Below are 55142 nucleotides of genomic sequence, written 5' to 3'. Positions count from 1 at the left end.
GCACATCCTGACGGCCGGCCCGGTCTGCCGGCGCCCTTGACGACCCGGTGCCCTTGACGACCCGATGCCCTTGACGACCCGATGCCCTTGACGACCCGATGCCCTTGAGAACCCGGTGCCCTTGAGAACCCGGCGGCCTCGACAACCCGCCGGCTTGACAACTTCGCCCGGACGGTAAGACTCCGGGCATGGACGGCGACGGCGGGACGGGCACACGGCGTACCCGTGTGGTCCTGGGCGAGGCGGCCCTGCGCCGCCCCGCCCAGGATCGCGCCCGCTCCGACCTCGCGGAACAGACCCCGGTGGGTGAGGCGCTGGTCAAAGGCCTGGTCCGCGCCCAGCTCGCGCTCGCCCTGCGGATGGCGCTGGTCGTGGTGACCGGGCTCGGCGCCCTGCCGCTGCTGTTCGCGGTCGCGCCGGCGGTCGGCGAGGTCAAGGTGCTCGGCATCGAGCTGCCGTGGCTGCTGCTCGGGGTGCTGTCGTTCCCGTTCCTGGCCGGCGTGGGCTGGGCCTATGTGCGCTGGGCGGAACGCAACGAGCAGGACTTCATCGCGGTGATCCGCAGGCCCGAGCAGTGAACCCGTACGTCGTCCCCGGCCTGCTCCTGGTCGTGCTGGTGACCGTCGGCATCGGCGTGTACGGCCTCAAATTCGCCCGCACCACCTCGGATTTCCTCGTCGCCTCCCGGTCGGTGAGCCCGTCCTGGAACGCGGCCGCGATCAGCGGCGAATACCTCTCCGCCGCCTCCTTCCTGGGAGTGGCCGGCCTGGTCCTGCGGTACGGCGTCGACGTGCTCTGGTATCCGGTCGGGTTCGCGGCCGGCTACCTGGCTCTGCTGCTGTTCGTGGCCGCCCCGCTGCGCCGCTCGGGGGCGTTCACGCTGCCCGACTTCTGCCAGGTGCGGCTGCGGTCACTCCAGCTGAGGCGGCTCGCCACCGTGTTCGTGGTCTTCATCGGCTGCCTCTATCTGGTGCCGCAACTGCAGGGCGCGGGCCTGACCTTCACCACGGTCACCGGCGGCTCGTACGCCTGGGGCGCGCTGCTGGTCGGCCTGGTGGTGACCGCCAACGTGGCCCTCGGCGGGATGCGGGCGATCACCTTCGTGCAGGCGTTTCAATACTGGCTGAAGCTGACCGCGCTCGCCGTACCCGTGATCTTCCTGGTGTTGCAGTGGCAGTCGGACGCCCGCCCGGCCGTGACCCCGGCGGCCGGCTTGACCTTCCCGGTCGCCACCACGGTCGTGATCGACCAGGACGCGCTGGTCGACGGCATGACCGTACACAAGGGACAGGAGCTGAACTTCGCCGCCGGCGACCCGGTGCCGCAGGTCAGCACCGTCGACGCGACCTTCGGCCCGGACTGGTTGCGGCCGGGCGGCGACGACAGCCTGTTCTCCACCTATTCGCTGATTCTGGCCACGTTCCTGGGCACGATGGGCCTGCCGCACGTGCTGGTCCGCTTCTATACCAATCCGGACGGCGCGGCGGCCCGGCGCACCACGCTGGTCGTGCTCGCCCTGGTCGGCTTGTTCTATCTGCTCCCGACCCTGTACGGCGTCCTCGGCCGCATCTACACCCCGCAACTGCTGATGACCGGTCGCACCGACGCGGTCGTACTGCTCATGCCGGAAGCCGCCCTCGGCGGCGGTCATCTCGGCCGTCTCCTCGGTGCGCTGGTGACCTCGGGCGCTCTCGCCGCCTTCCTCTCGACCTCGTCCGGCCTGCTGACCAGCGTGGCCGGGGTGGTCTTCACCGACGTGCTGCACGCCGACCGGGGCGGGTCGGTGCGCGACTTCCGGCTCGCCACCGTGCTGGCCGCCGCGTTGCCGATCGGGCTGTCGCTCTATGTGTCCGACATGGACGTCTCGCGGGTGGTCGGGCTGGCGTTCGCGGTCGCGGCGTCGAGTTTCTGCCCGCTGCTGGTGCTCGGCATCTGGTGGCGCGGCTTGACCGACGTCGGCGCCATTGCCGGGGTGCTGGCCGGAGGCGGCGCGTCGATGACCGCCGTCATGATCACGGTGCTCGGGTCGCCGCTGCACGGATGGGTCGCCGAGGTGATCGGCCAGCCCGCGGCGTGGACGGTTCCGTTGGCGTTCCTGGTGATGATCGGCGGTTCGCTGCTGACCGCGCGCCGCGTGCCCCGTGACATCGGTGCGACCATGCTTCGCCTGCACGCGCCCGAGGCGGTTCGGATTTAAGGTTCTTTAAGGCGAGCGGCATGATCCGCCCTTGGTTACCGCCCCGTAGTGATCGGTGCTGAGCGATCGATCACCTACTGGAGGAGCGGGTCATGTACCGAAACCGTCGGAACCGGATGTCGAGCCGGGCGCGCAAGGTGGTCATCGGCGTGACCGCGGCGGCGATCGTCGGCGGGGCCTGGGCGATCAGCACCGGCGTCAGCGGGGCCAGCGAGAACAACGCCGCGGCGTGCGCGGGGTTCGATCAGGCGATTCAGAACAATCTGAACTTCATCGCCGATCAGCAGGCGCATCCGACCGGGGTCTCGGCGGCCAACATCGAGAACCGACGGCAGGTCATCGACAACATCAACGTGACCCGGAAGGCGGCGGGGTGCACCGAGGCCGCTCCGGCCGCTGGGGCCGCCCCGGCCGCGCCTCCCGCCCAGTCGGCGAACAACGGCGGCAAGGCAGAAAACGGAAATGCCGGAAATGCCGGCTCGGGTAACGCGGCCGGGTCCGGCGCGGGCGACGTCGTCTGCAAGGGATCCACGGTGACGCTCTCCGGCACCGCGGGCGCGCCCGCGGCCTCCAGCAACGCCTTCCCGATCGGCACCTCGCTCAAGGTGACCAACACCGACAACAACAAGAGCATCACCGTCAAGGTCACCGAGCCCTCGGGCAGCTGCGTCCTGCTCAACGACGCCGCGTTCAACCAGATCCACGAGGACGGCAAGCTCCTCATCCGGCACGCGATCATCGAACGGGTGGGATGATCACGCTCGGTACGTTCGGGCCCGGATCACCCCTGCTTACGGGGTGGCCGGGCCCCGTTCCCGTTGACTAGCTTGACCAGCATGACCTCGGCCATACCCGCTCAGCGCCCGCCCGAGCCCCCGGCCGCGGCGATGTCGCTCCGCGGCCTGGTCAAGCACTTCGACACCAAGCTCGCGGTGGCCCAGGTCAGCCTGGAGGTCCCGGCCGGGTCGTTCTTCGGCCTCCTCGGCCCCAACGGGGCCGGCAAGACCACGACGTTGTCCATGGCCGTCGGCCTCCTGCGGCCCGACGCCGGTCAGGCTTTCCTTCTCGGGTACGACGTGTGGAGCGACCCGGCGGCGGCCAAGGCGAGACTCGGCGTGCTGCCCGACGGCGTACGCCTGTTCGATCGCCTCTCCGGCCCCGAACTCCTCGCCTACCAGGGACTCCTCCGCGGCATGGACGCGTCGACGGTCGACCAGCGGGCCCACGAGCTGCTCGAGGTTCTCGAACTGGGCGCCGGCAACCGCACGCTGGTCGTCGACTATTCGGCCGGCATGAAGAAGAAGATCGGCCTGGCCTGCGCGCTGCTGCACGCGCCGCGGCTGCTCGTGCTCGACGAACCGTTCGAGGCGGTCGACCCGGTATCGGCCGCGCTGATCCGCGACATCCTCCAGCGGTACGTGGCGGGCGGCGGCACCGTGGTCTTCTCCAGCCACGTCATGGAGGTCGTGGAACGGCTCTGCGACCACGTGGCGATCATGTCCGACGGCGTGCTGCGGATGCACGGCCCGCTCGACCGGGTGCGCGGCGGCCGCTCCCTCGAGGACGTCTTCGTGCAGGTGGTCGGCGGCCGGGTCGCGACCGGCTCGGAGCTGGCGTGGTTGTGACGTTTGTCCGGCTCAAGCTCAAGCTGACCGCCAACGGGCTGCGGGGCAGGCCGGCCCGCATCGCGCTGTTCGTGCTCGGCGTGCTCTCCGGCGGCCTCTTCGCGATCCTCGGCTACGCCGGCCTGGCCGTTCCGGGCGTGCTCGGCGATCAGCAGGCGGCCCACATCGCGCTACCGCTGGCCGGCGGCGTCCTGGTGCTGGGCTGGCTGTTCCTGCCGCTGCTGTTCTTCGGCGTCGACGAGTCCCTCGATCCGGCCCGGTTCGCCCTGCTGCCGCTGCGCCGCCGCACGCTGATCGCGGGCCTGTTCACCGCCGCGCTCGTCGGCATTCCGGCACTGTCCACTCTGGTCGCGACGCTCGGCATGGTCGACACCGCGGCCCGTCTCGGCGGCCCGGTCGCCGCCCTCACCGAACTGGCCGGGATCGTGCTCGGCCTGCTGCTCGGCGTGGCCCTGAGCCGGGCCGTGACCAGCGCGTTCGCCGAGGCGCTGCGGTCGCGCCGGGCCCGTGACCTGGCCACCATCCTGCTCGCGGTCGTGGCCGCCCTGCTCGGCCCGCTGCAGTTGCTGGTTCTCTCGGCCGCCCAGCGCGCCGACTGGGACACGGTCGCCTACCTCGCCGACGCGCTGGGCTGGACGCCGATCGGAGCGCCCTATTCGCTCGGCCTCGACGTGGCGGCCGGGCGCTACTGGGCCGTTCCGGTACGGCTGATCATCACGCTCGCCGCGGGAGCCGCCCTGCTCTGGTGGTGGGGCCGGACGCTGGAGCGGGCCATGCTCGGCACCTCGTCGGCCGGCCGAGGCCCGGCCCGGGCGGGCGGGGCCCGGGCGGGCGGGGCCCGGGCGGGCGGCCGGGTGCGCACTCCGGTCGGCCGCCTCCTGCCGCGCGGCCTGCCCGCCACCCGGTCCGGCGCGTTGATCGCCCGCGAGATGCGGTACTGGTTCCGCGAGACCCGCCGCCGGGCCACCCTGGTCACGCTGATGGTGGCCGGCCTGTTCCTGCCGGTCTCGCTGTCGATCGGCGACGGTTCGCCCGGCGCGCTCGTCATCCTGGTCGGCGGACTGGCCGCGATGGCCCTGGCCAACCAGTTCGGCATGGACGGCAACGCGTACGCGGCCAACATCGTCGCCGGCGTCCCCGGGCGCGTCGAGATCCAGTCGCGGGTGATCGCCCACGCGATCTACGTGGTGCCGCTGTTCGCCGTCGACGCGATCGTGATCGGCGCGATCTCGGGCCGGCCGTGGACGATCGCCGGCGAGTTCGGCCTGCTGCTCGCGTCGTACGGCGTCGGCCTGGCCCTGGTCCTGCCGGTCTCGATCCGGGCCGCCTATCCGCTGCCCGAGAACGCGAGCCCGTTCGCGATGTCGTCCGGCGGCGGGATGGCCAAGGGACTGCTCACCGTGGGCGTGCTGCTCGGCGCCGTGATCGGCAGCCTGCCGCTGCAGATCGTGGCTTACTTCCTGGGCCCGGTCTGGTGGTGGATCGGCCTGCCGGCCGGTGCCGCTTACGGCCTGGGGGCCTATCTGATCAGTGTCGGCGGGTCGGGTGACCTGCTCGACCGCCGCATGCCCGAGCTACTCGCGACGATCTCTCAGAATCTAGCGACCTAGCGCCTGTCCTGCCGCATGGAGGCCCTCCTGGCGCACGAAGATGCGCCGGCGCTGCAGGGCGTTGCCGGCCGGGCCGAGCACATGGCCTTCCAGCCACAGCCACCCGTCGTAGGTGCTGCGCGGATCGACCCGGGTTACCCGGAAGGTCATCGACCGGTCGCCCTGGAACTGCACGCTGGCGTCGCCGTCGACCTGAACCACGTCGCCTGGTTGCGGGCTCTCGGGATACATCCGCGGGCCTCCTCCGCTGTTCCCCCGGCCACCGAACCTACCCACCGATCTATGTGCACGGATAGTGCAATACAGCATCTGCAATCAGCGTCCCCCGTTAAGGGGACACAATGGCGGACGTGACGATCCACACCAGCGACCCTTTCGCCACACCCGAGGGCGACAAGTCGGACGTACGCCGTCTGCGCGGCCGTCTCGCCGCGCCGGTGACCCTCTGGACCTCGCCGCGGCGCAAGGGCCTCACCGTCTCCTCGATCCTGGTCGCCGACGGTGAACCGGGCCGCGTCCTCGGGCTGATCGACGAGGAGGCCGACTTCTGGGAGGCGACGGCGGAAGCCGGGCGATTCGCCGTGACCCCGCTGACCCCGGCCGATCAGCAGCTGGCCGACCGGTTCGCCGGACTGACGCCCGCGCCGGGCGGCCTCTTCGCGACCGGTGACTGGACGTCGACTCCCTACGGACCCGTCCCGGCGCACATCGGCACGTGGGCCGGCTGCCGCCTGGAGAGCCACCGGCGGTGCGGCTGGGCGCTGCTGGTGGAGGCGGTCATCGAGACCGTCACGATGGGCCCGGAGCCGGCTCCCCTGGTCCACTACCGCGGCCGATATCGGAACGTGACCGTTTAACGACCGACCGCTGACCCGCTCGGCGCAGCGAGAAAGCCGCTGGGCGCAGCCACCGACCGGAGTCTTAGCTAGAGACCCATCTATCCATACGTTGCCGGGAAAGTCCGCGCCCACACATGAGGGTGGTGAGTCCCGGTGACGACCGAAGTACCCGAAGTTCCCGAAGTGCCAGAAGTGCCCGCGTCCTCGGACGACAGATATCGAGCTACCCAGGATTCCCCCGACTTCGCCAAGCTGCGGACGACGCTCCGCAACTTCGTCTTCCCGATGACGGTGGCGTTCTTCCTCTGGTACCTGCTCTACGTGCTGCTCTCCGCGTACGCGCGCGGGTTCATGGGCGCCAAGGTGGTCGGCAACATCAACGTGGCCCTGATCTTCGGGCTGCTGCAGTTCGTGTCCACGTTCCTGATCGCCTGGTACTACTCGCGCTACGCCGCCCAGAAGATCGATCCGCTCGCGGACGCCATCAAAGCCGGACTGGACCGCAAGTCCGGCCTCGACGGAGAGGCGGTGAAGTGATGCACACCCACTTCCTGGCCGCCGAGGGGACCACGTCCACCTCGCGCACCCTGACCATCGTCCTGTTCCTGATCTTCGTGGCGATCACCCTGGCGATCACCATCTGGGCGAGCCGGCAGACCCGTACCGCAACCGACTTCTACGCCGGTGGCCGGCAGTTCTCGGGCTGGCAGAACGGCATGGCGATCGGCGGCGACTACATGTCGGCGGCCTCGTTCCTCGGCATCGCCGGCCTGATCGCCCTGTACGGCTACGACGGCTTCCTCTACTCGATCGGCTTCCTGGTCGCCTGGCTCGTCGCGCTGCTGCTGGTGGCCGAGTTCCTGCGCAACTCGGGCCGCTACACGATGGCCGACGTGCTGGCCTTCCGGATGCGTCAGCGCCCGGTCCGTACCGCCGCCAGCGTCTCCACCATCGTCGTGTCGATCTTCTATCTGATCGCCCAGATGGTCGGCGCCGGCGCCCTGGTCTCCCTGCTGCTCGGGATCAAGGGTGACGACACGTTCCTGGGCCTGACCGCCGGCGCGGCCAAGGTCTGGACGATCATCCTGGTCGGCGCCCTCATGATCGTCTACGTGGTGGTCGGCGGCATGAAGGGCACCACGTACGTCCAGATCACCAAGGCGTTCATGCTGATGATCGGCGCCTTCCTGATGACCGTGCTGGTGCTGGCGCACTACAAGTTCAACCTGTCGTCGCTGCTCGGTGACGCGGCCGCCCAGTCCGGCAAGGGTTCCGCCTTCCTCGAACCCGGCCTGCGCTACGGCGTCGAGAAGGCCAGCTCGCTGGACACCTTCTACAGCAAGATGGACCTGCTCTCGCTCGGCATCGCCCTGGTCCTCGGCACGGCTGGCCTTCCGCACATCCTGACCCGGTTCTACACCGTGCCGACCGCCCGGGTGGCCCGCAAGAGCGTGCTCTGGGCGATCGGCATCATCGGCGTCTTCTACCTGATGACCCTGGCCCTCGGCTTCGGCGCGGCGGCTCTGGTCGGCGGCAAGGCGATCACCGCGCAGGACAAGGCCGGCAACACCGCCGCGCCCCAACTGGCCCAGGAACTCGGGCACCGCTACCTGGGCGGCGACACCGGCGGTTCGATCTTCCTGGCCGTGATCGCCGCGGTCGCCTTCGCCACCATCCTGGCCGTGGTCGCCGGCCTCACGCTGGCGTCGTCGTCGAGCGTGGCGCACGACTTCTACGCCAACGTGATCCGCCGGGGCAACGCCGCCGAGCGGGACGAGGTCAAGGTCGCCCGGATCTCCGCCCTGGTGATCGGCGCGGTCGCGATCGCCCTGTCGATCTTCGCCCAGAGCCTGAACGTGGCCTTCCTGGTCGCGCTCGCGTTCGCGGTCGCCGCGTCGGCCAACCTGCCGGCGATCATCTACAGCCTGTTCTGGCGCCGGTTCAACACCTCGGGCGCGCTCTGGTCGATCTACGGCGGCCTGATCGTCTCGGTGGTGCTGGTCTTCTTCTCGCCGGTCGTCTCCGGCGCCGAGACGGCCATGTTCCCGGCCCACGACTGGCACTGGTTCCCGCTGTCCAACCCGGGCATCATCTCGATCCCGGTCGGCTTCCTGTGCGGCTGGATCGGCGCCAGGATCTCGAAGGAGGACGACACCGCGAAGTACGCCGAACTGGAGGTCCGCAGCCTGACCGGATTTGGCGCTCACTGACCGTTGTTTACTCAGCGTGAAGGGGGGAGTACTGCTGCCAACCCCCCTTCTACTCCCCCCTTTGTGCCGAGCCGGTGTCGATGACCGGGCAGGGTGGGCTCGCGTACGTAACCTGGTCTTATGTCAGCACCCACGTCCCCTTACGGCAGTTCGTCCGGTCGAGCCTCGATCCCGTCGTCCGGCCGGGCGGGCGTGCCGGCGGGTGGTTCACCCGGCCCCTACCGGCCCGGCAAGGAATACAAGCCGCGGCTGAGGCCCAAGTGGGGCCGGATCGCTCTCCTGGCCGGCATCGCGGTTGTCGTGATCGGCCTGATCGCCGGCATCTCGCTCTACAGCTACGCGTCGAACCTCGACGACGGGCTGAAGCGGACCGACGCGTTCTCGTCACTCACCGGCGAGCGGCCGAAAGCGCTGGTCGACGGCGCGCAGAACATCCTGCTGCTGGGCAGCGACTCGCGCGACCCGGACACCAACGACGGTGCGGCGAACGCGTGGCGCAGCGACACGATCATCCTGATGCACGTGCCGAAGGACCACAAAACGGCTCAGCTCGTCTCGATCCCCCGCGACACCTGGGTGACCGTGCCCAAGAGCGACAGCGCACCCTGCGACCAGGGCAGTCGGGCCAAGATCAACGCGTCGTTCGCCTTCGGCGGTCTCCCCCGGGCGGTGCACACGGTCGAGTGCCTGACCGGCGTGCACGTCGACAACGTCGTGGCGATCGACTTCGGCGGCTTCAAGGATGTGGTCAACGCGATCGGCGGCGTCGACCTCTACGTCGACCAGACCATCACCTCGATCCACAAGCCGCACCGGGTGTTCAAAAAGGGCATGATGCACATGAACGGCGACCAGGCGCTCGACTGGGTGCGGCAGCGCTACCAGTTCGCCCGCGGCGACTTCGCCCGCGAGGAGCACCAGCAGCAGTTCCTGAAGGCCCTGATGGCGAAGGCGTCGAGCAGCGGCGTGCTGACCAACCCGAGCAAGCTCAACGGCTTCCTCAAGTCGGTCACCAAGGCGGTCACGGTCGACAAGGACTTCTCGCTGACCGACGCGGCGGTGAAGTTCCACAGTCTCCGCGCCGGCGATCTGACGTTCATCACCATGCCCAACAAGGGCAGCGCCAACGTCGACGGCCAGTCGGTCGTGCTCTCGGACCGGGACAAGGCGCTGGCCCTGTTCAACGCCGTGAAGAACGACCAGATGAGTCCCTACATCAAGAAGAGCTGACACCGACCCCGTAGGCTGAAACCGTGTTCGGACCGCAAGTACCCAGCGTCGCCCCCGCCGACGTCCCCGCCGATGCCTACCTGCTCGACGTGCGCGAGCCCGACGAGTGGGCGGCCGGCCACGCGCCGGACGCCCACCACGTACCGATGATGGAGATCCCGGCCCGCATGGCCGAGGTCCCGACCGACGTCGACGTGGTCGTGGTCTGCCGCTCCGGCGGCCGCTCCGGTCAGGTCGTCTCCTACCTGCTCGGCAACGGGTGGGACAACGTGCGCAACCTCGACGGCGGCATGCAGTCGTGGGCCGGCGCCGGCCGCGAAATGACCAGCGAGAACGGACAACCGGCCCGCGTCCTATGAACAGGCCGCTCGTCTTCGCCCACCGCGGTGGGGCCGACGCGCTCCCCGAGCACACGCTCGGGGCCTACCTCCGCGCCCTCGACGAGGGCGCGGACGGCGTCGAGTGCGACGTCCGGCTCACCCGCGACGGGCACCTGGTCTGCTTCCACGACCGCCGGCTCGACCGCACCAGCAACGGGCGCGGCCTGGTCAGCACCAAGACCCTGGCCGAGCTCGACCGGCTCGACTTCGGCTCCTGGCACCCGGGCTACCCGGGCGAGGAGGAGCCGCTGCCCGACCTCACCCGGCTGCTCACCCTCGACCGGCTGCTGGAGGCTCTGCGTGACCGCGGGCGGCCGGTGCGGTTGCTCATCGAGACGAAGCATCCGTCACGCTACGGCGCCGAGGTCGAGCGCCGGCTGGTCGGGCTGCTGCGCCGGCACGGTCTGGCCGATCCCCGGCCCGACTCGCCGGTACAGGTGACCGTGATGTCGTTCGCCGCGCTCGCGCTGCGCCGCGTCCGGGTCCAGGCACCGGGCATCCCGACGGTCTACCTGCTCGAACTGCTGCCGCCGGGGGTCGGGCGCGGCCGGCTGCCGTTCGGCGCGCGCATCGCCGGGCCCCGCGTCGGCCTGGTGCGATCGCGCCCCGGCCTGCTGCCGGCCGTCCGGGCGGCCGGCCACCAGGCGTACGTCTGGACGGTCAACGACGAAGTCGACCTCAAGATGGTGCTCGATCAACAGGTCGACGGTGTGATCACGGACCGGCCGAAGTTCGTGCTCGACCACCTGAACGCCCTGTGACACCCGACACGCCGGAGTGACCGGCGTGCAGTTCTGTGGCGGCCCATCTGCCCAAATCCTCGAAAGCGAGGGACACTCGCAAACATGCCGGACCGTCCCGACTACGCCGCGCTGACCCGCGGTCAGATCGCGATCCTCGACCGGATCAACTCCGGCGAGGCGGGCCTCGCCGTGCTCCAGCAGGTCGTACGCCTGGCCCAGGAGATCCTCGGCGGCCTCGGCGCCGGCTTCGCCGAATACGCTCCCGGCCACGGCCGGGTGGTCGCCGCGACCGGGGTGTGCGAGCACGCGATCGGCCGCCGGGTCTCCCGCGACGACCGCCGCCAGGGTGACCGCACGCGGCTCATCCCACTCGACTCGGTCAACGACGAGTTCGCCCGCCAGATCGAGGGCGCCGACCTGCGGCAGATGCTGGGCGCCCGCTGCGAAGCCGGCGACACGGTCTTCGGCTCCCTGCACGTCTACTTCGGCGCCGGCGCCGGCGACCCGAGCCCTGAGCACCACGCCGTGCTCGAGCTGCTCGCGTCGTACGTCGGGCGCCTCTACTCCCTCGAGTCCGGCCTGCCGGTCTTCGGCGACGCCCGCGAGGCGGCGGCCCGGGTGCACCGCCAGGAAAACCGCGACCTCTGGGTCGCGGTGACCAGCCACGAGCTGCGCACCCCGGTCACCGTCATCAAGGGGTACGCCGACACGCTGACCCACCACTGGGACTCCCTCGGCGACGCGGGCCGCAAGGAGGCCGCGCGCATCATCGGGACCCGGGCCGGCGAACTGGCCCGCCTGGTCGACCGGCTGCTCTCGGCGGCCAGCGAGGACGGCGAGCTGGGCGTCGCCCCGGCCGGCCCGTTCGACCTGGCCGAGGCGTTGCGGGCGGCGGTCGAGGAGCTGCCGGCCGACCTGCGCCGCCGGCTCGTGCTCGACAACCTGCCGGCCGAGCTCCCCAAGGCCTACGGCGAGCGCGACTCGATCGCGACCATCCTGACCGAGCTGACCACCAACGCCGAGAAATACTCGCCCTCCGACACCCCGGTCGAGCTGTGCGCCGGGGCCGACGAGGAGACGCTGCGGTTCCGGGTCTCCGACCGGGGCATCGGCATCCGGCCCGAGCACGTCGAGCGGGCCTTCGAGCGCTACTGGCAGGCCGAGGCGAACGGCGAGGGGCGGGCTCACCCCGGGGCGGGGCTCGGGCTTTATCTCGTACGCCGGCTGGTCGAGCGACAGCAGGGATGGGTGTCCCTGCGCCCCCGGGAGGGTGGCGGCACGACCGCCGAGGTCCGGTTGCCGCGCGCCTGACGACCGTCCTTGATCGAATGCGACACGTCCGGGCGGAGTGTCCCTTTCGACGATGCCTCGCCTAGGCTGTGTCGCCGTGAGCAAGCGCCGGAACCCACGCCAGAACGCCGCCGCCCCCAAGCGCGAAAAGGTGCGCGACATCTTCGTCGCCCGCCCCTTCGAGGGCCTGACCGACGAGACGGAGTGGATCGCGCTGCGCGAGCTGGTGCCGGCCGCGTCCGCGCCGCTCGCCCTCAGGCCCGAGGTGATCGAGGAGTACGGCGATCGCCCGGTCACCCTGTCGACCGTGCTGCCGATGGCCTGGCCGGCGATGACCCGCCAGGACGGCCGCGTGTTCATCGGGCTGCAGCGCCACGTGCAGTCCGGTGACGTCTCCCGCGACCTGGCCGTGGCGATCCTGAGCGCGCTGCGCACCGAGCCCGGCGACACGGTGTCGGTGCCGGCGCTGCCCGGCGAAGGCCCCCGCCTGCAGGACATCCTGGTCGACGGCCCGCTCGACATCACGATGCAGGACGGCTTCGAATACTGGCTGGACGCCGACCAGGCCGACGACCCGAACGTGAAGGCGTCGCTGGAACGGGCCAACGCCTCGATCTATCCGACCGTGCGGTTGTCGGCGGCCCGGGCGGCGTACTGGTGCCGGGTGGCGCCCGACAAGGGCCACGTGCGCTGGGTTCTGCCCGAGGCCGAAGATCAGGGCCTCGACGCGCTGGCCCGGCTCTCCGCGAGCGGCGACCTGCTGCTCGGCGAGGGCACCAAGTTCGCCGGCATGTTCCGGGCCCACGGCCTGCTGGTGCCGGTCTGGGACATCCCGGGCGAGGCCGAGGCGCCCGACTGGGAGGCCCCGCTGGCCGACTTCGCCAAACGCTACGGCGAGACGCTGGCCGAGACCGGCCCGCTCGACGCCGACGCCCGCCGCGCCAAGCAGGGCCTGATCGGCCGCCAGCTAACTTTGCGCTAGTGGCTGGGAGGGCACGCGGTCGACCGGGCAGCTCATGCACCTCGGGCCGCCGCGGCCGCTGCCGAGCTCCGAGCCGCTGATGCGGACCACCTCGATGCCGGCCCGTTCCAGCTGGGCGTTGGTCTCGACGTTGCGCTCGTAGGCGACGCACAGGCGCGGGGCGATGGCGAGCGTGTTGTTGCCGTCGTCCCACTGCTCGCGTTCGGCGGTCACCGGGTCGAGGCCGGTGTCGATGATCCGCAGGCGGTCGATGCCCATGGCCTCGGCCGCCGCGTCGAGGAACGGCCGCGGCCCGCTCGCCCGGGGATGGCCGTCCGGGCCCGGCACGACCGTGAACGCCTGCAGCGCGTGGGCGATGTTCGGGTACATCACCACGGCGTCGACGTCGACCATCGTGCAGACGGTGTCGAGGTGCATGGTCGCCCGCTCCTGGGCGATCGGCACGGCCAGGATGGTGTGGGCCGAGCCGGCCTCGAAGACCCGGCGGGCCAGCCGCTCGGCGCCGGCCGGGGTCGTACGCTCGCCGACCCCGATCGCCACCACGTCGGGCGCGAGCAGCAGCACGTCGCCGCCCTCGAGGTGTTCGAGGCCCGGGTCGAACAGCACGCCGGTGCCGGCGAACCTCGGGTGGTAGCGGTAGATCGCGTTGGTGAGCGTGGTCTCGCGCCGCCGGGCCGGCATGGCCAGGCTGGTGACCGCCACCCGGTCGTGCACCCAGACCGAGGAGTCGCGCGTGAAGAGCAGGTTGGGCAGCGGGTCGATCACGAAGTCGTGGTGGTGCATCATCTCGTAGACCAGGCCGCCGGGGTTGGGCTTGAGCTCCTCGTGGGCGAGCCCGCCGGTGAGGATCTCGGCCAGGCGCAGCGCGTCCTGGTCGTTCAGGAAGTCGGCGACCTTGCTCCGGAGTGTCTCGCCGAGCCGCCGGTCCTCCAGCACCCCGAAGATCAGCTCTTCCCGGGCGTGGGGCACGGTGAGCGTCTCGGCCAGCAACTCAGCGAGGTAAATCACTTCCACGCCGCGAGAGCGGAGCGCCTCGGCGAAAGCGTCGTGTTCCTCCTGGGCCCGGCCGACCCACGGGATGCCGTCGAAGAGCAGCGAGTCGTTGTTCCGCGGGGTGAGTCGGGCCAGCTCAGGGCCCGGCCGATGGAGCATCACGGTCCGCAGGCGGCTGACTTCACTGTCGACGTAGTGCGCCACGACCCGACCGTAGTCCACCGGTCGATCTTCCGATACTCGGTGCGGTCGCTCGATGACGTTCTGACTAGATCATGAGACATCGGTGCGCCGGAGCGAAGGTGAGGCTAACTTGGTTCTTGAACTGGCCGATCGGGGAGAGCAGAAAGTTCGAGATGCGCCATACGCAAGAAGTCGTGGTGCGTGAATGTGGCATTCATCCCCACTCACTCCCCTTTCTTTCTCCTACTGTGTCTTGCTTCTGTATGGGGGCGAGCACGTACGGTAGTGGAAAGAGAGCCCAAGGACCTTTTGCCGGAGGTCGAAAGTGACTGTCTTCTCAGCACGCCCTGCCGCTCTGCCCGCTCCAGGTAAGGCCCTACAACCGCCCGAGCGCCACACCGAGCTCCTGCCAGTCCCCTCGGAGCCTCGGATCACCGCCGTCGACTGGATGCGCCGCCGCCGCGCCGACCGGGACGCCCGTCGTCTCGAGGCCGCCGGAAACCGCGCGCTGACCCGGCTCGACCGCCTCGGACCCAACTGGCACATCGTGGACTGGCCGCGCGCCGAGTCCTCGACCTATGCCGAACCTGACCCGGCCGACGATCGCGCCGGCTTCCTGGCCATCGGCCCGGGCGGGGTCTACGCCGTGACCGTGGCCGACCACGGCCGCGCCCGCGTCCTGATCGCCGGTGACGTCGTGCAGATCAACGGGAAGCGCCCGGCCTACGTCGCCGAGGCACGCCGCGAGGCTCGCCGGGCGGGCAAGGCCCTCTCCGCCGCGGTCGGCCTCAGCGTGCCGGTGACCCCGGTCCTCACCTTCGTCGGGTCGGGCGTGATCAGCGTCCATGGCCTGCCCAAGGAGGTCCTGGTCGCCACCGACAAGGAGCTCGACCGGCTGCTGATCGCCGGTGGCGCGCGCATCTCGCCGGCCACCGCGAGCAAACTCTCAGCCGTGGCCAACAACCCTGCCACCTGGGCCAATGCGCCTTATCGCCCGGCCGGCGACTATCGCTGGTACGGCGACGGACAAACGGCCGCTGACAAGCGCCCAGCTCGCCGGTAACGTTCCTTTGAGTGCAACCTTCGGGTGAGCCGCGGTCCGTTTCTCTCCAGACCGCGGCACCCCGGAGAGCTCGAAGGAGCGAGGAGGAGCGAGTGGCGCACGTCGAGCTCTCACTCTCGGGAGCGTTCGTGCCGCAGGCGCGGACACCGGTCGAGGCCGAGTTCCTGAGCAGTGTCGAGCGGTGGACGTCCACGGTGATGGCCGCAGCCGAACCCTGTCTGATCATCAACACCGAGGGCGCGATCGCCGCCCTGTCGCCCGCCTGCAGCGAGCTGCTGGGTCTGGGCAAACCGGTCGAGGCGATCGGTCAGCACCTCACCGCGGCGATCTCCCTGATCGACTTCACGGCCAACGCGGGCGCCCTCGAGGATCCCGAGGCCGACAAGATCCCGCCGCTGCTGGCCGTCCGCAGCGGGCGGCTGGCCCGCGGTCTCATGCGGGTCGTGCCCGAGCCGGGCGCGGCGCCGTTGACCGTCGACGCCATCTCCACGCCCTTGCTTGACGGCGAGCGGGTTCTCGGCGCATTGACGTTCTTCTCCGCGGTCCGCTACTAGACGCGTCCGGGGTTTGTGGCGCTCACCGCACCGTGCGGGGATTATGCGAAACGCGTCGGAAACGTAGTCTGCCCTCATGCTTGATCTCGACCTGCTGCCGGAGGAGTACGCGGTGTGCCGGCTGCCGGCCGGATCGCCGCTGCCCGCTTCGCTGACCCGGGGGCCGGACGACAAGAGCGTGATCTCCCTGAGCTGGGACCCCGACGAGTTGTCGATCATCTGCCCGAGCGACCGGGTGCCCGCGGACGCGGTCGCCGACACGGCCTGGCGCTGCCTGCGCGTGGTCGGTCCGCTCGATCTCGCGCTCACCGGGGTGCTGGCCTCGCTGATCGGCCCGCTCGCCGACGCCCGAGTCAACATCGTGACGTTCTCGACCTACACGACCGACTACCTTCTGGTGCCGGCCGTGCGCCTGCGCGAGGCGGTCGACACGCTGGTCGCGGCCGGGCACCGCATCGCCACCTGACGGCCGCTCAGCCGGCGGGCCTACCATGTCGGGCGTGTTCCCCCGCACACGACTCACGCCGCTCCTGAGCGTGGCTCTGCTCGCCGGCGGCGTACCGCTGCTGCTCGCCGCCTGCGGCGAACCACCGCAGCCGTTGCCGACCTCCCCGCCCTTCTCCGCGCTGCCGAGCGGGCAGCCGTCCGGAGCCGTGCCGTCGGCGGCCCTCCCGACCGTGACCGGCGCCCCGCTGCCGACCGGCCTCCTGCCGACTCCGGCCTACCCCGGCGTGGGCGGCTATCCGGGCTACGGCGGTTACCCGCCGCCGCCGGTCGCCACCACGACCCCGGCGACCACCAACTCGCCGACGCCGACCCCGTCGCACGCGGCCAAGTGCGCGGGCACCACCCAGCCGACCGCCGCCCAGATGCTCACGCTGATCAAAGGCAAGGCGGGCATCCCCAAGGAGACGCTCAAGGTCTTCGACGGGCCCTACTGCTCGGGCGACTGGTCGCTGGTCGCGGCCGGGGTGGCCAGCAAGCCCCGCGACCAGCAGGATCCGCTGTTCGTGGTCGCGGTCGGCCCGGGCACCGGCCTCCAGCTGGTCGCCGCCGGCTCGGACGTCTGCAACGACCCGCTGCGGAAGGACGCCCCCGCGGGCATCCGGGTGCTCGCCTGCGGCTTCTGACCGGGCCCGCCCGGCCGGAAGCCGGCCGGGCAGGGCCTAGACTTTTGGGATGCCCGGCACGCCACCCACCCGATTCGTCTACCTCGGTCCCGAAGGCACGTTCACCGAGGCGGCGCTGCGCACGATCCCGGCCGCCGAGCACGGCCTGCGCGTTCCGGCCCGCAGCGTGCCCGAGGCGCTCGAGGCGGTGCGCGCGGGCGACGCCGACGCGGCGCTGGTGCCGCTGGAAAACTCGGTCGGCGGCGCGGTGCCGGTCACGCTCGACGAGCTGGCCACCGGCAGCACGCTGATGATCACCCGCGAGGTGCTGCTGCCGGTCGAGTTCGTGCTGGCCGCTCGGCGGCTCACCCCGCTGGCCGAGATCCGCTCGGTGGCGGCGCACCCGCAGGCCTCGGCCCAGTGCCGCAACTGGCTGCTCGCCAACCTGCCCGACGCGACCGTGGTCGACATGCTCTCCAACGCGGCCGCCGCGATCAGCGCGGCCTCGGGCGAGCACGACGCGGCCCTCTGCGCGCCGATCGGGGTGCCGCGTAACGGCCTGACCGTGCTGGCCGAGAAGGTCGCCGATCACGCCGACGCGGTGACCCGCTTCGCGCTGCTGACCCGGCCGGGCCCTCCGGGCCTTCCGACCGGCGACGACGTCACCTCACTCGCCGTCTCGATCCGGCACGACCAGGCGGGCACGCTGGTCGGGGTGCTCACCGAGCTTTCCGTACGCGGTATCAACCTGTCCCGCATCGAGTCCCGCCCGACCGGCGAGCAGCTCGGGACGTACGTCTTCTTCCTCGATTGCTCCGGACATGTCGCCGAACCGCGGCTCGGCGAGGCCCTTCAGGGCCTTCGCCGGATCTGTGCCGAGGTCCGCTTCCTCGGCAGTTATCCGCGGCACCGGCTGACCCGGGAGGCACCGGTGGCGTCGCCGAAGGGGCTGTCCGACACCGACTTCGCCGACTCGGCCGCCTGGTTGGCGCGGATCCGAGCCGGCGAGACCGTCTGATCCTGGGCCTAGTTGCCGAGCAGGTTGCCGAGGATGCCGCCGCCCTGCTGCTGGCCACCGCCCCCGGCACCGGCCAGGCCGTGCGTCGTCTCCTCGGACGGCTGCACGACGACGAAGCCCTGCCCGGCGAAGCTCATCGTGAAGCGCTCGCCGGTGGTGCGGCCGATCAGCGTGCCCAGGCCGAGCTGCTCGGCCCGGTGGAAGCCGGTCTGCAGGTTGGCCGACCAGCAGATCGCGGCCTGCGGGTCGACGTAGGTCGGCTGGTCGACGGTCAGCACGACCGGGGTGCCCTTGGTGGTGACCGCGATCCGGCCATAGCCGGTGAAGACGCAGTTGAACAGGCCGGCGTTGGACATCATGCCGGCGCCGCCGCTGGTCATGCGCACGTCGTACTGCAGGGTCGAGTCGAAGGCGAGCACGTTGGCACCGTTGATCGACAGCGCGTCGCCCTGCTCGAGATCGATCAGGTGGATGTCGGCGGCGCGCTCGGCGAGGAAGACGTCGCCCTGGCCCCGGATCCGCATCAGCGGAACGCCCTCGCCGGTCAGCTTCTGCTTGATGAACTTGCCGATCCCGCCCGAGCCGAGCGCCTCGAACTGGACCTGACCCTGGTAGGCCACCATCGAACCCTGGCGGGCCATGAAATCACCGTTGAGCTCGGCCTTGAGCAGCTTGGAGTTTTGGAGACGCAGGCCGGGCTGGGTCGACTCCTTCTCGAGGTTGTCCTTCGAGAAAAGCTCGCTGCGCATGCACAACCTCCTGAGACGTGTTTCGAACCAGGGTAGGTGGCGCACCCAAAAGTGGTGGTCAGGCCCAGCCCAGCTCGTGCAGCCGGTTGTCGTCGATGCCGAAGTGGTGGGCGATCTCGTGCACCACGGTGATGGCGACCTCGTCGATGACATCGGTCTCGGTCTGACAGACCTTGAGGGTCGGCACGCGGAAGATCGTGATGCGGTCGGGAAGCGCGCCCGAATAGTCCCAGCCGCGGTCGGTCAGGGCGGTTCCCTCGTAGACCCCCAGCAGGTCGTCGCCACCGCCCGGCGGAGAATCTTCCACCAGGAACACCACGTTGTTCATGAGAGAGAGCAGCTCGACCGGCACCTCGTCAAGCGCCTCACCGACCAGTTCCTCGAATCGCTCACGGCTCATCTCCACTGGCACGAACACATTGTGCGCCAAGCGTGCCGGTGCGTGCGCACCGGCACGTTCGGCGGGTCGTTCAGGAAACCAGGGTGGCGGTCAGCGTGACGTTGGTGCCCGGGGAGACCAGCTTGGAGACCGGGCAGTTCACCTTGGCGTCCTCGGCGATCTTCTGGAACGTGCCCTCGTCGACCCCCGGCACGTTGCCCGTGGTCTCGAGCGCGATGCTGGTGATCGCGAAGCCGGAGTCGGTCTTCTCGAGCTTCACCCGGGCGGTCGTGTCGACCGAGGTGGGCACGAAACCGGCCTGGGAGAGCGCGTTCGCGAAGGCCATCGAGAAACAGCCGGCGTGCGCGGCGCCGATGAGCTCCTCGGGGTTGGTCCCCTCGCCCTCCTCGAAGCGCGACTTGAAGGAGTAGTTGCCCTGAAGACCACCCCTGCCGGTCTTCATCCAGCCGGAACCCTCGGGGAGGTTCCCTTCCCAGCGCGCAGTAGCAGTGTTGATAGGCATAACCGAAACGCTAGTCCATCGCGGTGTGGCTGGTCGGCCGACCAGGGCACGGGTCATCATGGGTTCCATGCCCGTGCCGCAGCAGCCGATCGACCTCGGGATCACCTCCCCCTCGCCACCCCCGGTCATCGAGTTCGGCTCCGAGCCCGAGTCCGCGCCGGTCCGGCGCCGCCGCAGTCTGAGCGGATTCGGACGTGAACTGCTCGGCGACCGGCGGCTGGTCCCGATCGGGGCGGCGCTCGCCGCGGTGGCCGCGTTCGCGTCACTGATCTCGGAGTGGCAGGTCACCACCGTCGACGCGGCGGCGCTGGGCAACGGCGAGCTCGGCGACAAGGTGCTGCCGACCGACCTGGCCGACCTCGGCGCGTTCGGCGGCGCCTATCTGACCGGGCTGTTCCTGCTCGTGGCGGCCATCGTGCTCACGCTTTTCGGGCCGCCGGCCGGGCGGCGCTACGCACGGCTGGCCGGGCTCGGCGTCGGCGGGGCGGTCCTCGGCGTGGTGCTCTCGCTCACCTCGCTGCTGGGCGATCAGAGTCGCCTCTTCTCGCGGCTCTACACGCTCGAGCTCAACAGCGATCAGCTCAAGGTGGCGTACGGGCGGGGGCTGTGGTGTGCGCTGATCGCGGTGATGCTGGCGGTGGCCGCGCTCTATCTGGCCGGCCGGGACTCGTCCTCCGCCCACTGGGAGTGGCGGCGAGCCGTCGACGACCAGGACGACGACGAGGAAACCTTCGACCTGACCGTCACGTCGACCACACCGTTCACCTCGCGGGCCGACGACCACGACCGGCCCGACCGATAACGGACGACCGGGATATCCGGGTGATGACCGGACCGGGTCGCCGGTAGGCTCGGCAATCGTGATTGACCTGCGTCTGCTACGCGAAGACCCCGAGCTGATCCGCGCCAGCCAGCGACTGCGCGGCGAGTCCACCGAGGTGGTCGACTCCCTGGTGCGCGCCGACGAGCAGCGCCGGGCGGCCACCCAGCGGTTCGAATCGATGCGGGCGGAGCAGAAATCCCTCAGCAAGCAGGTGCCCAAGGCGTCCGGTGACGAGCGGGTGGCGCTGCTCGCGCGGACGAAAGAACTGGCAGCCGAGGTCAAGGTGGCCGAGGCCGAGGCCGCGGCGGCCGACGAGGCCCTTCGCGTCGCCAACCTGGCGGTTCCCAACGTCGTGCAGGACGGCGTGCCCCCGGGCGGCGAGGACGACTTCATCGTGCTGCGCGAGGTCGGCGACCGGCCGGCCATCGACAACCCCAGGGACCACCTCGAGATCGGTGAGGCGCTCAAGGCGATCGACACCGAGCGCGGGGCCAAGGTGTCGGGCTCGCGGTTCTACTTCCTGACCGGCGTCGGCGCGCTTCTCCAGCTCGCGATGCTCCAGCTGGCGATAGCTCAGGCGGTCGAGCACGGCTTCACGCCGTCGATCACCCCGTCGCTGGTCAAGCCCGAGTCGATGGAAGGCACCGGCTACCTGGGCGCGCACGCCAGCGAGATCTACCACCTGCCCGCCGACGATCTCTACCTGGTGGGCACCTCGGAGGTCGCGCTCGCGGCGTACCACGCGAACGAGATCATCGATCTCGAGGCCGGACCGAGCCGCTTCGCCGGGTGGTCGTCGTGCTATCGGCGCGAGGCCGGGTCGTACGGCAAGGACGTCCGCGGCATCCTGCGGGTGCACCAGTTCGACAAGGTCGAGATGTTCTCGTTCTGCCGGCCCGACCAGGCCGCCGACGAGCACCTCAAGCTCCTCGCCATGGAAGAGGAGATGCTGGCCAAGGTCGAGATTCCCTATCGGGTGATCGACGTGGCCGCCGGCGACCTGGGCACGAGCGCGTCGCGAAAGTTCGACTGCGAGGCCTGGGTGCCGTCCCAGGGCCGCTACCGCGAAGTCACCTCGACGTCCAACTGCACCACCTTCCAGGCCCGGCGGCTCAACATCCGCTACCGCGACGAGGACGGCAAGCCGCAGACCGCGGCGACACTCAACGGCACGCTGGCGACCACCCGGTGGCTGATTCCGATCCTGGAAAACCACCAGCAGCCGGACGGCTCGGTGCGGGTGCCGAAGGCTCTCCAGCCGTACCTCGGCGGTCGCGATCTTCTTGAACCCCAGCGCTAACTGCTAATACACCGTCCGGCTACCAGAAGTCATAGCCGCTGGTAGCCGGATAGGTGTAACTTTTTCCTTCCGCCCTCCGCGGGGGTCGTTCCACCTCGGAGGCACCGATGACCAAGCCTGGACTCCCCAAGCTCGTCGCGACAGATCTCGATGGCACGCTCGTGCGCAGCGACGACACGGTGTCCGCGTACACCCATGAGGTTCTCGACCGGGTCCGGGCCGCCGGCATCCGCATCGTCGGCGCGACCGGGCGCGGCCCCCGCCTGACGTCGCTGATCCGCCAGGACATCCGCTCGGCCGACTTCCTCGTGATGGCCCAGGGCGGCTGGGTGCTCGACCAGGCCGAATCGACCTACCTCCGCCAGTCGTGGCTACCCGGCTCGACGCTGCTGCCGGTGCTCGACGCCCTCGAGGCCGAGGTCGGCCGGCTGTCACTGATGATCGAGGCGCTGGAGCACGACGAGGCGCCGCTCTGGGGCGACTTCGACCCGACCTGGCGCTACCCGGTCACCGTGCTGCCCCGCAGCCGCGCCGAATGCCTCTCCGGCGACGTGATCAAGGCGTTCGTGCGGTCGTTCGGCCACGACGTCGACGACCTGCTCGAGGTGGCCCGCCGGCTGATCCCGGAGCACGTGGCATCGGTCACTCAGGCCGGCCTCGACTACGTCGAGATCTGCCCGCCCGACGTGACCAAGGCGACCGGCCTGGCGGTGGTCGCCGAGGCGGTCGGCGTCGACCCGGCCGACGTGCTGGTCTTCGGCGACATGCCCAACGACCTGCCGATGTTCGGCTGGGCCGGCTGGAGCCGGGTGGCGGTGGCCAACGCACACCCGTCACTGCTCGCGGTGGCCGACGAGGTCACGCTGACCAACGATGAGGACGGGGTGGCCGTCTACCTCGACAAGTTACTGTCAAGGTGATGCGTTTTAAACTTGTAGCAAGCGACATCGACGGCACCCTGATCCGCAGCGACGGCACCCTCAGCCCGCGCACGATCGAAGCCGTCGCGGCGCTGCCGGTGCCGTTCGTCCTCGTCACCGGCCGCCCGGTGCGCTGGCTCCACCAGCTCTATGACCAGATGCCGGCGCCGGTGCCGGCCGTGTGCGCCAACGGGGCGGTCGTCTACGACCCGGTCGCCGACGAGATCCTGCTGGCCAACCCGCTCTCCACCGACCTGCTGCTCGACGTGAGCAAGCGGCTGCGCGAGGCGGTGCCCGACATCGCGCTGGCGGTCGAGGTCGAAGACGGCCGCTCCTTCTGGTACGAAGAGGCCTGGCCGGTGCGCTGGGAAAACGCGCCCCACCAGGTGCGCGTGCTCACCACACCCGAGGAGCTGACCTCGGCCCCGGCGGTGAAGCTGCTGGCCCGCTCGGCAAACCACGAGGCCGACGCGTTCTACGAGCTGGTCAGCCACACACTGGGCGAGATCGCCGAGACGACCCACTCGTCGTCGAGTGCCCTGGTCGAAATCTCGGCCCCGGCGGTCACCAAGGCGGCCGGGCTGGCCTGGCTCTGCGAACGGGACGGCATCAACGCCGCCGAGGTGCTCGCCTTCGGCGACATGCCCAACGACATCCCGCTGCTGGCGTGGGCCGGCCACGGCGTCGCCATGGGCAAAGCCCATCCCGCCGTCCGCGCGGTAGCCGACGAGGTCACCCGCACCAACGACGAGGACGGCGTGGCGCTCTATCTGACCGAAGAGTTCAGTCTGTAGCCACTTCTCAGAAGTACGGCGTGCCCTGGTCCCGCACCGAGGGCCTCGGGTCCGCGGCTGCCCACCCTCCGCGCGCCGCCGCCGGGCGGGCCCGCCGGGTCACCCCCCAGCCCGCCCCGCCGTCTCACAGCCCGCCCCGCCGTCTCACACCCACCACCCCATGGGGCAGCCACCACCCACTGTCCCGCCGCCCGCTCGCAGCCGTCGCCACCCACTGTCCCGCCCGCCCGCCCGCCCGGCCGCCCGCCCGCAGCCGTCGCCACCCAATGGACCGCCGCCCGCTCCGACGGGCCGCCAGCAGCCGTCGCACCCAATGGACCACCGCCCAAGCCACGGGCCGAGCGCAACCGTCGCCGCCCGGCCGACCGCCGGCCGGCCCCGCGGGCCGCCAGCAACCGTCGCCGCCCTGCGAACCGCGTATGGCGTTGTCGCGTGATGGGCCGCATGCGGCCGTCGCGGCCCGATGGCTCGCTCCCTGATTGCCCGCGGCCGGTCCTGCCCTGGCGGCGCGCAGCGTTGCCGCCGGATCGGCCGCCTGCGATCCTCCCAGCCCGGTCAACTGCCGGCGGCTGCCGCCATGCGATCGGCCTGGCTATGACGGAGCCCCAAGGTGGGTCCAGTGGAGCGCCCCCGACCGTCGCCATCCGGGTGGGCCGCTGGCCGGCCTCACTGCCCGTCAACCGTCTCCGGTTGTCGCCGCGTGGGGCCGCTTACAGGTATTGGCCGGTGCGGCCGTCGCCGCCGCCCTGCGGGCCCGGGCCGCCCGGCATGCCCGGCAGGATGCCGCTCGCGCCCATGGGCAGGGCCGGTCGGCCGCCACCGCCGCGCATCTGCTCCAGCTGCAGCCGGGCCGCCATCTGCTGCGCGACCAGCGCCGCCTGGATGCCGTGGAAGAGACCCTCGAGCCAGCCCACCAGCTGGGCCTGGGCGATGCGCAGCTCGGCCTCGCTGGGCGGGGTGTCGCCCTCGAACGGCAACGACAGCCGCTCGAGCTCGTCGCGCAGCTCGGGGGCCAGACCGTCCTCCAGCTCGACGATCGAGCGCTGGTGGATGTCGCGCAGCCGGTTGCGGCTGGCCTCGTCGAGCGGCGCCGCCCGCACCTCCTCGAGCAGCTGCTTGATCATGCTGCCGATCCGCATGACCTTGGCCGGCTGCTCGATCAGGTTGCCGGGCTCCTCCGGGTTGAGGGTGCCATCGGCGTCGATCGTCCCCATCGGGCGCCCGTCGGGGCCGACCACGATGACGGAGCCGTCTTCCTGCTTCTGCTCGGTGCGGGTCTCGTCGGTCATTCGTCTATCTTCCCGCACCGATCCCAGAGCGTCTTTTCAGGGACGCGGCCCTTCCAGGCAGGCGGCCCTTCCAGGCAGGCGGTTCCCTTCAGGCGCGCAGCTCCGCAACGGCGCACTTCACGCTGCCGCCGCCGCGCTTGAGCTCGGTCAGCTCGACGTGCACGGGTAGGTAGCCCGCCTCCCGCACCTTGTCGCCCATCGCCACCGCCTCAGTGTTGAGAATCACGTGGCGGCCGTCGCTGACCAGGTTGAGCCCGAACGCCTCGGCGTCGGCCCGGTCGGCCAGCACGGCGTCGGGGAACAGCTGCCCGAGGACTCGCTGCGAGGCGGGCGAGAAGGCACCCGGGTAGTACGCGATGTGGCGGTCATCGAGCGCGGCCAGGGCGGTGTCGAGGTGGTAGAAGGCCGGGTCGACCAGGTGGAGCGAGAGCACCGGGCGGCCGAGCACCTCCTGCGCCTCGGCGTGGGCGGCCGGATCGGTGCGGAAGCCGTAACCGGCCAGCACCAGCCCGCCGTACGCCTCGGGGAGATAGGCGAAGTCGCCCTCGCCCTCGTTGACCTGCTCGCCGATCGTCAGGGGCCAGCCCGAGGCGCGGTAGAAGCCCTGGTGAGCGATGGCCTCGTCGGAGCGCTGCGGATGCTTGAAGCGAGCCCCGTAGACCCGGCCGTCGACCGAGAACGCGCCGTTGGCCGCATAGACCATGTCGGGCAGGCCCGGGATCGGGTCGAGGACGTGCACGGTGTGGCCGAGGTCGCCGAGCGTGGTGCGCAGCAGCTCCCACTGCTTGATGGCGAGCGCCGCGTCGACCGCGATCGTGGTGTCCATCCACGGATTGATGGCGTATTCCACCGTGAAGTGCTCAGGTGGGCACATCAGATATGTCCGATTACGAGGCATACGCTCCGGGTAGCTCATGAGCTACAGCGTAGGTAGCCTTGGACGGTCGAAACAGCCGAAAATCTTGCTCGTTGGAGGCGAATCGTTGCAGATGGACGCCGTAGACCAGCGAATCATTGCGTTGCTGGTGTCGGACGCGCGGGCGTCCTATGCCGAGATCGGTGCGAAGGTCTCGTTGTCCGCCCCGGCGGTCAAGAGGCGGGTCGACCGGTTGCGGTCGAGCGGAGTGATCAAGGGATTTACCACCGTCATTGAGCCGGCCGCCCTGGGCTGGACGACCGAGGCGTTCGTCGAGCTGTTCTGCACCGGGCGCACCACGCCGGCACAGATCACCGTGGCGACGCGGCGGCACCCCGAGGTGGTCGGGGCCTACACGGTGTCGGGCGAAGCGGACGCGCTGGTGCACCTGCGGGCGGCCGACATCGGCCACCTCGAACAGGCGCTGGAAAAGCTGCGGGCCGAACCGTTCGTGACCTCGACCCGGAGCATGGTCGTGTTGTCGCGCCTGGTGGAGACGCCCACGCCGATGCCGTTATAGATACATCCCCGTGCGGTGGTCGTCGCCGGACTCCTTCTCCTTCTCCTTCGCCGTGGGCTTGTCGCCCTCGCCGAAGAAGCGCTTGCCGCCGAACTCGCCGTGCAGCCGGTCGTCGAGTTCGTCGGCCAGGCCGGTCATCACCTGCACGGCCAGCATGAGGTGGGTGGCCTGGAAGTTGCGCCCGAACACCGGGATCGACGCCCACACCGTGTCTTGTGCGCAGTAGAGACGGCCGATCGGCATGCGGTTGGTGAGCTCGGACAGCTTCACATAGAGCTGCTCGGTCGGCTCGACCTCGGTCAGGATCGGCGAGAACACGTCGACCAGCGGCGGGTTGTCGCGTACCCGTACGAAAACCATGGCCGAACCGGCCCGGATGCCGATGTCTCCGTCGTTGTCGACCTGAAGTTGGTCGATCGTGGTCTTGGACATCGTGGCGACGACCGTGCGCACCCGCTCCTCGAGCGGCACCACCTCGTCGGCCGCGGCGGCCAGGGCCTCGGTCAGCTCGCCGTTTCCGTCGAGGTCATCGAGGTTGAGCCCGGCGTCGAGGGTCGGCTCGTGTCGCGCGGTGGCCAGCGGCGCCACCTCGATCGGCTCGTCCTCGTCGTCGTGCACGAAATAGACCAGGAAGGCGGGGTGCGGCGTGCCGTAGACGTCGCGCAGCGTGCGGGTGATGACCGTGGCGAGCTGCTTGCCCTTGTCGGCCGTCGAGCGCAGCCCGAACGAGTCGCCCGAACCGGGAAGCACGCCGGGCGGCGACCAGCCGAGCGCGACCAGCGAGGCCACGGTCGCGCGATCCATCCGGTAGCCCTCGGGCAACTCGGCGTTGCCGACGGCCAGGGCCTCGACCACGCCGTCGGGCAGGACCCGGACGCTCACCGAATAGACCGCCATGCCGGTGCCGGAGGCCGTCGGATCGAGGGTGAGATCGATGTGCGAACCCGGTCCGAGCTCGACCAACGCGGACGCCAGCGCTCCCGCGAACTCCTGCCAAGCCTCGGTCACCTTGGCCCGCAGATCGGCCGTGGTGGGCTCGTCAAGCAGCACACCCTCGCCCGAATCCGCCGCAGCACTCTCTGCCGACATGATCGTCACCTCCGTACCCGTCACCCTATCGAGCGACGCGCAGCCGCCTCGTCCACCTTCTCAGGGGATGGACCGGCATCTCAACCGATGGGCGGCGTGTCATCTTTTTGCCAGCTCAGCGCCAAGGCGCTGAGCCTGGCGGCCACGTCGGACGGATCGGCTCCGCGGCCCACGGCCACGCCCATGAGGTACGCCGAGACGGGTGCACCCGGCCGGATCACCTGATGTGCGACGTCGCGGGCCACGTCGAGAACCGCCTTGGCCTCGATCTCGTCGGGCCGGAGACCGAGCTCGGCGCAGGCGGCGGCGATCCAGGCGTCCAGCTCGTTCATCGGGCCAAGTCCCTCGCGGCCGTCGTGCTCGGGGTCGGCTTGCTCGCGGCCGTCTCGCCCTCGGCCGGCTCGACTTCGGTCATCGTGGCGTTGAGCGCCTCGGTCGTCATCGGGCCCACTCCTCGGCCGTGCGCAGGTCGTCGTCGGTGTCGCAGTCGAACCACGGGGGCGGCCCCGGGCGGCGCCACGAGACCTCGGCGACCCGCAGATGTTCCATCAGCTCGCGCACCGACGCGCCGTGCAGGCCGCCGCGCTCCTCGGCCAGCCGCTTGACGGCACCGCGCAGGGCGGTCGTGCGCCACACCCCACAGAGCATCTGCCGACGGCCCTCGGCGTCGCGATAGACCGCGCCCTGCATCGGGGCCGACTCGACGGTCAGGCGCAGCACGTCGATCGCCTCGCCGGTGAGCAGCGGAAGGTCGGCGGCCAGCAGAGCGGTGTAGGTGATGTCGTCGGGCACCAGGGCCAGCCCGGCCGAGGTCGCAGCGACCGGGCCGCCGCCGGGCGGTTCCTCGCGCGTGGAATGGACCTGCACCGGAAGGTCGGGCGGCACCCGGCCGACCACGATGCGCGGGTCGGCGTCGTGCACGGCGGCGAGCACGCGGGTGAGCATCGACTGCCCGCCCACCGGGAGGGTCGGCTTGTCCGCTCCACCCATTCGCCGGGCCGCACCACCGGCCAGCACCACCGCCGCAAATCCCCCCACGTACGTACCGTATCCCGGACACGTGTCGAGCGTGACCGCGCGCTCACTTACCTGTCGCGGATCACTCACTGTTTCGGCGCCTGGTTTCGCGGCCTACGCTCGTGACATGGCGCGGACGATGACCCGGCGACCGGTCGTGAAGATTGACCTTGATGGTTCCGGCGAGCCGCGACGGCGACCCGATGACCTGGCGGCCGAAGAGCCGCTGGAGATCCGGGTGCGCAAGCAGCCGCTGGCGGTCACGATGCGCACGCCGGGGCACGACATCGATCTGGCCATGGGCTTCCTGCTGACCGAGGGCGTCATCGGCGCGGCCGGTGACGTGGTGACGGCGCAGTTGTGCGCGGGCACCGATACGCCCAACACCTACAACGTGGTCGAGATCGTGCTCGGCGCCGACGTGCCGCCACCGGTGACCGACCCGAGCCGCAACTTCTACACGACCAGCTCGTGCGGCGTCTGCGGCAAGGCGAGCATCGACGCGGTGCGCGTCCGCTCCCGCTATGCGGTCGCGGACGATCCGCTGTCGGTGTCGGCCCGCACGCTCTCGCTGCTGCCCGACCGGTTACGGGAGGCCCAGCGAACCTTCGCCCGCACCGGCGGCCTGCACGCCGCCGGCCTGTTCACGGCCGACGGCGAGCTGCTCGTGCTGCGCGAGGACGTGGGACGGCACAACGCGGTCGACAAGGTGATCGGGTGGGCGCTGCGCGAGGGCCGGCTGCCGCTGACCGGCCACATCCTGCTGGTGTCGGGGCGGGCGAGCTTCGAGCTGACCCAGAAGGCGTGGATGGCCGGGCTGCCGATGCTGGCCGCGGTGTCGGCGCCGAGCACGCTGGCCGCGGAACTGGCCGACGAGGCCGGGCTGACCCTGGTCGGCTTCCTCCGCGGCCCGAGCATGAACGTCTACACCGCGACCCACCGCATCACGGTCTGACCGGGCTCACTTCGACACGGTCTGACCGGGCTCACTTCGACCTCCGGCGCAGGACCCGGCGAAGCCGGCGCTTCCGGCGAGGTGGCCCACTCGCCTCTGGATTGGACGGAGCGGCCGGCCGCCCACCCGCCAAACCCTCATCCGACTCCTCGCGACGCAGATCGCTCGGCTCCTCACGACGCAGACCATCCGACCCCTCACGGCTCGAATCGCCTGACCCCTCGCGGCACAAGTCGTCCGACTTCCCGCGCCGCAGCCCGCCCGATGCCTCTCCGCGCAGACCGTCCGAACTCGTCCGGCGCAGGCCATCCGAAATCTGGCGGCGCAGCTCGTGCCACCCCTCGCGGCTCGGCTCGTCCGGCCCCGCGCGACGCGGCCCCTCCGACTCCTCGCCGGGCAGGCCGCCCGACTCCTCGCGGCGTAGCCCCTCCGCGTCTTCGCGGTGCAGACCATCCGGCCTGTCGCGGCGCAGCTCGCCCGATGCCTCTCCGCGCAGCTCGTCCCGCTTCTCACCGAGCAGCTCGTCCGACTCCTGACCGAGCAGCTCATTCGACCCTTCGCAGGGCAACTCGTCCGATCCCTCCCGACGCGGCCCGTCCGACCCCTCCCGACGCGGCCCGTCCGACCCCTCCCGACGCGGCCCGTCCGACCCCTCCCGACGCGGCCCGTCCGACCCCTCCCGACGCAGCCCTTCCGAACCCTTGGGGCGCGGGTCGTGGGGGCGCTGGGTGGCGGGGTTCTCGTGGCGGAGGGCGACCCCCATCCTGGGCGGTGTGTCGAGGGCGGACAGGGCGTGGGGGCCGATGCCCATGCCGAGGACCTCGTCGAGCAGGGCGGCCATGCGGTGCTGGGGCTCGACGCGCAGCGCGCGGTCGACGGCCACCCGGGCCAGGGCGCCCTGGCCGGCTCGCCACGCCAGGTAGCTCAGGACGCAGCCGACCGCGGGGACGTAGAGCGGTTGGACGCGGCGGAGGACGTCTGTCCACAGGGCCAGGCGCCACTCCTCGTCGCCGATGCGGCCGAGGGTGTATTCGTGCACGTCGGGTTCGAGCAAGAGGACGCCCAGCCAGGCGACCTCGTCGTCGGTCAGGGCGCGGCCGGCGCGGTAGCGCTTTTCGGCCTCGCGGACGGCCAGGCGGCCGGCTCGGCGGATCGCCCGGGCGCTGTGCGCGTCGTCGGTGAGCAGGCCGTCGAGGGCTGACCGGGCGCGTTCGGTCGCCGCGAGCATGGCCGCGCGGGGCTGGCCTTCGACCGGTGCGACCAGGGCCACCAGGGCCTGGCGGCTGGGCAGCGCGACCTGGCCACGATAGGTCGCCTCGGCGGCGATCACGCTGGTCGCGGTGTCGAACGGGGTGCCCTCGGCCGGGCAGCAACCGGGCTCGGCGCAGAAGTAGGACCACCAGCGGCCGTCGTGCACGCGGAGCGCTTCCAGCACGCGTACGCGGAAAGCGTCGAAGACCGCCAAGGCCCGCCGGACCACCGGGTCGACCGTCGCGGGCGGGCCGTAGGCCAGCACCGCGACGCAGCGGGCCCGCTGGGCGGAGATGACCGCGCCCAGCTGGACGATGTCGTCGCCTCCCGGCGGGGGCAGATCGTAGCGCGCGCCGAAGAACACCCGGTTGCCGCTGAGGCCGAGCACGACCAGGCTCTCGGTGGGGTGGAAGCCGATCACATAGGGCGTGGCGTCGACCAGGTCGGCGGGGTTGCGGACGGCGATGGTGGTGTCAGGCGTCATGCCCGGCAGCTTGGCCGTTCGGCGGGGGCTGTCGAGTGCCAAAGTCGGGTGCTGTGGAAAACCTACGAGCGGAACTGCAGCTCGTGCAGTTCGAGGCCCTCCTGCTGCCATTCGTGCTGGTGGCGGTCGAGATCGAGGGTGAGCTCGATGGACGAGACGACGTCGTAGCCGGCCGCGTGCAGGCTGCGGATGGCCTCGATGTTGCGGGACGACGGCGAGATGGTCAGCGCGGTCATGTTGCGCTTCTTGGCCTCGGCCGCGACGTGGCGCAGCAGCCGGCGGCCGACGCCTTTGTGCCGGTGGGAGGCGGTGACGATGACCGGTTCGACCTCGCCGGCCCGGTCGCGGATGATCAGGCCGACCAGCCCGATGACGCCGTCGTCGGCGTGGTCGGCGACCCAGAGGCCGCTGAGGTCGAGCCGGGTCAGATATTCCTCGAAGCCCTCGCCGCCGTCCTCGGCCGGCTCGCCGTACATCTCGTTGTGCTGGTTGGTGAGCTCCGACCACAGGCGACGGCCCGCGGAGTGGTCACTCGGACGGTACGAACGCACTGTGACAGGGGTCATGCCGACATTTTGACTCCGATTTCGGGCGCCCGTAAGGCGAAGTGGAAGATAAGCCGGTGGACCTGGCGTACTTACGCGCGCACCCCGAGCACCTCCCGACATTTCTCACCCACCAGCGCATTCGCGAGACGCCGGTGGGCGGCGGAAGCGTGTCCGCGGCGAGCCGGTTGACGCTCGACGACGGCACCTCGATTTTCGCCAAGACGTGGCCGGAGGGATCGACCGCGCCGGATGGCTTTTTCGCCGCCGAAGCGGCGGGACTGGAGTGGTTGCGCTCGGCGGGGGCGATCGGCGTGCCGGAGGTGCTCGTCGCCGTTCCGTCGATGATCGCCATGGAATGGATCGAGCCCGGTTCGGCGTCCCGGGCGGCCGCTTCGCGGTTCGGGCGGGAATTGGCGGCACTGCATCGTTCGGGCGCCGACGCGTTCGGGGCGCCCTGGCCGGGGTTCATCGGGCCGTTGCCCCTGGACAACACGATGACGACCGGACCGTGGGGGCCGTGGTTCGCCGAGCGCCGGCTCCTGCCGTACCTCAAAAAATCGGCCGATAGCGGCGCACTCACCGCGACCGACGTCGCCGTTCTCGACGGCATTCTCAAAAACCTTTTCTCGTACGCGGTGAGCGAGCCGCCGAGCCGCACCCACGGCGATTTGTGGCCGGGAAATGTTCTGTGGGCGGCCGGTGATCGTGCCTGGCTCGTCGATCCGGCGGCGCAGGGCGGACATCGGGAGACCGATCTGGCGGAGTTGGCGTTGTTCGGCGGCGTTCCGCATCTCGACGCGGTAATCGGGGCCTATGACGACGTTTATCCGCTGGCTGACGGGTGGCGGGAACGGGTGCCGTTGCATCAGTTGCACCTTTTGCTGGTGCACACGGCGGCTTTCGGCGGTTCTTATCGCGAAGCCGTGATGAGCGCGGCTCGAGCGGCGTTTGCGGCCTGATCGGCGCGTTTGTCGCCGCAGGCGCGCCTCGACACGTCGAATCCGCTCTGACCTGCGGCAACGCGGTTATCCACCGGTGGGGCACGGGCAGGGGCACTCGATCGGCTCAGCGGCTAGATTCAATCTATGAACGAGACGCGATCAAGCGAGCCGGCGGCCGGGCCGCTCGTCGACCGGTTCGGCCGGGTCGCCACCGACCTGCGCGTCTCGCTGACCGACCGGTGCAATCTGCGCTGCACCTATTGCATGCCCGAGGAGGGTTTGGCCTGGTTGCCGCGTCAGCAACAGCTGACCGACGACGAGGTGGTGCGGTTGGTGCGGATCGCGGTTTCGCGGCTCGGGGTGACCGAGGTGCGCTTCACCGGCGGCGAGCCGTTGATCCGCCGAGATCTGCTGGGCATCGTCGCCGCGACCACCCAGTTGTCGCCCCGTCCACGGGTGTCGATCACGACCAACGGCATCGGCCTCTCGCGGCTCGCCGGCCCGCTGCGGTCGGCCGGGCTCGACCGGGTCAACGTCTCGCTCGACACGCTCGATCCGGCGCGATTCGTCGCTCTGACCCGCCGCGACCGGCATGCCGATGTGCTGGAGGGGCTGCGAGCCGCGGCTTCGGCCGGGCTGACGCCCGTCAAGATCAATACCGTGCTGATGCGGGGCATCAACGAGGACGAGGCGCCGGCTCTGCTGCGGTTCGCTCTTGCGTACGGCTATCAGCTCCGATTCATCGAGCAGATGCCGCTGGACGCGCAGCACCGGTGGGATCGCCACACGATGGTCACGGCCGACGAGATCCTGGCCGCGCTCGCGCCCTTCGATCTTCAGCCGGATTCGGTTTCACGTGGAACGGCGCCGGCCGAGACGTGGCTCGTCCCGGGCTACGTCGACGCGGCCGGCGAACCGGCCCGGGTCGGCGTCATCGGCAGCGTGACCAGGCCGTTCTGCGGCGACTGCGACCGCACCCGGCTGACCGCCGACGGCCAGGTGCGCAACTGCCTGTTCGCCGGCGAGGAGAGCGACCTGCGGAAGTTGCTCCGCGACGGGGCGGCCGACGAGGAGATCGCCTCCGCCTGGCGAACCGCCATGTGGGGCAAACGGGCGGGCCACGGCATCGACGACCCGGCGTTCCTGCAGCCGGCCCGGCCCATGTCGGCGATCGGAGGATGAGCGTGCTGACGGTCCGCTACTTCGCGGGGGCCCGGGCGGCCGCCGGCGTCTCGACCGAGACCGCGTCGGCGGTAACGCTCGACGAGCTGGTGCAGTCATTGACCGACCAGCACGGGGAGCGGCTCGGGGTCGTGCTCAAGGCAGCGAGTTTTCTGATCGACGGGCTCGCTTGCCATGATCGCGGGGCGGCGCTCCCCGTCGGCGCGACGGTCGACGTGCTGCCGCCTTTCGCGGGCGGCTGACCGGTCGGCGGCCGATCGCAGAGCCGACCGAGCACAGAGCCAACCGAGCACAGAGCCAACCGAGCACAGAGCCAACCGAGCACAGAGCCAACCGAGCACAGAGCCAACCGAGCACAGAGCCAGCCGAAGGCAGAGCCAACCGAGCACCGAGCGCTCGAATGCGGCCGCTTTGCTTGCGCGGCTGGCGGTTGTCTCGTCGGCCTGGAGGCGGCTGGGCGGACGTCGCGTGCTGGCAGTCGGTCGTCTCACGCGGACTCGAGCTCACGCTGACTCGAGCCGTCGGCACCTCCAGCGCGGCCCACCTGCGGACTGAGATCGCGTGTAGGCGGAGGCCGCCTGCGAAAGGGCGGCACGATCCCGCGGTTCGCGCGGCAAACACGATCCCGCGGTTCGCGCAGTCCGCACCAGCCGTGCGGGTCAGAACATGCCGTTAGGGACCTCGGCCCGGGTCGGGGACGGGCTGGGTGGCGGCCAGCGCTCGACGACCTGGCCGTCTTTCAGGCTTCAGATGTCGATCACCGCGCGAGACGGCTCGCCTGGCGGGTCCGTGCGGTAGTCGACGACTACGTCGTCCGTGCGGTAGTCGACGACTACGTCGTCCGTGCGGTAGTCGACGACTACGTCGTCCGTGCGGTAGTCGACGACTACGTCGTCCACGCGGTAGTCGAGGACTACGTCATTGTCGTCGGCGAGCAGGTGCTTCAGGGACAGACTTTGCCCTCGCGGTGGGCGTCGCGGTCGGGCGGGTTGCCGGGGCTGTATTGACGCGTCCTCGCGGATGACGGTCTGGAGGAATTTGGGCTGCCGGCCGCGAACTGTTCGAAGGCCTGGCGCACCACGGTTCGGTTGCTCACATCGGTCATCGGCGAGCGATCACGGCGGCCTGTGTTGGTCCGTGCACCGGGTCGCGGTCGAGCCCGAGCGCCGCGCACTTGGGGCCGTCGACTACCTGGCAGCTAAGGGCCAGACCCCGGCGCGGAGCTGCTGCGGGAGCGGAAGCTCGTTCAGCTGGAGCTGGCGATCCGGGCTGAGTTGTCGGCCCGGCACGTCAGCTTGTGGAGACCGGCCGCACGGTGCCGAGCGGCGACATGGTGCTGAGGCAGGCCGCGCCCGTCGCGGGAGCGGAATCGGCTGCTGGTCGCGGGGGCACGCCCCCCGAGCAACCGCTCGACGACGACCCGGACGCCGGACAGGTGCACGCCGCCGCTCAACCGGGGCTGCGCCCAAGCTCCCTCGACGTGATCAACCGCGTATGTCCGCCGGACCGGGCTGGAGCGGCCTCTCACCCGCGACCCACAGCACGATCACGTCGTACGGGCTGGAGGATGTCGCGATCGAGACCTACCTGCTGACCGGAGCGGAAAAGGTAGCCTCCGGGAACAGGAACGGGAACACGTAACGACGGGAGCGGTCTTGGCAGGGTTCGTCGCGCTGATCTTCGGGGTCGACCTGGCCATTCACTTCTACCTGTGGAAGCGCCTCGTCCGGGACGTTGGCGGCCCGGGCTGGAAACGTGTGGCCGGCACGGTTGTCGCGGTTGTGCTGGCCATCCTCGTGCCGCTGACCGTGGGGGCCACCCGCGGTGGGCATCTGTGGTGGCTGGCCTGGCCGGGCTACGTGTGGATCGGGCTGATGTTCTATCTGCTCGTCGCGCTCGTTCCGCTGGAAGTGCCGCGCCTGGCGCTGGTGCGGTTGTGGCGCCCCACGGCTCGTACATCCGGAGGGGAGGAATCGCTCAGCCGGCGGCAAGCCATCGCCCGCGGAGCGGCGATCGTCGCCGGGCTCGCCGCGACCGGCACGACCGGCTATGGCATGCGGACCGCGCTCGGCCCTCCGCGGCTGCAGCGGGTCCAGATGCCGCTGGCCAAGCTGCCTCGCAGCATGGACGGGATGCGGCTGGCGATCGTCTCCGACATCCACCTGGGGCCCCTGAAGGGAACCCACCACGTCGGACGGATCGTCGACCTGATCAATTCGGTGACGGCGGACATCGTGTGCGTCGTCGGTGATCTGGTTGACGGCAGCGTGGCGGAACTCGGCCGTTTCGCCGAGCCGTTGAGAGGAATCGAGAGCCGGCATGGCGCCTACTTCGTCACCGGGAATCACGAGTACTACTCGGGGTTCGCGCCCTGGATCGACGAGATAAAGGAACTCGGAGTGCGGCCGCTGCGGAACGAGCGGGTGGAGATCGGAGGGTTGGATCTGGCCGGAGTGAACGATCTCGGCGGCGTGCAGTACGGCGACGGCCCCGATTTCGCCAGAGCGCTCGGTGGTCGCGACCCGGGCCGGCCGGTGGTGCTGATGGCGCACCAGCCGGTGGTGGCCCGCGACGCGGCACCCTTCGGGGTCGATCTTCAGGTTTCCGGGCACACCCACGGCGGTCAGATGGCACCCTTCAACCTGCTGGTGAAGTTGCAGCAGCCGGTGGTGTCCGGCTTCGGGCGGGTGGACGGGGTGCCGGTCTTCGTGACCAACGGCGCCGGATTCTGGGGACCGCCGCTGCGGGTGGGTGCGCCGCCGCAGGTCACGGTCATGGACCTGCGTAGCGTCTAGCACATCAAGATCCGTAAGTTCGTTAGAGCGTGGCGATTCGTGAGAGCACCGGAGGGCGTGACAGGATGCAGCGCGTGCCCTCGGACAACGCAGGGTCCTCGGTCGCCGCGGACACATACGTCGCGGATCTGCACATCCACTCCCGGTTCTCCCGGGCCTGTAGCCGTGATCTGACCCTGCCCAATCTGTCCTGGTGGGCGCGGCGCAAGGGCATCGCGTTGCTGGGCACCGGCGATTTCACGCACCCGGCGTGGTTCGATCACCTGCGCGACAACCTCGCCGAGGCCGGCAGTGGGCTCTACCGGCTGAAGGACGAGGACGAGGTCACCAAGCGGCTCCCCGGATCGCTCCAAAAAGCGCGGCCGGCGCAGTTCATGCTCAGCGTCGAGATCTCGACCATCTACAAGCGAGACGACCGCACGCGCAAGGTCCACCACCTCATCTACATGCCGGATTTCGAGGCGGCGGCCCGGTTCAACACCGCGCTGGGCCGGATCGGCAACCTGACCGCCGACGGCCGCCCGATCCTCGGACTCGACTCCCGCGACCTGCTCGAGATCGCCCTCGAATCGGGTGGCTATCTGGTCCCGGCACACATCTGGACGCCGTGGTTCTCGGCCCTCGGATCGAAGTCGGGTTTCGACGCGATCGCCGACTGCTACGCCGACCTGGCCGAGCATGTCACCGCGGTCGAGACCGGCCTGTCGAGCGATCCCGAGATGAACTGGCGGGTCTCCAGCCTCGACCGCTACCGCCTGGTGTCGAATTCGGACGCCCACTCGCCGGCCGCGCTGGCCCGGGAGGCGACGCTGTTCACCGGCGTCCCCGACTACGAGGCGGTCAGGAACGGTGCCGGCCTGGCGGGCACGCTCGAGTTCTTCCCGGAAGAGGGCAAATATCACGCGGACGGCCACCGGGCCTGCGGCGTGAACTGGGAGCCGGCGGTCACCCGGGAGCACGGCGGCCGGTGCCCCGAGTGCGGCAAGCCGCTGACCGTGGGCGTGCTGAGCCGGGTCGAGGACCTCGCCGACCGGCCGGTCGGGTTCGCCAAGGACGGTCACGTCGAGCACCTGATCCAGCTGCACGAGATCCTGGGTGAGATCAACGGCGTCGGCCCGAAGTCGAAGACCGTGGAGACGCAGCTCAACCACCTGGTCGCGACGCTCGGCCCGGAACTCGACATCCTCCGGAAGATCCCGGTCGACGCGATCGGCCAGGCCGGTGGCGACGACGTCGAGGAGGCGATCACCCGGCTGCGGCGCGGCGACGTCCGGCGGATCGCCGGTTACGACGGCGAGTACGGAGTGATCACGCTCTTCGAACCTGGGGAGCTTCGGAAGAGCAACCACCAGGTCGAGGCGCTGTTCGATCTTCCGCAGCAGCGCAAACCCGAGCCGACCGCCATCGGACGTGCGCAGGTCCCGAAAAAGCCGGTAAAGACCACCAAACCGGCTCCTCCGCTCCCGCCTCCGCCCAGCCCACATGAGCCGTTCGAACCCATGCTGAGCGGAATGGAAGAGGTCGGCACCGGCCTGCTCGACCGGCTCGACGCCATGCAACGGGTCGCGGCCAGCGCCCCCGGCGGCCCGCTGCTCATCGTCGCCGGGCCGGGCACCGGCAAGACCCGCACGCTCACCCACCGCATGGCCTACCTGTGCGCGGAACTGGGCGTCTTCCCGCACCGCTGCCTGGCCATCACGTTCACCCGGCGGGCCGCGGCCGAACTTCAGGAGCGCCTCGACGCCCTGCTCGGCGACGTCGCCGAGGACATCACCGTCGGCACGTTCCACTCGGTCGGCCTGCAGATCCTGCGCGACAACGCCAAGGCGGCCGGCCTCGGACCGCACTGGCGGATCGCCGACGAGAAGGAACGCGCCGAGGCCCGCGACCAGGCCGGGGACGACGACCTGGCGTACACGAAGCTGCTCCGCCAGCAGGACCTGGTCGACCTCGACGACCTGATCGCCGTCCCGGTCGCCCTGCTGCGTGACGATCCGGCGCTGGTCGAGAAGTACCGCAAGGAATGGCAGTGGATCTTCGTCGACGAGTACCAGGACGTCGACGAGACGCAGTACGAACTGCTGCGCCTGCTGAGCCCGCCGGACGGCAACCTGTGCGCGATCGGCGACCCGGACCAGGCGATCTACTCGTTCCGCGGCGCCGACGTGCGCTACTTCCTGCGCTTCAACCAGGACTTCGTCCAGGCGCGGCTGGTCCGGCTGACCCGCAACTACCGCTCGTCGGCCCCGATCCTGGCCGCCGCGGTGCAGGCGATCGCGCCGTCGACCCTGGTCCACGGCCGCCGTCTCGACCCGGCCCGGCTCGACCCGGAGTCACCGCTGGTCGGCCGCTATGCCGCGGGCAGTGTGGCCGACGAGGCCGACTTCGTGGTCCGCACGATCGACGACCTGGTCGGCGGTCTGTCGCACCGCTCGCTCGACTCGGGCCGCGTCGACTCGCGCTCGGTCGTCCTGCACGACCTGTCGTTCTCCGACATCGCGGTCCTCTATCGCACCGACGCCCAGTCCGCGCCGATCGTCGAAGCGCTTTCCCGGGCCGGCGTCCCGGTGCAGAAGCGCTCCCACAACCGGCTCCGCGACCGGGCCGGCGTTCCGGTCATCGCCCGCGAGCTGCGGCACGCGGGCGGCCTCGGCGGTTCGCTCGCCGCCCGGGTCAAGCTGACCGCGCAGGTGCTGGCCCAGCGCTACGCGGCCCCGACCCTCGACGCCGAACAGCTGGCCCCGGAGGACATCTGGACCGCGGCCGACCTGCTCATGCCGCTGGCCCACCGGTTCGCCGACGACCTGCCCGGGTTCCTGGAGGAGATCGCGACCGGCGCCGAGGTGGACGCCCTCGACCCGCGGGCCGAGGCGGTCAACCTGCTCACGCTGCACGCCGCGAAGGGCCTGGAGTTCCCGGTCGTCTTCCTGGTCGGCTGCGAGGACGGGTTGCTGCCGCTGCGCTGGCCCGGTTCGGCGCCGAGCGACGACGAGATCGCCGAGGAGCGCCGCCTGTTCTTCGTCGGGCTCACCCGGGCCCAGGACCGGCTCTTCGTCTCGCACGCGGCCCGCCGGTTCCGGCACGGCAGCGAGCGCGAGCAGTCGCCGACCCCGTTCCTCAACGTGATCGACTCGGGCCTGTTCGAGCGGCTCGGCGACCCGGTGCCCTCCCGGCCGAAGGACCGCCAGCTCAGGCTGCTGTAAGCGCGATCAGGGCGCCGGTCAGCAACGCCGGGCCGAACGGCAACGGACGTTGGCCGCCCGCCCGCCGGGTGACCAGCAGAAACAGGGCGATCGGTCCGTTGATCAGATGCGGCGTCACGACGCCGACGATCACCGCCGGCCAGCCGGCGAAACCCACGATCAGGGCCAGGACGGCGGCCAGCTTCACATCGCCGAGGCCAAGGCCGCCGCCGGGCAGGCTCGCGAGAATTCCGTACGCGGCGAGCACTCCCACAAACGCGAGCAGGGCCGTCCCCACCTTCGCGTGGGCGAGGACGGCCAGTGGAAGCCCGGCGGTGATCGCCAGGGTCGCGACGAGCCGGTCGGGCAGACGCAGGCAGCGCAGATCGACCAGTGCCAGGAGCAGCGCGGGGACGACGGCGAGCAGGAGGACCGGGAGTCGTGGGGACGGCCCGAGGCGTACGGCGAGGACCATGGCGACGGCGGCGCCGGTCAACGTCGTGAGCAGTCCGCCCGAGGTGCAGGGGCAGGCGGCTCCCGCGCGTACCCATCCCGAAAGCCCGGCCGGAAACGGCCGTGAGCAGGCCGCGCAGGCCGAGCGGGACGGAGCGCCGAAGCCGACGGCGAGCCGGTGAGCCGGACGCGGCAGGAAGCCGGCGGCCGCCGCGCCGAAGGTGGCGGCGAAGATCACGAGGAGTGGTGACACGGACGAGGAACGTAGTGGCCCCGAGCGCGTGGCGGGCGTCGTGTTGCCGACAGCAGCGGCGATTCCGTGCGTCGTGATGTCCCGGCAGCACGCTACGGTGACTAGGAGCAACTCGGCCCCGGAGGATCGCCCAGATGTCCCAGAACGGCCCGTTCCCCGGTCCACCGTGGCCGGGCGGGAGCTCCGACGACGAGCCCTACCGGGAGCCTGCCGATCCGTGGGGCGAGCACGCCGTGGCCGATCCGTCGTGGTCGACGCCCTCGTCGTCGATTCCGCACCAGCCGGCGCCCGGTTTCCACACACCGCCCCCGTCCGACCCGGTCCCGCCGGTGACGTGGGGGGCGCCCCAGCGCAACACCCCGATCGTGGCGATCGTCGTGGTGCTCGGCCTGCTCATCCTTGCTGGGCTGGGCGCGATCGGATGGCTGGTCAAGGAGAAGCTGGACGCCAAGACCGCGGCCCGTCCCCAGCCGAGCGCGTCGGCCTCGGCCAAGCCGCCGGCCACGGCGCAGGGCAGCGAGGACGCGCGGTTCGCGACCGTGAACCAGTGTGTGCAGAACCTGGGCACCCCCGACCAGCCCGAGATGCGCAAGTCGGTGTGCGCAAGCGGGACCTATCGCGTGCTCAAGGTGGTCAAGGGCAAGACCAGCGGCGAGAAGGACGCCCAGGCCAAGTGCTCCGACGTCACCGGCTACACCAACTGGTTCTACTACAAGAGCGACCTCGACGAGCTCGACGTGGTGCTCTGCCTGAAGAAGCAGTAGGACGATCTAGCCGTCTCTAGGCTGAGGGCTAGACACCCGTAGAGGGGTATCGAATAGCGAACTCTAGCTTTCGCGCTAGAGAGCCCGATACTGTGCTACCCCATGGATCCGGTGCGGAACCCGTACGCTCCCGGCGCCGGTCAGCGCCCACCCGAGCTGGCCGGACGCGACCGCGAGCTGGACGCGTTCGAGGTCGTTCTCGAGCGGATCGCCCGCGGGCGGCCGGAGCGCAGCCTCGTGCTGACCGGCCTGCGCGGCGTCGGCAAGACCGTCCTGCTCAACACCCTGCGCTCGGCTGCGATCGGCCGCCTCTGGGGCACCGGCAAGATCGAGGCCCGGCCCGACCAGTCGCTGCGCCGCCCGGTCTCGGCCGCGCTGCACATGGCGATCCGCGAGCTGGCGCCCCACCACCGCGACCCCGACCGGGTCGACGAGGTGCTCGGCGTGCTCAAGGCGTTCGCGCTGCGGGCCAACGACAGCACCTCCAAGCTGCGCGACCGCTGGGCCCCCGGCATCGACGTGCCACCGGCCCGCGGCCGGGCCGACTCCGGCGACATCGAGATCGACCTGGTCGAGCTGTTCACCGACGCCGCCTCGCTCGCCACCGACGTGGGCACCGGCATCGCGCTGTTCATCGACGAGATGCAGGATCTCGGGCCGGCCGACGTCTCCGCGCTCTGCGCCGCCTGCCACGAGCTCTCCCAGCTCGGCGCGCCGCTGATCGTGGTCGGGGCCGGGCTGCCGCACCTGCCGGCCGTGCTCTCGGCGGCCAAGTCCTACTCCGAGCGGCTCTTCCGCTACCAGCGCATCGACCGGCTCGACCGGATCGCGGCCGACCTGGCACTCGGCGCGCCGGCCCAGCGCGAGGGCGTCGAATACGAGGCGAAGGCGCTCGACCTGCTCTACGAGAAATCGGGCGGATACCCCTACTTCGTGCAGGCGTACGGGAAGGCGACCTGGGACCACGCCCCGCAGACCCCGGTGACCGACGCCGACGTGCGGGTGGCCGCGCCCGAGGCCGAGGCCGAACTGGCGGTCGGCTTCTTCGGGTCGCGGTTCGAGCGGGCCACCCCGGCCGAGCGCGACTACATGCGGGCGATGGCCACACTCTCCGGCGAACCCGACAACGACATGGACGCCGCGGTGCCCACCTCGGAGATCGCCACCGCCCTCGGGCGCAAGCCGGCCAGCCTCTCCCCGGCCCGCGACGCGCTGATCAAAAAGGGGCTGATCTACTCCGGCGAACGGGGCACGGTCGCGTTCACGGTGCCGCACTTCGGCCGATACCTGCGCACCCAGCCGGTGTGAGGCTCCCCCGACGGGTATAACCAGATTCATGAAGCCCGTACGTACCGCCGCCCGCGTCATGCTTTCCGCGATCTTCGTGTCGTCCGGAGTTCGCATCCTGATCAAGCCGGACTCGAAGGTCGACGCGGCTCGCCGGGTCACCGACCGGGTCGGGCCGATGCTGGAAAAGATCAATCCGCGCATCCCGACCGACGCGCGCACGCTGGTCCGCGCCAAGGCGGCCGGTGACGTGGTGGCCGGCCTGGCGCTGGCCACCGGCCGGTTCAGCCGTCCGGCGGCCGCGGTGCTGGCGGCCGGCCTGGTGCCGACGACCTTCGCCGGGCATCCGTTCTGGGCCGGAGACACCTCCGAGCAGCGGGCCGAGATGCGGACCCACTTCCTGAAAAACCTGGGCATGCTCGGCGGACTGCTGCTCGCGGCGGTCGACACCGAGGGACAGCCGGGTCTGCGCTACCGGACCGAGCACGCCGCCGACCGGGCCGGCCGGGCCGTGGGTCGCTCTCAGCGCTCGATGCGGCACACCGTCGATCGTTCCCAGCGCTCGGTTCGGCGCGCGGTGAGGACCGCCCGGCGGGAGGCCAAAATCGCGGCGATGGCCGCCGCAGCCGCCCGGAAGATGCCTGGCTGACACCTTTTCTCCCCGTTTGCGTTAGAGCGAAGGAGGGGCTGCACCCTCTAAGCTCGCTTCCGCACGCCCGCGGGCGTGCCCGGAGGACGAGAGCGACGGGGGTCGCGCCATGCCGGCAATCGGGGAACGCACGCGGACAATCGGGTCCGTCGTGGTCGGGCTGGCCGGTCTCGGCGCGGCCTCGGCGGTGGTCACCTATCTCCACCGGTACGGGCTGAGCGGCCTCCGAGTCGACCGGGAGGCACTGCGCGGCTGGCTGTCCGGGGACGGGCTGTACGCGTACCGGTCGGAGATCGCCCGCCTGGGCACCGCGCAACCACCGACGGCCGCCGTCCTGCTGCTCGCCACGGCCGTACTCCCCTTGCCGCTGGCCGGCGGCCTCCTCGCCCTGGCCGGGGTCGCGGCGCTGATCCTGGCCCTGATCGCGCTGGCCGGCCCGGTCGCCCGGCGCTACGCCAAGCCGCGCTGGCCGGCCGTCCTGATCGCCGGCAGCCTCGCACTGATCTCCGAGCCGGTACGCACCACGATCGGCTACGGCCGCCTCGACCTGATCCTGTTCGGCCTGGTCACTGCCGATGTGGTCGCGCTGCGCCGCAGTGCCTGGGCCCGCAGCCGGGCCGCCTGGTGGCCGGGCCGCACCGCCTCCCAGCCCCCGCGCCGGCGCCACCCGGCCGACCTGCTGCGCCGGGCCTGGGCGACCGGCGCCTGGGCCGGTGTCGGCACCGGCATCGCCACCGCGCTCGCGGTCAGCCCGATCCTGTTCATCGCCTACCTGGCCCTGACCCGGCAGTGGCGGGCCGCGCTGACCGCGCTCGGCACCGCGGCCGCGCTCGTCACCGGCGGCCTGCTGATCGCCCCGCGGGCCAGCGCCGACTGGTTCGGCACCGCGCTGCTGCAGGTCGACCGGTCGGGCCCGATCGGCGCCCAGATCAACCAGTCGCTGGCCGGCCTGCTGACCCGGCTCTACCACTCCGACACGATCCCGGTGCTGATCTGGCTCTCGTTCGCCGGCCTGCTGGTCGCGATGGGAATGATCCGGGCCCGCTCGGCCCACACCGACGGCGACGAGATCGCGGCGTTCACCCTGGTCGGCCTCACCAGCGCGGCGGTCGGGCCGGTGACGCACACACACGAGCTGATCTGGGTGCTGCCGGCCGTGCTGATCCTGGTCGACGCGGCCGCCCGCCGCCGCGTCGCCGAGAAGCGCCGGCGCCGTCCCGGCCGTGGCTATGCGATCGCGGCCGTCATCGTCTATCTGGTCGTCGCTCTCCCGTCGAGCTGGACGGCCAGCTGGAACGCCGAACTCCTGACGATAATCGTGCTGCTCAACGCCCTGCCCTGGCGGCCCGGGGTGGCGCCCGCCTTCCCGATCAACCGGTGGCCCCGGCCGGTTCGCCGCACCCCGGCGATCCCCGCGCCGCGGGCCGATCCGGCGGACCGGCTTCCTAAGGGCAGTTGACCCACTCGTCGGTGCCGTCGTCGAAGACCTGGTGCTTCCAGATCGGCAGGCGGGCCTTGGCCTCGTCGACCAGCCGGGCACACGCGGCGAAGGCGGCCGCCCGGTGGGCCGTGCTGACCGCCGCGACCAGGGCGACGTCACCGATCCGCAGGCTGCCGACCCGGTGCGAGACGGCGACCGCATAGACGTCAGGATCGGCGGCGACCTCGTCGGCGACCTCCCGCAACACCTTCTCGGCGGTCGGGTGGCCCTCGTAGTCGAGCCGCACCACCGACCGCCCGTGGTCGTGATCGCGCACCACACCCTGGAACGAGACGACCGCCCCGGCCCGGCGCTCGGACACCGCCCGCTCGTGCGCCCCGAGCTCAAGCAGCTCGTCGACGACCTGAACCAGCACAACCACACCGCCGGACCGTTCGCGGTCGCCCTCGGCCGCCGGCCGACTCACCGCCGCATGCAAGCTGTCGCCCTCGGCGGCCGGCCCGCTCATGGCCGCTCCCACGCCGTCGCTCTCGGCGGCCGGCCCGCTCATGGGCGCTCGCCCGGCATCAGCGGCAGCGGGAGGAAGGGCACCTCGTCGCCGGCCGACGCCGCGGTGTCCGGCCGGACGACCGCGAAGCCGTGCGCGTTGGACAATCCGCGCAGCATCGCCGAGCCCACGTGCCCGACCGGTGTCACCGAGCGTCCGTCCTGGTCTCGCCTCGCCAGGGCGAGATGGGTGAACGAGCCGCGACCCGGCACCGGCGCGGTGACCGTGACCACGGGCAGCGGCGGCAGCTCCCGGCCCTGGAGGCCGGCCAGCAGCGGCGCGACCAGCGTGATCAGGGCGATCACCGCCGACTGCGGGTTGCCGGGCAGGCCGGCCAGGAACCGCGAACGGCCGTCGGCTCCGGGCACCCGGGCCAGCAGCATCGGGAAGCCGGGGCGGACCGCCACCGTGTTGACGACGTATTCCGCGCCCAGCTCAGCGAGCGTGGGGTGAAGGTGATCGACCGGGCCGTGCATCGTGCCGCCGGTCGTGCAGACCAGGTCGGCGGTCTCGAGCGCGCCCCGGACCGCCTCGATGTGGGCCTCGAGAGTGTCGCGGACCGGCCCGGCCGCCGCACCGACCGTCGCGCCGTAGCGCCGCAGCCAGCCCGGCACCTGCGGCCCGAGCGAGTCGCGCACCCGGCCCGCGCCGGGCGTGCCCGCGGTGAGCAATTCGTCACCGAACACCAGCACGGCGGCGCGCGGCACCGCGCGTACGGTCAATGTCTCGTAGCCGCAGGTCGCGGCAACCCCGATGACCGCCGGGTCGATCGCGGCCCCGGCCGGAAGCAGCATTTCGTCCTTGTGCGCCTCTTCGCCCGGCAGGCGCCACTCGGGAAGATCACGGGGCCGGCCGCTGACCCGGCCGTCGTCGTCGCTGGTGGACTCCTCGACGCGGACGAGGGCGTCGGCGCCGGCCGGCACCATCGCTCCGGTCGCGATCTCGACGCAGGTGCCGTCCTCTTCCAGCGGCGGCGCGACGCCACCGGCCAGGACCCGGCCGACCAGCCGCCACGGCTCGGGGCCGCGCACCGCCCACCCGTCGATGCTGGAGGTCGGGAAGGCCGGCAGGTCGGTCAGCGCGCGCAGCGGCTCGGCCAGGGTGCGCCCGTCGGCCTCGGCCAGCGAGATCACCTCGGCCGGCCCGGCGGCGGCGCGCCCGGCCTCGTAGGCCAGCGTGCGGGCCCGGTCCCACGCGACCGGAAGGTCGTCAGCGCTCACCGGCCCGAGCCTACTCAGGCTCGGACGCGCGGGGGTGATCACCACCGTGTATCTGCTCGACGGTGTGCCGGAGCAGTGGGCCGAGGACCGCGAGGCCGTCCTTGGCCCCGCCGGTCGAGCCGGGCAGGTTGACGATCAGCGTGCGGCCGGCGACGCCGGCCAGACCGCGCGACAGCGCCGAGGCGGGCACCCGGTCACGGGAGTACGCCCGGATGGCCTCAGCGATTCCCGGGATCTCGAAGTCGAGCACCCCGCGGGTCGCCTCGGGCGTCCGGTCGGTCGGGGTGACTCCGGTGCCGCCGCTGGTCACGACCACGTCGACGTCGTCGGCGACCGCCGCGCGCAGCGCCTCGGCGACCGGTTCGCCGTCTCGGACCACCACCGGGTCGTCCTCGACCGCGCAACCCAGGTCTTTGAGCCCGGCCACCAGGCGGGGGCCGCTCGTGTCGGCATAGACACCGGCCGCCGCCCGGTTGCTGGCGACGATCACTCGCGCACGGATCGTCATGGTCGCTCCCACACTCCGGTCTTGCCGCCTTCCTTGCGGAGAACCCGCACCGCGTCGAGGCTGGCGGCCGGGTCAACCGCCTTGATCATGTCAATCAGGGCCAGTCCGGCGACGGCGACGGCGGTAAGTGCCTCCATTTCCACCCCCGTGCGGTCCGCAGTCTTCGTTGTTGCGGTAATGTCGACGGCCTCGTCGGTCAGTGTGAGTTCGACTACTACCCCGTGCAGCCCGATCGGGTGACACAGGGGAATCAGGTCGGGAGTGCGCTTCGCGCCCATGATCCCGGCAAGTCGGGCAACAGCCAACGCATCCCCCTTCGGCAATGCGTCACCGCGTAGTAACTCAATGACATAGGCACTGGTCATCACGCGTCCGGCCGCAATGGCTCGGCGCACGGTAACGGCCTTTGCCGATACGTCGACCATGCGCGCCGCGCCGGCCTCATCAACGTGAGTGAGCGGGGATTCGTCGGGCATACCGGGAGTTTATAGAAACCGGTCGGGCGGCGCGCGTTCGCGCAATGCCCGGCGAGGGCTCAAAATTCCATGAGCCCCATTTCAACCTGCGCCGATAACACCGATTAGACGATCAAAGGCCCCTTGATCGGACACTCCCTTGCGTAAAAGAAACGGCACGCTCCGCAATGCGGACAGCTCGACCATAACGTGCAGCTTTGAATGCAGAGCGTTTCTTGGTCAGGACACTGAGTAGTGACATCTCGGGCTATTATCGCTTTCTGCGCAAACCGACGCGAAGTAGTATCGAAGCCATCGATCGCCGCATAACGTTCTCCCTGTCGCGACATGGAACTGACTCGAGTGGTGCAACGGGACCGCCTCAGGCGGGGCGCCACGACAACTAAAGGGAGACGCAATGCGTATCTGGGACTGCGCTATGCGCACGCTTGACTGGGAGTAGGTAGGTGCGCCCGACCCCCGTCCGGCAATAAGCTGTAGCGGAAAGAACACGCATCGTTTATCCGCGCGTAGCCGGGGGATGACGGGTGACCCCTCAACGGAACTCGAACGACGACGCGACCGGTAGGCGGCTCTGGCTGCTGATCGGTCTCGTCGTCGTTCTGGCGTTGGCCGTCGTGGCGGGTTCGGTCAGGCTGATCTTGGAGCCGGGGCGGCCGATTCCGAGCATCGGGCTCCTCATCGGCTTCGTCATCCTCACGGCGTTCGCCAGCCGCATGATGGTGCGAATCAGGCTGCAGTCGGGCAAATTGAGCTCGACCTGGCTCGACCTGGCGATCGTCGTCGGGCTGGTTCTGCTGCCGCCGCCGTGGGTGGTCCTCGGCACCGCGGTCGCGATCACGGCGCCGAAGCTCTTCGTCACCACCACCACCCAGCGAATCCTCTTCGCAGTGGGCAAGGAAACCCTGGTGGCGGCCGCGTGCGGCGCACTTTTCCTGCTCAGCGGCTACCAGCCGGCCCCCGAGCGCCCATCGGTCAACATCGGCCTGATGGCCGCCGCGGTCGCGGTGATGTGGCTCGCCGACGAGCTGATCGCGATCCCCGTCCTGGCCGTCGCCACCCATCGATCGATGCGGCAAATGTTCCTCATCGGCATCCGATTGAGCATCGTGATGGTGATCAGCCGGTTCGTGCTCGCCGTGCTGATCGTCGCCATTCTGCGGTCGTCCGGCGACGCTCGCCTGCTGCTCATCGTGCCGCCGGTGATGCTCAGCGTGCATTTCTGGCAGGCGGGTCACGAACGCGGCCGGCAGGAGCGGGAGTCGTGGCAGCGACTTGCCGACACGACCGACGAACTGAACGTCGTCGAACTCGACGAAGTGCTGCGCAACGCGGTCATAAGAGCGTGTCAACTATTTACGGCAATTGAAGCGGAAATACGCCTGCCGGCCGACGACCGGGTGGTACGCGGGTCGAACGGGGCTATCGCGTACGACGGGCCGATGACCGAGGACACGCGGGCAGTCGACACGGTGGAGACCACCGAGCTTTCCGGGCACGACGGCAACAACCCCATCGGTTCACTCCGAATTCACTTCCAGGGCCCGGTCCGCCTGACCGAATCGGAGCACTTCAAGCTGAAAGCCTTCAGCTCGGCTCTTTACACCGCGATACGTAATGCGAAGGCGTACGCCGAACTCGGCCGAATCGCGGCGGCCAACGCGCACGCCGCCACCCACGACCCGCTGACCGGGCTGCCCAACCGGCGCCAGCTCTACGAGCGCGCCGGGCAGCTCTTCCGGGCCGGCACCGACCAGAAGCTGTTCGCACTGCTGCTGATCGACCTCAACCACTTCAAAGAAGTCAACGACACACTCGGGCACGGCGCCGGAGACAAGGTGCTGCAGATGGTGGCCGCACACCTGCGCGACGCGGCGACGCCCAACGACCTCGTCGCGCGGCTCGGCGGCGACGAGTTCGCGGTGCTGCTCGGCGACCTGCCGACCCCGGCCCTCGCGACCCACCGGGCCGAGGCACTGCTCTCCGCGCTCGAGATCGGCGTCGAGGTCGAGGGCATGCAGATCGTCGTCGAGGCGGCCGGCGGCATCGCGCTGGCGCCCGGCAGCGGCGGCATCGACGAGCTGATGCGGCGGGCCGACGTGGCGATGTACCAGGCCAAGCGGGCCGGCGACCAGACGATGACGTACGCGCACTCGCGCGACACCGCCGACGTCGGCCGCCTGATGCTCGGCGGCGAGCTGCGGCGCGCGGTCTCCGAGCAGGAGTTCGTCGTCGACTTCCAGCCGATCGTCGACCTCGGCACCGGCGAGGTGATCTCGGCCGAGGCGCTGGCCCGCTGGCACCACCCCGAGCACGGGCCGCTCACGCCGATCCAGTTCCTGGAGACGGTGGAACGATCCGGTCAACTGCCCGCCTTCGCCAACGCCGTGCTCAACCAGGCGCTGACCGCGGCCGGCGTGTGGCGGGAGGCCGGGTTCGACATGCCGATCGCGGTCAACGTCTCGCCGCGCAGCCTGCTCGACCCGACCTTCCCGCGTACGGTGCTCGGCCGCCTCGAGCACTACACGGTCCCGGCCGACCGGCTCGTCCTCGAACTCACCGAGACGCTCACGATCAGCCAACTCGACGTCGTCGGCCGGGCCCTGGCCGAACTGCGGGAGGCCGGCGTCCGGCTGGCCCTCGACGACTTCGGCACCGGTCTGACCCCGCTCTCGGTGCTCTCCCGCATCCCGGTGCACCAGCTCAAGATCGATCGCGAGTTCGTCACCGCGATCGAGACCTCGTCCGAGGCCGCCGCGGTGATCCGCTCGACCGTCGACCTGGCCCGCAACCTGCATCTCACGGTCATCGCCGAGGGCGTGGAGAGCGAGCCGCAACGGCACGCGCTGTGGGAATCGGGCTGCGTCGCCGGCCAGGGCCACCTGTTCGCGCGGGCCATGTCGTCGCCGCGGCTGCTCGCCACGCTGCAGCGGGGGACGGGCGGGCGGCCGGGCGCGCTGGCGGCCGCGCTGCACGACGAGGGCTCCGTCGTCCGCATGCCCCGCCGCCGGTCGCCGGGCTCAGGCCGGAAGCCTCTGCCACACTTGCCGGCGTGACCAACCGCGTCGGCCGACTGCTCACACGCATCGACCGGTCCGGCGCCGGCCTCACGGCCGACCTCTTTCTGTACGCGTTGTCGGCCGCCTTCGCCATCGTCACCGCCCGCACGTCGACGCTCCTGCCCCACCGCGCCTGGGGTGCGATCGCGTTCTGGGCCTACCTCGCGGCCACGCTGATCACGGTCGCCCAGTTCGTCACCGGCCGTCACGTGAGGGCCGCGCTGAGCTGGCTCACCTGGGTCTTCGCGTGCCTGCTGCCCCTGGTCGTCGAGGCCGTACAGCGGGCCGGCGGCCGCACCGACCGGGCGCAGGACGAGGTGCTGGTCGTCGAACGGATGGGCGACCGCCTGCTGCACACCGGCACGCCCTACCTCGGCCGGGACGCGATCCTGGCGTTGCCGGTCGACCAGCGGCTGGGTGCGTACAGCCCCTATCAGCCCGGGATGGCGGTGTTCGGGCTGCCCCGGGCGACGTTCGGCGACTTCTGGTGGACCGACGCGCGCGTGTGGTTCGCGGCGGTGACCGCGGGGGCGCTGATCCTGGCCGTCCGGCTCCTGCCGTGGTCGCCGCTGCGGGTGCGGGCCGTCCAGGTCGCGACGGTGTTCCCGATCTGCGCGCTGACCTTGGCGACCGGCGGCGACGACCTGCCGGTGCTGGCGTTGTGCCTGCTGGCGTTCGCACTTGCCGGAGCCGGCCGGTGGGGCTGGGCCGGCGTCGCGGCCGGCGCCGCCGGGGCGATGAAGCCGTTCGCGTTCCCGGTGATCGCGGTGCTGGTCGCGCTGGGGGTCGCTCTCTGGATCCGCCGCGTTCCCCACCCGGCGACCGGCCCCGCTACTGCCCGCACGGCCGGCACCGCCGCTGCCCTCGCGGCCGGTGACGCCGTTGCTCTCGCTGCCAGTGACGCCGCTTCCCGCGATGACGCCGCTGAACCCGCGATCGGCGGTCGGCCTGGTTCGAGCGGCGGCCAAACCCGGTGGCTGCCGGCCTGGGCGATCGGGTTGCCGGTTCTGGTGCTCCTACCGCCGGCGCTGGTCGGGCCGGACGGGTTCGTCGAGAACGTGCTGCGGTTTCCGTTCGGGCACGGCGTAGTCGACAGTCCGGCGCAGTCGCCGTTCCCGGGCTACCTGATCGCGCAGCATCTGCCGGCCGGGCACTACCTCGCCATGGGGCTCCTGGTCGTGGTGGCGGCGGCCTTCGGCGTACGTCTGCTGCGCGAGCCACCGCGGACCGCGACCGCGGCCGCCCTGCTCAGTGGCCTCGGCCTGCTGGCCGCGATCCTGTTGATGCCGACCACGCGGTTCGGATATCTGCTCTACCCGGCGGCGTTCCTGGTCTGGGCGCCGGCTCTCAGGAGCCACACAGCTGCGCGCGCCCCACTGGGTGATGCCGCCTTGTACCGTCGGTGAGATGCAGATGACCTGTCCGAAGTGTCACGGCGAGATGCGTGTGTACGAGCGCAGCGGCGTCACGGTGGATCAGTGCACCGAGTGCCGTGGGATCTTCCTCGACCGTGGTGAGCTCGAAAAACTGTTCGAGGCTGAGTCGAACTGGGACAGCCGGCAGGCCCCTTCGGCGCGCCCGCCATCCGCGCGCCCGCCGCAGCCCGGTGCCTATGCTCCGCCACCGACTCCGCCCGCTCCCGGCTATCCCCCGCCCGGGGTGCAGCCGGGCTATCCGGCGCCCGGTGTGCCGCACTACGGACCCGGCTATGCCCAGCCGGGTTATGGGCATCACGGCCATTACCGGCAGCACGGGCACTATCGCCAGCACGGGCACTACCGGAAGCGGCGCGGTTTCCTCCACGACCTCTTCGACTGACCTCCGTCCACCTCACCAGGTGCCGTCGTCGCGCACGCGGGCGGCGGGACCGTCACCGGCCAACAGGCTGACCAGGGCCTCGTCGATCGACCGGCCGACGAACCACTCGCCGGCCTGGTCGAGGACGAAGATCCGGCCCCGCTCGTCGACGGCCACGATCGCGTCGCCGCCCTCCAGCCCGATCGGAAACAGGGGCACGCCGATCACCTGGGCAAACTCGTCGAGCGGGCTCACCGCGTACGCTCCGGGGGTGGGATCGACGGTCAGCAGGCGGACCGCCCGGCGCAACCCGGCACCGCGCCGCCCGCATCGCACGCCGGCGAATTCGGCGGCGATCCGGCGGGCGGCCTCGAACGGACGCAACCGGCCGCCGCTCAGTTCGACCGCGCGGCTGATCAGGGCGTCGCCGACCGTCTCGTTGGCGCTGGTCCAGCCGCCGCCGGCCAGGGTGCGGGCGACCTCGTGCGGGAACCGGCCCGGCTGTGGGACGCGGTCGGAGGCGTGCCGCCACTCGGTCGTCAGTGCAAGATCAGACCAGGGCAGCAGCGCGAAGTCGACCAGTGCGCCGATGCACGTCTCGCACGGCCGCGCCGGACGGCCGCCGGCCGGATCGCCGGTCTCGCGAACCAGGTAGACCGCGAACTCGGCATCTCTCAGCCAGGCCCGCGCCTCGTCGAGCGTGATCGTGTCGCCGGTCGAATAGAGCGCGTCGGAGAGCAAGATCAGCTCGGCGTGCCGCTCGGCGCCGCGCACCCGCAGGCTCTCGTCCACAGTGCTCAGATAGCGTGTGACCAGCGGATGATGGGTGATCCGCTGATCACCCTTGGCGCCGTGAGCACGGAAGATGCGGCCGTCGACGGTCAGATGCGCCGCCGAGGTGGGGCTCGGGCTCCGCTGGGCGGCGCGGCGGACCGCCGCGGCCGCCTCGAGCGTACGCGTGGGGACCGGCCGACGACCGCGATAGTGGGCCGCGAGATCGTCGAGCGGGATGCCGGGCCAGGTCGACAGCACGCCGGTCTCCCGGTCGATCACCGTGCGGGCCCCGTCGCCGGGCACCGGCAGGATCGTGGCCGGCGGCCGGGTCCAGACGACGAAGCCCAGGTCGAACTCGTCGAGCATCGGCTCGCAGTCGTATCCCCGCTGGTCGGACTCGCTGCGCGCCCACCGCGCGGCGATCCTCTCGGCCTCCGCGCGAGTGATCACTGTGGACTCCCTTTCCGTTCGCGCTACGAAGTTACCGGAGTACGCAACGTTCCGGACCTCGGTATTGTCACCACGTTCGATGGCGGCGAACAGGAGTGACATCGTGTCTGAAACTGCGGACCGTGATGCCAACCGGGCGTTACGTGATCAGTTGTCCGACGTCTACGGGCAATACGAGCAGCTGCGGACCCATCTCGACGAGCTACCGCAGCGACTGGCCTCGATGCAGGTCACCGCGGCCTCGCCGGACGGGCTGGTGCAGGTGACGGTCGGGCCGCGAGGCCAGTTGACCGACCTCCGGATCGACCACGAGCGCTACCGGAAGGTCGACGCGGACGACCTTGCCCGGGCCATCGTGGCTACGGTCCGCAGTGCTGCCGAGCGCACCGCGGGTGAGGTCGAGACGTTACTGGGCGGATATCTCCCGCCAGATTCTGGGACGCTGCGGCTCCTGAGAGATAACGATTTCGCATCGCTGATGGGTCGAGCCGACTCCATCATGAGCTCCGATGGTGACCGGGGCGATGGGTGAGAAGCGGATACGGGCGGCAGCCGCCCGAGCGGTGAACGGCGCCCGCGACCTGGCCGCGGCCGGCCAGACCATGGCCTCCCAGCGGGCCGAAGCCGGCGCCGAGATCGAAAAAGCGGCGGCCGAACGCCCGTGGGCCGACGAGGCTTTCGACCAGCGCTACACGACGATCCAGCGGCAGGTGCTCGACGCGTGGGAGCAGCTGGCGGCCTATGTGGAAGGCCTCGGCGACGCCGCGGAACGCTCGGGCGCCGAAGGGCTCCGGCCATGACACTGCCCCCTCTGAAGCTTCCGGCGCGGGCCCGCGCCGTGGACGACCCGGCGTGGGCCCGGGCGATCACGACCGAGGTCCTCGGCAGCGGTTGGCCCTCCGGCGACGAGGTCGCGGTCTGGGACGTCGCCGACCGCTGGTACGCGCTGGCCGACGCCCTGACCGGCCCCCGCACGTCGGCCTTCGCAGCAGCCGACCAGATCGTGGCCGGCCTGCTCGGAGCGGGAATCGCGCCGGACGGCTTCCGCGACGCCTGGGAAAAACTCTCGGGCGACGAGGACGCGCCGCTCAACGCACTGGTGCAGATCGCCGCCGAACTCGGGCAGATGGTCGAAGAGTGCGGCCGCGAAATAGAGGCGGCCAAGCTGGCGGCCTTGATCGAAGTCGGAACGGTCCTGACCGAACTGGCCGACCTGTCAATCGCCATCGAACTGACCCTGGGCGCCGCCGGCCTGGCCGCCGAAGCCTTGATCGCGGCGAGCCGGGTCGCGGTCGAGCAGATCTACGCACGGCTGGGCACCCGGCTCGGCGGAGAGCCGGTCACCCGCCCGCCGACGGCCGATCCGGCCCACTCGGCGAAGTCCGACCAGCGCACCGTCCGGCTGACTCTGCCCGGCGCCGGGGGGCGCGACTCACTCCCGCCGGCAGCCGACGATGTGAGGCCCGGTGCCGCGGCCGGCCGCCACGCGACCAGTCGGGCCAGCGCGATCGCCGACGACGCAGCAGCCAGCGGCGCCGCTCCGAGCCGCGCAACCCCGAGCCGCGCAACCCCGAGCCGCGCAACTGCCAGCGGCACGACTACCAGCAGAGCAGCAATCGGCGACGGAACTCCCCGCCCGGCGGCCCCCAGCCGCTCGGCTGCCAGCGGAGCACCAGCCAGCAGCATGACGCCCGGCGCAGTTACTGGCGGCGCGACGCCCGGCGCAGTTACTGGCGGCGCGACGCCCGGCGCAGTTACTGGCGGCGCGACGCCCGGCGCAG

Annotated in this window: 59 protein-coding genes and 1 pseudogene (1 of these 60 running past the window's edge); 41 read left to right on the top strand and 19 right to left on the bottom strand. The window is 70.8% G+C overall.

Translation table 11 applies throughout. From position 1 onward, the window contains the following. From AB0M88_RS18175 to AB0M88_RS18150, 6 genes are all read left to right on the top strand, one after another. Positions 1–40, top strand: partial view of a DUF4153 domain-containing protein gene (locus AB0M88_RS18175; RefSeq protein WP_364102860.1) — the 3' end only. It extends 1508 nt beyond the left edge of the window; the window shows 40 of its 1548 coding nt (coding positions 1509–1548); the start codon falls outside the window, past its left edge; it ends in the stop codon at positions 38–40. A 148-nt stretch (positions 41–188) separates the two neighbouring features. Next, positions 189–578 carry a hypothetical protein gene (locus tag AB0M88_RS18170; protein WP_364102857.1) on the top strand — a complete coding sequence of 130 codons (390 nt, stop codon included), beginning with the start codon at positions 189–191 and terminating at the stop codon, positions 576–578. Next, the gene (locus AB0M88_RS18165) at positions 575–2197 is read left to right on the top strand and encodes a cation acetate symporter (RefSeq protein ID WP_364102854.1); all 1623 of its coding nucleotides are present in this window, start codon (positions 575–577) and stop codon (positions 2195–2197) included. The genes AB0M88_RS18170 and AB0M88_RS18165 overlap by 4 nt, the downstream gene beginning before the upstream one ends. A gap of 92 nt (positions 2198–2289) precedes the next feature. Then, positions 2290–2952 carry a hypothetical protein gene (locus tag AB0M88_RS18160; protein WP_364102851.1) on the top strand — a complete coding sequence of 221 codons (663 nt, stop codon included), beginning with the start codon at positions 2290–2292 and terminating at the stop codon, positions 2950–2952. Positions 2953–3033: 81 nt separating this feature from the next. Further along, positions 3034–3822: an ABC transporter ATP-binding protein gene (locus tag AB0M88_RS18155; RefSeq protein WP_364102848.1), complete on the top strand. Its 789-nt coding sequence runs from the start codon at positions 3034–3036 to the stop codon at positions 3820–3822. Continuing rightward, positions 3813–5432: an ABC transporter permease gene (locus tag AB0M88_RS18150; RefSeq protein ID WP_364102845.1), complete on the top strand. Its 1620-nt coding sequence runs from the start codon at positions 3813–3815 to the stop codon at positions 5430–5432. The genes AB0M88_RS18155 and AB0M88_RS18150 overlap by 10 nt, the downstream gene beginning before the upstream one ends. On the opposite strand, the gene AB0M88_RS18145 is transcribed toward AB0M88_RS18150, so the two are convergent. Continuing rightward, positions 5421–5663, bottom strand: coding sequence for a hypothetical protein (locus AB0M88_RS18145; protein WP_364102842.1), 243 nt, complete (start codon positions 5661–5663; stop codon positions 5421–5423). The genes AB0M88_RS18150 and AB0M88_RS18145 overlap by 12 nt on opposite strands. Before the next feature lie 119 nt (positions 5664–5782). Between AB0M88_RS18145 and AB0M88_RS18140 the strand changes: the two genes are divergently transcribed. The 8 genes from AB0M88_RS18140 (at position 5783) to AB0M88_RS18105 (ending at position 13106) form a co-directional block, all read left to right on the top strand. Continuing rightward, positions 5783–6289 carry a flavin reductase family protein gene (locus tag AB0M88_RS18140; RefSeq protein WP_364102839.1) on the top strand — a complete coding sequence of 169 codons (507 nt, stop codon included), beginning with the start codon at positions 5783–5785 and terminating at the stop codon, positions 6287–6289. Positions 6290–6463: 174 nt separating this feature from the next. Continuing rightward, positions 6464–6808, top strand: a complete 345-nt coding sequence (locus AB0M88_RS18135) for a DUF485 domain-containing protein (protein ID WP_364102836.1) — start codon at positions 6464–6466, stop codon at positions 6806–6808. After that, positions 6808–8481 (top strand): cation acetate symporter, encoded by a 1674-nt coding sequence (locus tag AB0M88_RS18130; RefSeq protein ID WP_364102833.1) that lies wholly within the window; start codon positions 6808–6810, stop codon positions 8479–8481. Before AB0M88_RS18135 ends, AB0M88_RS18130 begins: the two co-directional genes overlap by 1 nt. Before the next feature lie 120 nt (positions 8482–8601). Further along, positions 8602–9711: an LCP family protein gene (locus tag AB0M88_RS18125; RefSeq protein WP_364102830.1), complete on the top strand. Its 1110-nt coding sequence runs from the start codon at positions 8602–8604 to the stop codon at positions 9709–9711. A 23-nt stretch (positions 9712–9734) separates the two neighbouring features. Continuing rightward, complete coding sequence (locus AB0M88_RS18120) at positions 9735–10070, top strand: rhodanese-like domain-containing protein (RefSeq protein WP_364102827.1); 336 nt, start codon at positions 9735–9737, stop codon at positions 10068–10070. Then, on the top strand, positions 10067–10852 hold the full coding sequence (locus AB0M88_RS18115; protein ID WP_364102824.1) for a glycerophosphodiester phosphodiesterase family protein: 786 nt from the start codon (positions 10067–10069) through the stop codon (positions 10850–10852). Before AB0M88_RS18120 ends, AB0M88_RS18115 begins: the two co-directional genes overlap by 4 nt. An 84-nt stretch (positions 10853–10936) precedes the next feature. Beyond that, positions 10937–12145, top strand: a complete 1209-nt coding sequence (locus AB0M88_RS18110; protein ID WP_364102821.1) for a HAMP domain-containing sensor histidine kinase — start codon at positions 10937–10939, stop codon at positions 12143–12145. 52 nt (positions 12146–12197) lie between these two features. Continuing rightward, the gene (locus tag AB0M88_RS18105) at positions 12198–13106 is read left to right on the top strand and encodes a DUF5926 family protein (protein WP_364102818.1); all 909 of its coding nucleotides are present in this window, start codon (positions 12198–12200) and stop codon (positions 13104–13106) included. On the opposite strand, the gene AB0M88_RS18100 is transcribed toward AB0M88_RS18105, so the two are convergent. Then, positions 13092–14303 (bottom strand): arginine deiminase, encoded by a 1212-nt coding sequence (locus AB0M88_RS18100; RefSeq protein ID WP_364102960.1) that lies wholly within the window; start codon positions 14301–14303, stop codon positions 13092–13094. The genes AB0M88_RS18105 and AB0M88_RS18100 overlap by 15 nt on opposite strands. Positions 14304–14730: 427 nt before the next feature. Between AB0M88_RS18100 and AB0M88_RS18095 the strand changes: the two genes are divergently transcribed. From AB0M88_RS18095 to pheA, 5 genes are all read left to right on the top strand, one after another. Next, the gene (locus AB0M88_RS18095; protein WP_364102815.1) at positions 14731–15345 is read left to right on the top strand and encodes a hypothetical protein; all 615 of its coding nucleotides are present in this window, start codon (positions 14731–14733) and stop codon (positions 15343–15345) included. Positions 15346–15437: 92 nt separating this feature from the next. Further along, positions 15438–15899 (top strand): hypothetical protein, encoded by a 462-nt coding sequence (locus AB0M88_RS18090; protein WP_364102812.1) that lies wholly within the window; start codon positions 15438–15440, stop codon positions 15897–15899. A 76-nt stretch (positions 15900–15975) separates the two neighbouring features. Further along, positions 15976–16365 carry an ACT domain-containing protein gene (locus AB0M88_RS18085; protein WP_364102810.1) on the top strand — a complete coding sequence of 130 codons (390 nt, stop codon included), beginning with the start codon at positions 15976–15978 and terminating at the stop codon, positions 16363–16365. Between the two features lie 34 nt (positions 16366–16399). Continuing rightward, positions 16400–17029, top strand: coding sequence for a hypothetical protein (locus tag AB0M88_RS18080; protein ID WP_364102807.1), 630 nt, complete (start codon positions 16400–16402; stop codon positions 17027–17029). A gap of 49 nt (positions 17030–17078) precedes the next feature. Then, a complete protein-coding gene (gene pheA, locus AB0M88_RS18075) occupies positions 17079–18026 on the top strand; it encodes a prephenate dehydratase (RefSeq protein ID WP_364102804.1) in 948 nt (315 codons plus the stop codon). Positions 18027–18034: 8 nt separating this feature from the next. Here pheA and AB0M88_RS18070 read toward each other — a convergent pair whose 3' ends face one another. From AB0M88_RS18070 to AB0M88_RS18060, 3 genes are all read right to left on the bottom strand, one after another. Continuing rightward, positions 18035–18775, bottom strand: coding sequence for an AIM24 family protein (locus tag AB0M88_RS18070; RefSeq protein WP_364102801.1), 741 nt, complete (start codon positions 18773–18775; stop codon positions 18035–18037). A 58-nt stretch (positions 18776–18833) separates the two neighbouring features. Next, the gene (locus AB0M88_RS18065; RefSeq protein WP_364102957.1) at positions 18834–19181 is read right to left on the bottom strand and encodes a metallopeptidase family protein; all 348 of its coding nucleotides are present in this window, start codon (positions 19179–19181) and stop codon (positions 18834–18836) included. A gap of 64 nt (positions 19182–19245) precedes the next feature. After that, entirely contained in the window at positions 19246–19677 is a 432-nt protein-coding gene (locus AB0M88_RS18060) for an OsmC family protein (RefSeq protein WP_364102798.1), read from the bottom strand. Positions 19678–19744: 67 nt separating this feature from the next. Here AB0M88_RS18060 and AB0M88_RS18055 point away from each other — a divergent pair, with 67 nt between their 5' ends. The 4 genes from AB0M88_RS18055 (at position 19745) to AB0M88_RS18040 (ending at position 23514) form a co-directional block, all read left to right on the top strand. Then, positions 19745–20479, top strand: coding sequence for a hypothetical protein (locus AB0M88_RS18055; RefSeq protein WP_364102795.1), 735 nt, complete (start codon positions 19745–19747; stop codon positions 20477–20479). 58 nt (positions 20480–20537) lie between these two features. Then, complete coding sequence (gene serS / locus AB0M88_RS18050; RefSeq protein WP_364102792.1) at positions 20538–21800, top strand: serine--tRNA ligase; 1263 nt, start codon at positions 20538–20540, stop codon at positions 21798–21800. Between the two features lie 107 nt (positions 21801–21907). After that, positions 21908–22720 (top strand): HAD family hydrolase, encoded by an 813-nt coding sequence (locus AB0M88_RS18045; protein WP_364102789.1) that lies wholly within the window; start codon positions 21908–21910, stop codon positions 22718–22720. After that, positions 22720–23514, top strand: coding sequence for an HAD family hydrolase (locus AB0M88_RS18040; RefSeq protein ID WP_364102786.1), 795 nt, complete (start codon positions 22720–22722; stop codon positions 23512–23514). The genes AB0M88_RS18045 and AB0M88_RS18040 overlap by 1 nt, the downstream gene beginning before the upstream one ends. Before the next feature lie 710 nt (positions 23515–24224). Here AB0M88_RS18040 and AB0M88_RS18035 read toward each other — a convergent pair. Together AB0M88_RS18035 and ddaH are read right to left on the bottom strand one after the other, a co-directional pair. Further along, positions 24225–24803, bottom strand: a complete 579-nt coding sequence (locus AB0M88_RS18035; RefSeq protein ID WP_364102784.1) for a bacterial proteasome activator family protein — start codon at positions 24801–24803, stop codon at positions 24225–24227. A gap of 88 nt (positions 24804–24891) precedes the next feature. Beyond that, the gene (gene ddaH / locus AB0M88_RS18030) at positions 24892–25719 is read right to left on the bottom strand and encodes a dimethylargininase (protein WP_364102781.1); all 828 of its coding nucleotides are present in this window, start codon (positions 25717–25719) and stop codon (positions 24892–24894) included. A 67-nt stretch (positions 25720–25786) separates the two neighbouring features. On the opposite strand from ddaH, the gene AB0M88_RS18025 reads away from it, so the two are divergent. Beyond that, entirely contained in the window at positions 25787–26239 is a 453-nt protein-coding gene (locus tag AB0M88_RS18025; RefSeq protein ID WP_364102778.1) for an Lrp/AsnC family transcriptional regulator, read from the top strand. Here the strand turns inward: AB0M88_RS18025 and AB0M88_RS18020 are convergent. The 3 genes from AB0M88_RS18020 to AB0M88_RS18010 form a co-directional block, all read right to left on the bottom strand. Then, positions 26234–27328, bottom strand: coding sequence for a hypothetical protein (locus tag AB0M88_RS18020; protein WP_364102775.1), 1095 nt, complete (start codon positions 27326–27328; stop codon positions 26234–26236). The two genes, AB0M88_RS18025 and AB0M88_RS18020, sit on opposite strands and share 6 nt — an antisense overlap. 80 nt (positions 27329–27408) lie before the next feature. Further along, complete coding sequence (locus AB0M88_RS18015; protein ID WP_364102772.1) at positions 27409–27660, bottom strand: DUF6457 domain-containing protein; 252 nt, start codon at positions 27658–27660, stop codon at positions 27409–27411. A 106-nt stretch (positions 27661–27766) separates the two neighbouring features. After that, on the bottom strand, positions 27767–28366 hold the full coding sequence (locus AB0M88_RS18010) for an NTP transferase domain-containing protein (RefSeq protein ID WP_364102769.1): 600 nt from the start codon (positions 28364–28366) through the stop codon (positions 27767–27769). Positions 28367–28472: 106 nt separating this feature from the next. Here AB0M88_RS18010 and fdhD point away from each other — a divergent pair, with 106 nt between their 5' ends. Beyond that, positions 28473–29300 carry a formate dehydrogenase accessory sulfurtransferase FdhD gene (fdhD, locus tag AB0M88_RS18005; protein ID WP_364102766.1) on the top strand — a complete coding sequence of 276 codons (828 nt, stop codon included), beginning with the start codon at positions 28473–28475 and terminating at the stop codon, positions 29298–29300. 31 nt (positions 29301–29331) lie between these two features. On the opposite strand, the gene AB0M88_RS18000 is transcribed toward fdhD, so the two are convergent. Then, positions 29332–31035 (bottom strand): DUF4192 family protein, encoded by a 1704-nt coding sequence (locus AB0M88_RS18000; RefSeq protein WP_364102763.1) that lies wholly within the window; start codon positions 31033–31035, stop codon positions 29332–29334. A 62-nt stretch (positions 31036–31097) separates the two neighbouring features. Beyond that, on the bottom strand, positions 31098–31601 hold the full coding sequence (locus AB0M88_RS17995; RefSeq protein WP_364102760.1) for a GNAT family N-acetyltransferase: 504 nt from the start codon (positions 31599–31601) through the stop codon (positions 31098–31100). Positions 31602–31657: 56 nt separating this feature from the next. Here AB0M88_RS17995 and AB0M88_RS17990 point away from each other — a divergent pair, with 56 nt between their 5' ends. The 3 genes from AB0M88_RS17990 (at position 31658) to AB0M88_RS17980 (ending at position 33948) form a co-directional block, all read left to right on the top strand. Further along, positions 31658–32542, top strand: a complete 885-nt coding sequence (locus AB0M88_RS17990; RefSeq protein ID WP_364102757.1) for a fructosamine kinase family protein — start codon at positions 31658–31660, stop codon at positions 32540–32542. A gap of 126 nt (positions 32543–32668) precedes the next feature. Continuing rightward, positions 32669–33706: a GTP 3',8-cyclase MoaA gene (moaA, locus tag AB0M88_RS17985; protein ID WP_364102755.1), complete on the top strand. Its 1038-nt coding sequence runs from the start codon at positions 32669–32671 to the stop codon at positions 33704–33706. Next, complete coding sequence (locus AB0M88_RS17980; RefSeq protein ID WP_364102752.1) at positions 33703–33948, top strand: MoaD/ThiS family protein; 246 nt, start codon at positions 33703–33705, stop codon at positions 33946–33948. The genes moaA and AB0M88_RS17980 overlap by 4 nt, the downstream gene beginning before the upstream one ends. Before the next feature lie 504 nt (positions 33949–34452). On the opposite strand, the gene AB0M88_RS17975 is transcribed toward AB0M88_RS17980, so the two are convergent. Beyond that, entirely contained in the window at positions 34453–34605 is a 153-nt protein-coding gene (locus AB0M88_RS17975; RefSeq protein ID WP_364102749.1) for a hypothetical protein, read from the bottom strand. 595 nt (positions 34606–35200) lie between these two features. Between AB0M88_RS17975 and AB0M88_RS17970 the strand changes: the two genes are divergently transcribed. The 3 genes from AB0M88_RS17970 (at position 35201) to AB0M88_RS17960 (ending at position 39704) form a co-directional block, all read left to right on the top strand. Further along, positions 35201–35347, top strand: coding sequence for a hypothetical protein (locus AB0M88_RS17970; protein WP_364102746.1), 147 nt, complete (start codon positions 35201–35203; stop codon positions 35345–35347). A 14-nt stretch (positions 35348–35361) separates the two neighbouring features. After that, positions 35362–36501 carry a metallophosphoesterase gene (locus AB0M88_RS17965; protein ID WP_364102743.1) on the top strand — a complete coding sequence of 380 codons (1140 nt, stop codon included), beginning with the start codon at positions 35362–35364 and terminating at the stop codon, positions 36499–36501. A 65-nt stretch (positions 36502–36566) separates the two neighbouring features. Further along, the gene (locus tag AB0M88_RS17960; protein ID WP_364102740.1) at positions 36567–39704 is read left to right on the top strand and encodes a UvrD-helicase domain-containing protein; all 3138 of its coding nucleotides are present in this window, start codon (positions 36567–36569) and stop codon (positions 39702–39704) included. On the opposite strand, the gene AB0M88_RS17955 is transcribed toward AB0M88_RS17960, so the two are convergent. After that, positions 39691–40389, bottom strand: a complete 699-nt coding sequence (locus AB0M88_RS17955; RefSeq protein WP_364102737.1) for a prepilin peptidase — start codon at positions 40387–40389, stop codon at positions 39691–39693. The two genes, AB0M88_RS17960 and AB0M88_RS17955, sit on opposite strands and share 14 nt — an antisense overlap. A gap of 134 nt (positions 40390–40523) precedes the next feature. On the opposite strand from AB0M88_RS17955, the gene AB0M88_RS17950 reads away from it, so the two are divergent. The 4 genes from AB0M88_RS17950 (at position 40524) to AB0M88_RS17935 (ending at position 44548) form a co-directional block, all read left to right on the top strand. Further along, the gene (locus AB0M88_RS17950; RefSeq protein ID WP_364102734.1) at positions 40524–41153 is read left to right on the top strand and encodes a hypothetical protein; all 630 of its coding nucleotides are present in this window, start codon (positions 40524–40526) and stop codon (positions 41151–41153) included. 102 nt (positions 41154–41255) lie between these two features. After that, on the top strand, positions 41256–42461 hold the full coding sequence (locus AB0M88_RS17945; RefSeq protein ID WP_364102731.1) for an ATP-binding protein: 1206 nt from the start codon (positions 41256–41258) through the stop codon (positions 42459–42461). A 28-nt stretch (positions 42462–42489) separates the two neighbouring features. Beyond that, a complete protein-coding gene (locus AB0M88_RS17940) occupies positions 42490–43089 on the top strand; it encodes a DoxX family membrane protein (RefSeq protein ID WP_364102728.1) in 600 nt (199 codons plus the stop codon). A 109-nt stretch (positions 43090–43198) separates the two neighbouring features. After that, positions 43199–44548 carry a glycosyltransferase 87 family protein gene (locus AB0M88_RS17935; RefSeq protein WP_364102725.1) on the top strand — a complete coding sequence of 450 codons (1350 nt, stop codon included), beginning with the start codon at positions 43199–43201 and terminating at the stop codon, positions 44546–44548. On the opposite strand, the gene AB0M88_RS17930 is transcribed toward AB0M88_RS17935, so the two are convergent. The 4 genes from AB0M88_RS17930 to moaC form a co-directional block, all read right to left on the bottom strand. Further along, positions 44535–44951, bottom strand: coding sequence for a molybdenum cofactor biosynthesis protein MoaE (locus tag AB0M88_RS17930; RefSeq protein WP_364102954.1), 417 nt, complete (start codon positions 44949–44951; stop codon positions 44535–44537). The genes AB0M88_RS17935 and AB0M88_RS17930 overlap by 14 nt on opposite strands. Positions 44952–45076: 125 nt before the next feature. After that, complete coding sequence (locus tag AB0M88_RS17925; protein ID WP_364102723.1) at positions 45077–46297, bottom strand: molybdopterin molybdotransferase MoeA; 1221 nt, start codon at positions 46295–46297, stop codon at positions 45077–45079. 10 nt (positions 46298–46307) lie between these two features. Then, the gene (locus AB0M88_RS17920) at positions 46308–46805 is read right to left on the bottom strand and encodes a MogA/MoaB family molybdenum cofactor biosynthesis protein (protein ID WP_364102720.1); all 498 of its coding nucleotides are present in this window, start codon (positions 46803–46805) and stop codon (positions 46308–46310) included. After that, complete coding sequence (gene moaC / locus AB0M88_RS17915; protein ID WP_364102717.1) at positions 46802–47281, bottom strand: cyclic pyranopterin monophosphate synthase MoaC; 480 nt, start codon at positions 47279–47281, stop codon at positions 46802–46804. The genes AB0M88_RS17920 and moaC overlap by 4 nt, the downstream gene beginning before the upstream one ends. Before the next feature lie 527 nt (positions 47282–47808). Between moaC and AB0M88_RS17910 the strand changes: the two genes are divergently transcribed. Genes AB0M88_RS17910 through AB0M88_RS17900 form a run of 3 tightly spaced genes read left to right on the top strand, consistent with a single transcriptional unit; the run spans position 47809 to position 52158 of the window. Then, complete coding sequence (locus AB0M88_RS17910; RefSeq protein ID WP_364102714.1) at positions 47809–50337, top strand: bifunctional diguanylate cyclase/phosphodiesterase; 2529 nt, start codon at positions 47809–47811, stop codon at positions 50335–50337. Further along, entirely contained in the window at positions 50334–51746 is a 1413-nt protein-coding gene (locus tag AB0M88_RS17905; RefSeq protein WP_364102711.1) for a glycosyltransferase 87 family protein, read from the top strand. Before AB0M88_RS17910 ends, AB0M88_RS17905 begins: the two co-directional genes overlap by 4 nt. A gap of 1 nt (position 51747) precedes the next feature. Then, on the top strand, positions 51748–52158 hold the full coding sequence (locus tag AB0M88_RS17900) for a zf-TFIIB domain-containing protein (RefSeq protein WP_364102708.1): 411 nt from the start codon (positions 51748–51750) through the stop codon (positions 52156–52158). A gap of 12 nt (positions 52159–52170) precedes the next feature. Here the strand turns inward: AB0M88_RS17900 and AB0M88_RS17895 are convergent, their stop codons facing one another. Continuing rightward, the gene (locus AB0M88_RS17895; RefSeq protein ID WP_364102705.1) at positions 52171–53361 is read right to left on the bottom strand and encodes an SUKH-3 domain-containing protein; all 1191 of its coding nucleotides are present in this window, start codon (positions 53359–53361) and stop codon (positions 52171–52173) included. A 103-nt stretch (positions 53362–53464) separates the two neighbouring features. Here AB0M88_RS17895 and AB0M88_RS17890 point away from each other — a divergent pair, with 103 nt between their 5' ends. The 3 genes and pseudogenes from AB0M88_RS17890 to AB0M88_RS17880 all read left to right on the top strand — a co-directional run. Continuing rightward, on the top strand, positions 53465–53893 hold the full coding sequence (locus tag AB0M88_RS17890) for a YbaB/EbfC family nucleoid-associated protein (RefSeq protein WP_364102702.1): 429 nt from the start codon (positions 53465–53467) through the stop codon (positions 53891–53893). Then, a complete protein-coding gene (locus tag AB0M88_RS17885) occupies positions 53871–54161 on the top strand; it encodes a hypothetical protein (RefSeq protein WP_364102699.1) in 291 nt (96 codons plus the stop codon). Before AB0M88_RS17890 ends, AB0M88_RS17885 begins: the two co-directional genes overlap by 23 nt. Further along, positions 54158–55142, top strand: a pseudogene (locus AB0M88_RS17880) (hypothetical protein); the annotation flags it as partial. The gene AB0M88_RS17885 and the pseudogene AB0M88_RS17880, both read left to right, overlap by 4 nt.

This window comes from Actinoplanes sp. NPDC051411, from assembly GCF_040682075.1.
Classification (GTDB): domain Bacteria; phylum Actinomycetota; class Actinomycetes; order Mycobacteriales; family Micromonosporaceae; genus Actinoplanes.
Note: the sequence above shows the minus strand (reverse complement) of the source record. Positions and strands in the feature narration are given on the sequence as shown.

Excerpts from the sequence above, each read along its gene's own strand:
- AB0M88_RS18170 (WP_364102857.1), top strand. The coding sequence starts at position 189 with ATGGACGGCGACGGCGGGACGGGCACACGGCGTACCCGTGTGGTCCTG.
- AB0M88_RS18160 (WP_364102851.1), top strand. The coding sequence starts at position 2,290 with ATGTACCGAAACCGTCGGAACCGGATGTCGAGCCGGGCGCGCAAGGTG.
- AB0M88_RS18155 (WP_364102848.1), top strand. The coding sequence starts at position 3,034 with ATGACCTCGGCCATACCCGCTCAGCGCCCGCCCGAGCCCCCGGCCGCG.
- AB0M88_RS18145 (WP_364102842.1), bottom strand. The coding sequence starts at position 5,663 with ATGTATCCCGAGAGCCCGCAACCAGGCGACGTGGTTCAGGTCGACGGC.
- AB0M88_RS18130 (WP_364102833.1), top strand. The coding sequence starts at position 6,808 with ATGCACACCCACTTCCTGGCCGCCGAGGGGACCACGTCCACCTCGCGC.
- AB0M88_RS18125 (WP_364102830.1), top strand. The coding sequence starts at position 8,602 with ATGTCAGCACCCACGTCCCCTTACGGCAGTTCGTCCGGTCGAGCCTCG.
- AB0M88_RS18115 (WP_364102824.1), top strand. The coding sequence starts at position 10,067 with ATGAACAGGCCGCTCGTCTTCGCCCACCGCGGTGGGGCCGACGCGCTC.
- AB0M88_RS18110 (WP_364102821.1), top strand. The coding sequence starts at position 10,937 with ATGCCGGACCGTCCCGACTACGCCGCGCTGACCCGCGGTCAGATCGCG.
- AB0M88_RS18105 (WP_364102818.1), top strand. The coding sequence starts at position 12,198 with ATGCCTCGCCTAGGCTGTGTCGCCGTGAGCAAGCGCCGGAACCCACGC.
- AB0M88_RS18095 (WP_364102815.1), top strand. The coding sequence starts at position 14,731 with ATGCGCCGCCGCCGCGCCGACCGGGACGCCCGTCGTCTCGAGGCCGCC.
- AB0M88_RS18085 (WP_364102810.1), top strand. The coding sequence starts at position 15,976 with ATGCTTGATCTCGACCTGCTGCCGGAGGAGTACGCGGTGTGCCGGCTG.
- pheA (WP_364102804.1), top strand. The coding sequence starts at position 17,079 with ATGCCCGGCACGCCACCCACCCGATTCGTCTACCTCGGTCCCGAAGGC.
- AB0M88_RS18070 (WP_364102801.1), bottom strand. The coding sequence starts at position 18,775 with ATGCGCAGCGAGCTTTTCTCGAAGGACAACCTCGAGAAGGAGTCGACC.
- AB0M88_RS18060 (WP_364102798.1), bottom strand. The coding sequence starts at position 19,677 with ATGCCTATCAACACTGCTACTGCGCGCTGGGAAGGGAACCTCCCCGAG.
- AB0M88_RS18055 (WP_364102795.1), top strand. The coding sequence starts at position 19,745 with ATGCCCGTGCCGCAGCAGCCGATCGACCTCGGGATCACCTCCCCCTCG.
- AB0M88_RS18045 (WP_364102789.1), top strand. The coding sequence starts at position 21,908 with ATGACCAAGCCTGGACTCCCCAAGCTCGTCGCGACAGATCTCGATGGC.
- AB0M88_RS18040 (WP_364102786.1), top strand. The coding sequence starts at position 22,720 with ATGCGTTTTAAACTTGTAGCAAGCGACATCGACGGCACCCTGATCCGC.
- AB0M88_RS18035 (WP_364102784.1), bottom strand. The coding sequence starts at position 24,803 with ATGACCGACGAGACCCGCACCGAGCAGAAGCAGGAAGACGGCTCCGTC.
- ddaH (WP_364102781.1), bottom strand. The coding sequence starts at position 25,719 with ATGAGCTACCCGGAGCGTATGCCTCGTAATCGGACATATCTGATGTGC.
- AB0M88_RS18020 (WP_364102775.1), bottom strand. The coding sequence starts at position 27,328 with ATGTCGGCAGAGAGTGCTGCGGCGGATTCGGGCGAGGGTGTGCTGCTT.
- AB0M88_RS18015 (WP_364102772.1), bottom strand. The coding sequence starts at position 27,660 with ATGAACGAGCTGGACGCCTGGATCGCCGCCGCCTGCGCCGAGCTCGGT.
- fdhD (WP_364102766.1), top strand. The coding sequence starts at position 28,473 with ATGGCGCGGACGATGACCCGGCGACCGGTCGTGAAGATTGACCTTGAT.
- AB0M88_RS18000 (WP_364102763.1), bottom strand. The coding sequence starts at position 31,035 with ATGACGCCTGACACCACCATCGCCGTCCGCAACCCCGCCGACCTGGTC.
- AB0M88_RS17995 (WP_364102760.1), bottom strand. The coding sequence starts at position 31,601 with ATGACCCCTGTCACAGTGCGTTCGTACCGTCCGAGTGACCACTCCGCG.
- moaA (WP_364102755.1), top strand. The coding sequence starts at position 32,669 with ATGAACGAGACGCGATCAAGCGAGCCGGCGGCCGGGCCGCTCGTCGAC.
- AB0M88_RS17980 (WP_364102752.1), top strand. The coding sequence starts at position 33,703 with ATGAGCGTGCTGACGGTCCGCTACTTCGCGGGGGCCCGGGCGGCCGCC.
- AB0M88_RS17970 (WP_364102746.1), top strand. The coding sequence starts at position 35,201 with ATGTCCGCCGGACCGGGCTGGAGCGGCCTCTCACCCGCGACCCACAGC.
- AB0M88_RS17960 (WP_364102740.1), top strand. The coding sequence starts at position 36,567 with ATGCAGCGCGTGCCCTCGGACAACGCAGGGTCCTCGGTCGCCGCGGAC.
- AB0M88_RS17950 (WP_364102734.1), top strand. The coding sequence starts at position 40,524 with ATGTCCCAGAACGGCCCGTTCCCCGGTCCACCGTGGCCGGGCGGGAGC.
- AB0M88_RS17945 (WP_364102731.1), top strand. The coding sequence starts at position 41,256 with ATGGATCCGGTGCGGAACCCGTACGCTCCCGGCGCCGGTCAGCGCCCA.
- AB0M88_RS17940 (WP_364102728.1), top strand. The coding sequence starts at position 42,490 with ATGAAGCCCGTACGTACCGCCGCCCGCGTCATGCTTTCCGCGATCTTC.
- AB0M88_RS17935 (WP_364102725.1), top strand. The coding sequence starts at position 43,199 with ATGCCGGCAATCGGGGAACGCACGCGGACAATCGGGTCCGTCGTGGTC.
- AB0M88_RS17920 (WP_364102720.1), bottom strand. The coding sequence starts at position 46,805 with ATGACGATCCGTGCGCGAGTGATCGTCGCCAGCAACCGGGCGGCGGCC.
- moaC (WP_364102717.1), bottom strand. The coding sequence starts at position 47,281 with ATGCCCGACGAATCCCCGCTCACTCACGTTGATGAGGCCGGCGCGGCG.
- AB0M88_RS17900 (WP_364102708.1), top strand. The coding sequence starts at position 51,748 with ATGCAGATGACCTGTCCGAAGTGTCACGGCGAGATGCGTGTGTACGAG.
- AB0M88_RS17885 (WP_364102699.1), top strand. The coding sequence starts at position 53,871 with ATGGTGACCGGGGCGATGGGTGAGAAGCGGATACGGGCGGCAGCCGCC.